The following is a 57671-nucleotide window of genomic DNA, read 5'->3' as shown; positions in this document are numbered from 1 at the left end:
TGTTGAAGCTTGCGCGCGAAGCTGCCCTGCCGGGGCTGGCCGAGTCGTTTGCGACCGTGCTTGCCCGCTTCGACGACGTGTTGTTCGACCGTGCCGGCACCGCCGGCGCGTCGCAGCTGTTGTTCCTGGATGGCATGCGTGAGCTGCGTCGGCGCCGCGAGGACATCGTGGCCGGCTTCCGTGGGCACCTGATGCGGGCCTGGGACGCGCTGGAGCGTGCCGATCCATTGTCGGCCGAAGCCACCTTGGCCGGCCAGGTCGAAGAAGGGCTGAGCCTGGTCCCTGAACACGTACTGGAATCGCGGTTGGCGGTGCGCAACTTCGCCACCGTGCTGCTGCGCGACTGGAAGCCGGTGCTGGGCCGGCTCGACCGTCGCCTGGGCTGGATCGCCGGTGGACTGGAGTTGAGTGCCGATTCCAATCCGATCAGCCCGGAACATATCGGCGTGGCCATCCATGAGGCCTTCGCAGACTGTGAACTGGCGCCGGAAGTGCGCCTGGTGCTGATCAAGCTGTGCGAGCGCGACCTGCACGCGCCGATCGGCAAGCGTTACGAGAAACTCGACGAACAACTGGCGGCCGCCGGCGTGATGCCGCAGATGGCAGCCCCGCGCCGCGCCGCGCCGCGTCCGCCCTCGCCACGGCAGGAGCTGGACGAGCTGGTCGAGGCACTGGAAACCGAAAGCGGCGCGTCCGACGATGGTGCGGCGCCGGCCTGGGCCCGGCGTTTTGCCGACCGCTGGGCCGCCAGCCGCGGCCGCATGCAGTCGGCGCAGGCCGCACATGACCACGCCAGCGACGGTCCCGACGGGATGAGCGGCAACCAGGGCATGCTGCTGGAAGCGCTGCATGAGCTGCTGCAGCAGACCCGACATGTACGCGAAGACGCCACTTCTGCCGCCAGTGTGGCGGTGGGGCAGCAGCGCCCGCTCAGCCAGCGTGAAATGATGTCGGTGCTGTCGCTGCTGCAGGCCACGCCGAGTGCGACCCTGCGCGCGGCGATCGGCGAAGACGGCGAATCGCTGGCGCAGCGGTTGAAGAGTGAAGTGCTGTCCGGGGCGACCCGGCTCGGGGTGGATCCGGCGCAGGCGCGGTTGGACCCGCAGGATGAAGATGCGATCGACCTGGTCGGCATGCTGTTCGACGTGATGCTCGACGAGCGCGACCTGGAGGGGCGTTCGCGCGAGTTGATCGGCCGGTTGGTGGTGCCGTTCGTCAAGGTTGCCATGCTCGACCGCCGCATGTTCGTGCAGAAGACCCATCCGGCGCGCAAGCTGCTCAACTCCCTGGCCGAGGCCTGCGAGGGCAACACCGGCGAGAGCCAGGCCGAGCGCGTTCTGATGGGCAAGGTCGAAGAAATCATCGAACGGCTGGTGGCCGAGTTCAACGAGAACCTGGCCATCTTCCTGACGCTGGAAGAAGAGTTCCGCGACTTCCTCACACAGCACCGGCGCCGCATTGAGATCGCCGAGCGTCGTGCGGCCGAGACCCAGCGCGGGCAGGAGAAACTGGAAGTGGCGCGCACCCGCGCGGCATCCGAGCTGGACTGGCGGATCGCCGATATGGCGCTGCCGCAGGCCATCGGCGATTTCCTGCGCCAGCCCTGGCAGCACCATCTCACCCTGGCCGTACTGCGCGAAGGCGATGACGGTCCGTCGGTGAGTGAGGCGCTCGCCTTGGCTGACGGGGTGCTGGAAGAAGTGGCAGAGGCACGTCGCCAGATCATCGGCAAGCCGTGGCTGCAGGCGTGGCACCCGGTGCTGCGCAAGGTGTTCGCCAGCGTTGGCGTGCACGCCGATGGCGCCAACGCGGCCATCGATTCGCTGCACGACACCCTGCAATCCATCGCCGAATCGCGTCCGGAACTGGAGCGCGCGCTGCCTGAACTGCCGAAGGTGGCACTACCGGCCCCCCCGGTTGCGGACAGCGCTGGCGTGGAGCTGGGCAGCAAGGTGGATGTGACCGATTTCGACAACGCCGATGCCGACCGCTTCCGCGGGCTGGAGATTGGCAGCTGGCTCGATTTCGTCGACAAGGACGGCAAGGTCCAGGCCGGCAAGCTGTCCTGGGTCAGCCCGATCTCCCAGCGCCTGCTGTTCGTGAACCGCCGCGGCGTGCGCTTCTGCGTGGCTTCGCCGGAAGAACTGGCCGTCATGGTGCGCCTGGGCCGCCTGCGCGCGCACATCGACGATGGCGCCTTCGACAGCGCCATGCAGGGCGTGATCGATCGTCTGGACACCAAGGGCGCCACGGTTCACTGAGGTTTCCGTCAACGGCAACGGCAGCGTTTCGGTTGCTACGTGCCGGGGAGGCCGACGGGCAGCCCCCAGGGTTCACGGCGCCCCCCGTACCCCCGCACCCGCCGGCCCTGCGCGATAACCCGTCAGGCAATGGCTGTTCGCCTGAATGCATGAAGCTGCCGGCCAACGGCCGGCACCCAAGCGACGCCGGATTTCAAGCAGTGCTTCCAGCGGAAAGGTCTCCCACCCGACCAATCGGGTTACGATCTCACCACTTACCGCTGCTCGGGGACATGCATGGCTGTCGAGGTGTTGGGGGTCAAGGAACGTGCGCAGGGCGAACGACGCGTAGCGCTGACGCCGGAAACGGCGCGCAAGTACATCGCGCTGGGCGCCACCGTGTGGATCGAACCGGGCGCTGGGACCCGCGCCGGTTTCACCGACCAGGCTTACCTGGATGCTGGTGCGCAGCTCGCTGATGACACCCGCCTGGGCCAGGCCGACATCCTGCTGTGCGTGCAGTCGCCGGATACCGCGCGGCTGGGCCAGCTCAAATCCGGTGCCAGCCTGGTTGGCATGCTGCACCCGCAGGCCGATGCCGAACGCGCCGGCATGATCCAGTCGCGTGGGCTGCAGGCGTTTCCGCTGGAACGCCTGCCACGTACCACGCGTGCACAGTCCATGGACGTACTCAGTTCGCAGGCCGGCATGGCCGGCTACAAGGCCACGCTGATCGCCGCCCAGCTGGCACCGCGCTTCTTCCCGATGCTGACCACCGCCGCCGGCACCATCCGGCCGTCGCGGGTGCTGGTGGTAGGCGCCGGCGTTGCCGGGCTACAGGCCGTTGCCACCGCGCGCCGGCTCGGTGCGCAGGTGGAAGGCTTCGATGTGCGCCCGGAAACCCGCGAACAGATTGAATCGCTGGGCGGCAAGTTCCTCGATCTGGGGGTGAACGCAGTGGGCGAGGGCGGTTACGCGCGTCCGCTGACCGATGAAGAGCGTGCCGAACAGCAGCGCCGGTTGGGCGAGCACCTGCGGTTGGTCGATGTGGTGATCTGCACCGCCGCCGTGCCCGGCCGCCCGGCGCCGAAGATCGTCAGCAGCACGATGGTGCAGGGCATGCGCCCGGGCAGCGTGATTGTCGACCTGGCGGCCGAAACCGGTGGCAACTGCGAGGCTACCCGACCGGGTGAAACCATAGACGTAGGCGGGGTGACCGTGGATGGCCCACTCAACCTGGCGAGCCTGGGCGCGGTACACGCCAGCGAGATGTATGCGCGCAACCTCTACAACTTCGTCGCCCTGTTCGTGAAAGACGGCGCGGTCGCGTTCGATTGGGACGATGAGCTGCTGTCGAAGACACGCTGGATTGCGTAGGCGCGCGATGTTGGCCATCGCGCAGCCACGCAGGGCGTGGCTCTACGCCGCGGCACCGCATCCTGTCCCGTAGAGCCACGCCCTGCGTGGCTGCGCGGCACTGATCAACGCCTGGGCGGTGGCGGCGGGAGGTCCTTCACCGGATTGGCCTTCAGCCATTCCTGCCGTTGCTCCGGGGTCATGGTGGACCAGCGCTCGCGCAACGCGTCACGCTGTGCAGGCGTCATGCCGCGCATCTGCGCGAACAGCGCGCGGGCCTGCTCGCGCTGTTCCGGGCTCATGTTCTCGAAACGGTGGCGGCCACGCCGGGCCAGCTCGCGCTGTTCCGGGGTCATGCTCTGCCAGCGCTGGCCATGCTGCAGCATGCGCTCGCGCTGCGGCGGCGGGGCGTCGTTCCAGCGGTCACGCACCGGCGCGATCAGCGTATCGCGCTGCTGCGGGGTGAGCTTGTCCCACTCCGGCAGCGTCGAGGTCTGCGCTGCGCTGGCCGCGCTCAGCGACAGCAACACCAGCGCCAGGGTCAGTCGCGGTTTCATGTTCACTCCATTGCCAGGTCGGTGGCGCCCAGCCACAGGTACAGGTCCGGATTCTCGTCGAGCACGTCGCCGCTGTCATCCGCGGCCACGCCCGCCATCTGCACCGGCGGGGCCACCGGCGGACGGGCGGTGAAACTGATGCCCAGGCCGAGCGCCACCACCAGCGAACAGGCGGTGGCCAGCCACCAGCCGTGCGCTCGGGCCCGCTGGGGTGCGTGCCGCGCGGCACGCAGGCGCGCCAGCGTGGCCGGGGAGAGCTGGGTCACCGCGTGCGCGTGCAGCTGCGCCAGGGCGGCGTCATCGGGAAGGGTGGGGGACACGGGGCGGCTCACAGTTCGATCTCCAGGTGCTGCTGCAGCGCCTGCCGGGCGCGCGAAAGATGGGTCTTGACCGCGCCTTCGCTGCAGCCCATGGCCGCTGCGGTGGTGGCGCCGTCGAGCTGCTGCAGCACGCGCAGGGTGAAGGCCTCGCGCTGGCGTGCGGGCAGTTCGCGCAATGCCTTGACCAGCGCGGCGTACTGGTCGCGCTGCTCATGCGCCTGGGCCGGGCCCGGGCCAGGATCGGCCCAGTCGATGTCGTGGTCGCCGGCCAGCTCATCGCTGCTGCGCCAGAACCGCAGCCGGAAGCCGCGGCGGCGCTGCAGGTCCACCACCCGGCGGCGCAGGATGCTCCAGAACAGCGGCGACCACTCGCTGGCGGGCTTGTCGCGGTAGGCCAGCATGCGCAGCATCGCGTCCTGCACCGCATCCAGCGCATCGTCGCGCTGGCGCAGCCCGGCCTCGGCGAAGCGGAACGCGCGCGGGCCGATTCCGGCCAGGAACGCGTCCAGCGATACCGGCAGCGCGGTTTCGGCATCGGCATCGTCGGCCAGGGTCGGCAGGGAAGGGCTCACCAGCACAGGGTAGCGCTCGCACAGGGGGATACGGTGAGAACGCACCAGCGCGGTATCGGTTGACCGCCCTGCAGAACGGTTCAGCGCATGGTTATGATGCACGGGACGGGATGACCGCCGGGAAGAGGGACAGCAATGAGCGACGGGTTCGTGGCGTTGTACATCTTCATGTTGGCTGCGATTGCAGGCCACGTGATCATTTCGCGGGTGCCGGTGATCCTGCATACCCCCCTGATGTCCGGGTCCAACTTCATCCATGGCATCGTGCTGATCGGCGCCATGGTGGTGCTGGGCCATGCGCAGACCCCGCTGGAGAAGATCATCGGCTTCATCGCCGTGGTGCTGGGCGCGGGCAACGCTGCCGGTGGCTACGTGGTGACCGAGCGCATGCTGGACATGTTCAAGCCCAGCCAGAAGCGCGACGCCGGGGAGAAGGCACCTTGAACGTCACCACCGCGCAACTGCTGCAGTGGCTGGTGCAGGTGAGCTACCTGGTCGCCGCCACCCTGTTCCTGCTGGGCCTGCAGCGCATGGCCTCGCCGATGACCGCGCGCAGCGGCATCCGCTGGGCCGGCCTGGGCATGCTGATCGCCACGGTGGCGACTTTCTTCCTGCCCGATCTGCACAACGTGCCGCTGATCCTTGCAGCGGTGGCCATCGGTACCGGCGTGGCGTGGTGGTCGGCCAAGCGCGTGGCCATCACCGACATGCCGCAGATGGTGGCGCTGTACAACGGCATGGGCGGCGGTTCGGCAGCGGCGATCGGTGCAGTCGAGCTGCTGCGCTTCTCGTTCCTGGCCAACCGCGATACCAGCCACTGGAGCGCTCAGGCCATCGCCGAACTGAGCGCGCGCCAGCCGTCGGCCACGGTGCTGGCGCTTGCCGTCATCGGCTCGGCGATCGGCGCGGTGTCGCTGTCGGGCTCGATCATTGCCTGGGCAAAACTCGACGGGCGCCTGGACCGGCGCGTGACCTTCCCCGGCCAGCAGGCCTTCAACCTGCTGGTCGCGGTGGCGATGGTCGTGCTGGGGACCTGGGCGGCGGTGAGCCTGAGCCCGGTGGCGATCATCAGCTTCTTCGTGGTCGCCCTGGCGCTGGGTGTGTTGATGACCCTGCCGATCGGCGGCGCCGACATGCCGGTGGTGATCTCGCTGTACAACGCGTTCACCGGCCTGGCGGTGGCCTTCGAAGGCTACGTGCTCGGCAACGAGGCGTTGATCATCGCCGGCATGATGGTCGGCGCGGCCGGTATCCTGCTGACCCGGCTGATGGCCAAGGCGATGAACCGGCCGATCAGCGGCGTGCTGTTCTCCAACTTCGGTGGTGGCGGCACCGCGCAGGAAATCACCGGCGCGCAGAAGCCGATCGAGGCCAGCGACGTGGCCGCGATGCTGGCGTTTGCCGAACGCGTGGTGATCGTGCCCGGCTACGGCATGGCCGTGGCGCAGGCCCAGCACAAAGTGTGGGAACTGGCGCAACGCCTGATCGAGCGCGGGATCAAGGTGAAGTTCGCGATCCACCCGGTGGCCGGGCGCATGCCGGGCCACATGAACGTGCTGCTGGCTGAAGCGGGCGTGCCGTACGACCTGATCGCCGACATGGACGACATCAACCCCGAGTTCCCCACCACCGACGTGGTGCTGGTGATCGGCGCCAACGACGTGGTCAATCCGGTGGCGCGCACCGACCCGGCCAGCCCGATCTACGGCATGCCGATCCTGGACGTGGTCAACGCGCGCAATGTAGTGGTGATCAAGCGCGGCAAGGGCACCGGCTTTGCGGGCATCGAAAACGCGCTGTTCTACGCCGACAACGCGCGGATGCTCTACGGCGATGGCGCCGGTGCGGCCAGTGCGTTGGTGAGCGAGCTCAAGACCCTCGATGGCGGGCATTGACCGCACGTGGCGCCGGGGGCCAGGGCCGGCCAACGGCCGGCGCTACGAATTGTTACGTGCCCATTGAGATCTGGATCAATCGCCCGGTAGCGCCGGCCGTTGGCCGGCCCACGCAATCGCCGAACGTTACCTCGCTATCCACCATCCAACCACCAACGCCACTCCCAGCCACAACCATTCGGCAATGCCGTTGGCCAGCTGAACCAATGTGAACGCCATGAACGGTCCCATCCGCAACGCTGATTCCCACGGATCGAGCCCCAGCGAGCCGCCGAGGTAGGCCGAGGCGATGCCCCAGTTGGCCGCCAGCGCCACCAGCACGGTGCCCAGCAGGGTCAGCGCCACCCGCAACGGGCCGCCGCGCAGGTTGCCCAGGCGCAGCATGAAACCCAGCTCCAGGGCCACCAGCACGGCCATCCAGCCTGCCTGGCCGCCGCTCAGCAGCGCGATGAACAACCAGGCCAGCGTGGCCGTGACGACTCCAAGCAGCAACAGCGGGGGCCAGAGCCAGTGGGCGGACCTGGCGGGCGCAGAGGTGGGCGGCATGCATTCTTCCTTTGGTCCACCACAGGATACCGGCTTGCGGGGGTGACCGGCGCGTGGCCGGCCGCTGGGCTAAAATGAGCGCCTTGCGGGAATTGGCCGCGACCCCCATATCGATCCACATGTACTCCCGTAGCAGCGAACCCGTCCACTTCGAGCGCGACTGCGAGGCCGTCATGGTCCCGCAGGGCGAAACGGTCACCTTGCCGGCCGGCAGCTATGGGTACATCACCCAGGCGCTGGGCGGCAGCTATACGGTATTCGTCGAAGGCAATCTGTTCCGCATCGCCGGCAAGGACGGCGACGCCATGGGCAAGGAGCCGCCACCGGCGCTGGAACTGCCCGCCGACGCCTCCGACGAGGAGGTCGAAAAGCTCGTCTGGCAGCAATTGCGGACCTGCTTCGACCCGGAGATCCCGTTCAACATCGTCGACCTGGGCCTGGTCTACGAAGTGGAGCTCAAGCACCTGGACGATGGCCAGCGCGAGGTCGACGTCAAGATGACCCTGACCGCGCCGGCCTGTGGCATGGGCGATATCCTCGTCGACGATGTGCGCAGCAAGCTGGAGATGATCCCGACCGTGGCCGAAGCCGATGTCGAGCTGGTGTTCGACCCGCCGTGGAACCAGCACATGATGTCCGAGGCCGCCCGCCTCGAAACCGGCATGTTGTAATTGATCCCGTAACCAGAACAGGAAATATCCGGTGTCCCAGTCTTCCGTGAGCTTCACCACCACCCGTTCCGCCCAGCCGCGCAGCAGCGAGGAGCGTGAGCGCATCCTGGCCGCCCCCGGTTTTGGTCTGCACTTCACCGACCACATGGTGGAAGTACGTTGGGACAAGGACACCGGCTGGCACAACGCCAGCGTGCGCCCGTACGGCCCGCTGCAGCTGGACCCGGCCGCCGCCGTGCTGCATTACGGCCAGGAAATCTTCGAAGGCATCAAGGCCTACCGCCATGCCGACGGCTCGATCTGGACCTTCCGCCCCGATGCCAACGGCCGCCGCCTGCAGCGTTCGGCGCAGCGTCTGGCGCTGCCGGAGCTGCCGGTGGAGATCTTCGTCGAATCGCTCAGGCAGCTGATCTCCGTGGATGCCAGCTGGGTACCGTCGGCCGACGAATCCAGCCTGTACTTCCGCCCGTTCATGATCGGCGATGAGGCGTTTCTTGGCGTGCGTGGCGCGCAGAAGGCCGGCTACTACGTGATCGCCAGCCCGGCGGGCCCGTACTTCGCCAAGGGCGTGGCCCCGGTGTCGATCTGGTTGTCCACCGAGTACGCGCGTGCGGCCAAGGGCGGCACCGGTGCGGCCAAGTGCGGTGGCAACTATGCCGCCTCGCTGTTGCCGCAGCAGAAGGCGCAGGCGCAGGGCTGCTCGCAGGTGCTGTTCCTGGATCCGGTCGAAGGCAGGTACCTGGAAGAACTGGGGGGCATGAATGTCTTCCTGGTCTACAAGGACGGCACCCTGGTGACCCCGGCGCTGTCCGGCAGCATCCTGGAAGGCATCACCCGCGAAAGCATCCTGCAGCTGGCGCGCGACCGTGGCATGAAGGTCGAAGAGCGCAAGGTCACCATCGACGAATGGAAGCAGGGCGTGGCCTCGGGCGAGATCGCCGAAGTGTTCGCCTGCGGTACTGCCGCAGTGGTCACCCCGATCGGCCAGCTCAAGGGCGACGGTTTCTCGGTGGGCGACCTCAGCGCGCCGGCAGGTGAAGTGACCATGTCGCTGCGCAAGGAACTGACCGACATCCAGTACGGCCGCCTGCCGGACCGCCATGGCTGGCTGGTGCGCCTGGACGGCTGATCGTTCGATCCGACGCTGGACCTGAACGGCCCGCCTGGCAACAGGCGGGCCTTTTTCATGGGCGCCGGACAGGTACAGCCACGCAGGGCGTGGCGCTACGGAACAATCCGCCGCCTCATCCGCGTAGCGCCACGCCCTGCGTGGCTGGCGCACGCCTGCGCACGTTCGCTGAAACGATCCAAACCCCAGTAACCCATTGTTGCGCAAGCAATGTCTTGTAATTGACGCGCAAGACAGTGACGCAGGACACGAATTACCTCCGGATTGACCCTTCCCCTACCGCCACATTTCTTCACATTCACAAACCTTTGACCCGGAAAGTCTCAGATCGAACTTTTCACAACCCTGAAAGCGGGCTGAAACATTGTTGGGGTCGGGGCGAACCACTAGCGTCCGGGATCGGGCGGTTCCACAGGGGAAACCGATCCGTCTTCCAGGTTCGATTCACGCCCTCTGTCTCCAGCGACGGATCGAACCGACTTTCGCCGCATCGACGGCTCCTCTCGACTTAAAGGGAATTCCGATGTCTCATGATCCGCAGCGTCTGCGTCAGCGTGCATTGGTTGTACTCGGTGGTTCGGTTCTTTCGACCCTGTTGCTGGCCGCCCCGGCATTCGCCGGCGACGTGCAGCTGAGTGGCCTGGCCTCCGCGCCCACCCATCAGCGCTTCATCGTGAAGTACAAGGAGGGCGCCACCGACGTGGCCACGCCGACCGCATTGGCCAGTTCGCTGAAGGCCGCAGCGGCGGCGGTGCCGGCAGCGCAGGGGCGCGCGCTGGGCCTGCAGAAGCTGCGCACCCTGGCGATCGGTCCGACCGTGGTCAAGGCCGACCGCCCGCTGGACGTTGCCGAGTCGGAACTGCTGATGCGTCGCCTGGCCGCCGACCCGAACGTGGAATACGTGGAAGTCGACCAGCTGATGCGCGCCACGCTGACCCCGAACGACGCACGCCTGTCCGAGCAGTGGGGCTTCGGCACCAGCAATGCCTCGATCAACGTGCGCCCGGCGTGGGACAAGGCGACCGGCACCGGCGTGGTGGTCGCCGTGATCGACACCGGCATCACCAGCCATGCCGACCTCAACGCCAACATCCTGCCCGGCTACGACTTCATCAGCGACGCGGCGATGGCGCGCGACGGCGGTGGGCGCGACAACAACGCCAACGACGAAGGCGACTGGTACGGCGCCAATGAATGCGGCGCCGGCTATCCGGCGGCCAACTCCAGCTGGCACGGCACGCATGTGGCCGGCACCATCGCGGCGGTGACCAACAACAGCACCGGCGTGGCCGGTACCGCCTACAACGCCAAGGTCGTGCCGGTACGCGTGCTGGGCAAGTGCGGCGGCTACACCTCCGACATCGCCGATGCGATCGTGTGGGCCTCGGGCGGCACGGTCAGCGGCGTCCCGGCCAACGCCAACCCGGCCGAGGTGATCAACATGTCGCTGGGCGGCAGTGGCAGCTGCTCGGCCACCTACCAGAACGCGATCAATGGCGCGGTGTCGCGCGGCACCACCGTGGTGGTGGCGGCCGGCAACAGCAACACCAACGTGTCCTCGGCGGTCCCGGCCAACTGCGCCAACGTGATCGCAGTGGCCGCCACCACCTCGGCCGGTGCGCGCGCCAGCTTCTCCAACTACGGCGCCGGCATCGACGTCTCGGCCCCGGGCCAGGCGATCCTGTCCACGCTCAACAGCGGCACCACGGTGCCGGGCAGCGCCTCCTACGCGTCGTACAACGGCACCTCGATGGCAGCCCCGCATGTGGCCGGCGTGGTCGCGCTGGTACAGTCGGTCGCGCCGACGGCATTGTCGCCGGCGGCCATCGAAACCCTGCTGAAGAATACGGCGCGGACCCTGCCAGGCGCCTGCAGCGGCGGCTGCGGTGCGGGTATCGTCGATGCCGATGCTGCCGTTACCGCTGCGCTGGGCGGGACCAACCCGAACCCGGGCACCGGCACGCTGCAGAACAACGTGCCGGTCACCGGCCTGGGCGCCTCCAGCGGTGCATCGCTGGCCTACACCGTGGCGGTGCCGTCCGGCCGCTCGCAGCTGAAGGTGACCATCGCCGGTGGCAGTGGCGATGCGGACCTGTACGTGCGCTCGGGTAGTGCGCCCACCGACACTGTGTACACCTGCCGCCCGTACCTGAGCGGCAACAACGAAACCTGCACGATCACCGCCCCGGCAGCGGGTACCTGGCATGTGCGGGTGAAGGCGTACAGCACCTTCTCCGGGGTCACCCTGACCGCGCAGTACTGATGAAAAAAGGCCCCGGCATCGCCGGGGCCTTCCTGGTAGCGCCGGCCGTTGGCCGGCCCACGGATCGCCTGGGCCGCCCAACGGGCGGCGCTACGAATTGCTACGTTCCCGGTGGGAACTGGATACGTCGGCGCGGGTGGTCACGCGTCCTCGAACCGGTTCGCGGCGACGTTCTTGCGCACGTGTTCGGGGTTCCAGATGCGGCCGTTCATGGCGATGTACACGCCCGGCTGCAGCGACTGCACCGCACCGATCGCACAGCCGATGTTGAACTCGGCGTCCGAGCCACGAAAACGGGCCGGGCTGAGCGCGCCGGTCATCACGATGGTCTTGTCGGAAATGCTCTTGAGCACTCGGCCGGTCTGCACCATCGAATCGGTACCATGGGTGACCAGCACGTGGCGGGTCGGCTGCGCGGCGATGGTGGCGCGGATCAGCTCGCGGTCTTCATCGGTGATGTGCAGCGAATCCTTGCGCAGGATCGGAATCACGTTGAAACGGAAGGTCACGCCCAACTCGCGCAGGATCATCCCGATCTGCGGATCACCGATCTGGTAGTCCGACTTGTCGTCGAAGTAGATCTTGTCGATCGTGCCACCGGTGGTGATGATCAGTAGTTCTTCCATTGCAGCAATCCTGGTTGACGTTAAGCCGCGCGACAGTGGCCGCGTAAGGTGCACATGATACGGCGACGAGGTGGGCGCCGGCCGTTGGCCGGCCCACGTACCGCCTGGGCCGGCCAACGGCCGGCGCTACCGGGTCCGCCCGAAGCGCCTGTGCAGCCCTGGTGCGCTCGACACCCCGATCACCGCCAGGGCCAGCAGCAGCTCCGCCCACGCCCAGCGCGCGGTTTCCGGGTGACTCCAGGCGCTCATCACGCCGTGGCTGAACCAGAACAGCGACAGCACCCCCGCCCAGAAGGTGGCCTTGCCCCGGCCGCTGAGCACACCAACCGCCAGCAGCAGCGGCGGGGCGGTGAAGACCAGCTGGCTGGCCAGCCAGTGCCGGTCGTGCGCGAACCAGATCGCAAACACTGCCGCCAGCGCCAGCAGCAGCGTGGCCAACGTCCACTTCTGCACGCGCGGGCTCATTCCAGCCGCCGCGCGATATCGGCCACGCGCCGGCCCAGCGCCCGCGCCAGGATCGCTTCGTCGTCGCTCGGTACCGGGTTGTCGTCCGCGCCGGCCACGTGGCTGGCGCCATACGGCGTACCGCCGGTGGTGGTGTGGCTCAGCGCCGGCTCGGTGAAGGGAATGCCCACGATCAGGCAGCCGTGGTGCAGCAGCGGCACCTGCATCGACAGCAGCGTGGATTCCTGGCCGCCGTGCAGCGAGGCGGTGGAGGTGAATACCCCGGCGGGCTTGCCGGCCAGCGTGCCATTGACCCACTCGGCACCCAGCCCGTCCAGGAAGTGCTTCACCGGCGCAGCCATGTTGCCAAAGCGGGTAGGGCTGCCCAGCAGCAGGCCGCTGCATTCGGCCAGATCGTCCACGCTCACGTACGGCGCACCGTCGTCGGGCACCGGTGGTCGTGCGGTCTGGGTGACCGCCGCCACCGGCGGCACCGTGCGCAGGCGCGCGCTCATGCCGGGCACTTCGCCGATGCCGCGCGCGATCTGGCGCGCAAGCCGCGCCACCGAACCGCCGCGGCTGTAATACAGCACCAGGATCTCCGCCATCTCGCTTCCGTTGTGTCCAGTCTGTCCGCAGTATGGCATTGCCTCCACCCGGCTTCAGGTACCCTTGCCACGATGGAACCCCTGGACACCCTCAACCTGTGGATGGAACGCGTGCGCGACCGCGCCCGTACCGCCAGCTTCGGTCGCTTCCTGTGGCGCCGCTTCCTCGATGACCGCCTGTTCCAGGCCGCCGCTTCGCTGGCCTACACCACGGTGTTTGCGTTGGTGCCGCTGGCGATCGTGGTGTTCGGGGTGCTCTCGGCCTTCCCGGTATTCGACCGCTGGAGCGATACGCTCAGCGACTATGTGTTCTCCAACTTCGTGCCCAATGCGGCGCGCGCGGCCGAAGGCTACCTGCGTCAGTTCTCGGCCAGCGCCGGCCAGCTCACCGCTGCCGGCTTCATCGCGCTGGTGGTGTCGCTGCTGATCACCCTCAACAGCGTCGAACAGACCTTCAACCAGATCTGGCGGGTCAGCTCGGCGCGGCCCAAGCTCACCCGCTTCCTGGTCTACTGGACCGTGTTGACCCTGGGCGCGATGCTCGCCGCTGCCTCGCTGGCGGTATCGGCGCGCGTGTTCGCGCTGCCGCTGTTCGGGACCAGCGAAGGCCGCCTGCTGGCCGACGCATCGCTGACCCTGGCACCGATCCTGATCGAGTTCGTCTGCATCATGCTGGTCTATCGCGTGGTGCCGCACCACACGGTGAAGTGGCGGCATGCCATTCCCGGCGCGATCCTCGCCGCAGTGATGCTGGAACTGGTGAAGTGGGCCATGGGCGCCTACCTGGGCAGCTTCCAGTCCTACCAGAAGCTTTACGGCACGGTAGCGTTCGTGCCGATCCTGCTGCTGTGGATCTACCTGTGCTGGGTATCGGTGCTGCTGGGTGCTTCGCTGGCCTCGTCGATCGCCGCGTTCCGCTACCAGCCTACCGACCTGCGCCTGCCCACCGGCTATGAACTGTATGGCCTGCTGCGCCTGATCGGCCGCTTCCACCAGGCGCGGGTGGATGGCCGCGGCCTGGACGAAGACGAGGTCCTGCGGCTGGAACCGATGCTGACCGACTCGCTGCTGCAGAGCATGCTCTGCGACCTGGAAGCGATCCGTGTGGTGCGCCGCGACGAGCAGGGCGAATGGCTGCTTTCGCGCGACCTGGACAAGCTCACCCTGGCCGACCTCTACGAATCCACGCAGCTGCGCATTCCGGTCAAGGAAGCCTACCTGCCGTACCGCGACGACAGCCTTGGCTGCGCCTCCGTGGCGGCACTGGACGCGCTGCGCGTGCCCCTGCGCGAGCTGCTCAAGCGCCGCGTCAGCGACATCTATTCCCCGCCTGGAGACACCCCATGACCCTCAAGCCTCTGCTCCTGGCCGTCGGCCTGCTGGCCCTGGCCGGCTGCAACAAGCCGGCGCCGCAACCCGAAGCGGCAGCCCCGGCACCGGCGCCCGTGGCAGAACCGGCGGCCCCCACCGCCGATGCCGCAACGCCCGACCTGGAGCGCAAAACCGCGGCCCAGCCGCGTCTGGTGCTTCCCGCCGTCGACGGAACCACGTACGACCTGGCCGCGCACCGCGGCAAGTGGGTGGTGGTGAACTTCTGGGCGACCTGGTGCGCCCCGTGCCGCAAGGAAATGCCGGAGCTGTCCGCACTGCATGCCATGCGCGAAGAAATCGAGGTGGTTGGCCTTGCTTACGAAGACATCGAGCCAGCGGACATGAAGGCGTTCCTGCAGAAGCGGCCGGTGACTTACCCGATCGTGATCGTGGACACCTACAACCCGCCGGAAGACTTCGCCATCCCGCGCGGCCTGCCGTTGACGTACCTGATTGCGCCGGACGGCAGCGTGGCCAAGGAATTCCTGGGCCCGGTGACAGCGGCGGATATCGAAAAAATCGTGCGGTGATGCCTTCTCTCTTGGTTGATTGATCCCAATCTTCCTGCGCACGTACCAATTCGTAGCCCCGGCCGTTGGCCGGCTGCTCTTCGTTCCGGGTTCATGAACGCCGGACGCGCGGCTTCGGAACGTGTAAACGCCGGGGTGTTGGTCGCGATCATTACGCAATCGCCTCCGGACGCTTGGGCCGCGCTGCGCGCGGTATCCGGCCAACGGCCGGGGCTACGAATTCATACGGGCCCATTGGGATCGGGATCAATCAACCAGAGGCCAGTAGTCGTTACGGGCCCATTGGGATCGGGATCAATCAACCAGAGGCCAGTAGTCGTTACGGGCCCATTGGGATCGGGATCAATCAACCGTGGGTTCAGGTTTTTTCACAGGTTGATCGGTTTCAATAGCCCGTATTGTTCCTCGTGCAGTTTGCCTTTCAGCGGCGGCAGGTCGGGGATCGGGTCGTCGACGCGGGTATCGGGAAGGCGGTCGAGCAGGTTGCGGATCAGCTCCAGCCGCCCGCGCTTCTGGTCGTTGAAATCCACCAGCGCCCACGGCGCCTGCTCCCGGTGCGTCGCGCGCAGCATCGCCTCGCGCGCCTCCGTATAGGCGGTGTATTTGCTGCGTGACTCCAGGTCCACCGGCGACAGCTTCCAGCCCTTGAGCGGATCCACGTGGCGCTCGGCGAAACGTTTCTCCTGCTGCACCTGGTCGACCGTGAGCCAGTACTTGAACAGCAGGATGCCGTCGTCCACCAGCAGCTTCTCGAACACCGGTGCCTGGGCCAGGAAGGCTTCGTACTCGGTGGTGCTGCAATAGCCCATCACGTGTTCGACCCCGGCCCGGTTGTACCAGCTGCGGTCCATCAGCACGATCTCGCCGGCGGCGGGCAGGTGCGACACATAGCGCTGGAAATACCACTGGGTGCTTTCGCGGTCGGTTGGCTTGGGCAGCGCGACCACCTTGCATTGGCGGGGATTGAGGTGCTCGGCGATGGCCTGGATGGCGCCGCCCTTGCCGGCGGTATCGCGGCCTTCGAACAGCACCAGCACGCGCTGTCCGGTGTGCTGGGCCCAGCGCGCCATCGCAGTGAGTTCGAGCTGCATCGGTTCGAGCAGTGCCTGGTACGCCTTGCGCTTGAGCTTGCCCATGCGTGCCTCGTAGCGGTGTTGGAACCCTAGAGTACATGTGGGTAGCGCCGGCCGTTGGCCGGCCCACGGATCGCCTGGGCCGGCCAACAGCCGGCGCTACCGGTCAGGCGCCCTGCCAGCCGTGCAGTGTTGCCATCGCGCGCACCTCATTGCTGAAGTCGCGCGCGAACCCGGCCATGTCGAACAGATCGCTGTCGGAACGCCGCTGGGCCAGGGTGGCCCGCAGCGCTGCCAGTGCCTGCGGGTCGTTGCCCAGCGCGATCGCGGCATCGACGAATGCGCGGTCATCGGCAACGTTCAGGGCCGACAACTGCAGGTGATGGTTGAGCGAACCGGCCACGCGCGAAGCGAACGTCGCGCCCGGGCAGGTCAGCACCGGGCAGCCGGCCCACAGTGCATCGGAAGCGGTGGTGTGCGCGTTGTACGGGTGCGTGTCCAGGAACAGGTCGGCGTGCTGGTAGCGCGCCAGGTAGGTCGGGTGCGGCAGCTTGGCCATGAACACCAGTCGCGCCGGATCCAGCCCGGCCTCGCGCGCGGCGCTGCGCAGCCGCGCATCGGCGTTGCCCGGGCCGGACAGCAGCCACAGCACGCTGCCCGGCACGCCCTGCAGCACCGCGAAGGCGCGGCGCATGCTGCGCGGGTTGAGCTTGTAGCTGTTGTTGAAGCAGCAGAACACCACGCCCTGCGCGGGCAGCCCACAGGCCTGGCGGCCAGGCGCCGGCTCCAGCACGCGGGTGTTGTCCGAGGGCTGGAACGCGCGCGGCAGGTGACGCACCTGCTCGCTGAAGGCCGGCACCAGCGTGGCCGGCAGCACGTAATCGTCGGCCAGCACGTAATCCATCCATGCTGCACCGGAGGTTCCCGGGTAGGCCAGCCAGTTCACCTGCACCGGCGCTGGACGCATCGCCAGTACTGAAGGTGTGCCGCCGCCGCCCCATCCACGCAGGTCGAACAGTACATCGATACCCGCGTCGCGGATGCGCGTGGCGATCACCGCGTGCGGCAACGCCGACACGTCATGCAGTGTCATCGCCGCCGCCTGCAGGCGCGTGCGGATCGTGCTGCCGTCGTCGCCATTGAGGGCGAACAGATGCAGCTCCAGCGCGCCAAGCGCGCGCAGCTGCTCGAACAGCGCCACGGTCAGCAGGCCGGTCGGGTGCGCACCGAAGCCATTGGAAAGAAAGCCCACCCGCAGCTGTCCGTCACGGCGCACCTGCGTGGCTGGCAGCGCACGCAATCCCTGCGCAACGCCCATCGCACGTTGCCGCGCGCAGGCCAGCTGTTCGATGGCGCTGGCGTCTTCGCTGAGGAAGGCGAACGGCTCGACCACCGCCGCGCCCTGCGCCACGGCCTGTCGCACCTGGTTGGACAGCGGCTCCAGTCCGCGCCAATCGCAGAGCCGGCGTTGCCAGTTGAGCAACTGCGCGGTGATGTAGGGCTCGCCGGGCAGCAATCGATGCGCCTGCCGGTACGCATCGGCAGCGGCTTCGGGCTGGCCGGCGTCTTCCAGGGCATGGCCCAGCCACAGCGCGATGCCCGGGTGTTCCGGCACCAGGTTGGCCGCTTGTCGCAGCACCGTGGCGGCCTCGCCATGGCGACCCTGCATCCAGCGGGTACGGCCCAACCGGGCCAGTGCTTCGGGGTGGCCGGGGCGCAGCTGCAACGCACGCGTGGCGGCGTGGTCGCCGGCATCGGTGTCGCCGGCTTCCAACTCGGCATCGGCCAGCATCACCCAGGCGATGAAGTCCTGGGGCTGGCGCTGCACCGCACTGCGCAGCTGGTCGCGCTGCGGGTCCATGCTCACGCGCCCGCGGACAGCTGGGCCAGTTCGTCGGCCTGGTGCTCGTGGATCAACCGCTCCACCAGCGTGTCCAGCTCCCCGGCGATGATGTTGGGCAGGTCGTACAGGGTCAGTCCTTCCACCCGGTGGTCGGTGATCCGGCCCTGCGGGAAGCTGTAGGTGCGGATGCGCTGGCTGCGGTCGCCGCTGCCTACCTGCAGCCGGCGGTTTTCGGCGGTGGCGGCGGCCTGCCTGCTGCGCTCGGCATCAAGCAGCTGCGCCTTCAACCGCTTCATCGCCTTGTCGCGGTTGGCGTGCTGGCTGCGTTCGGTCTGGCATTCCACCACCACGCCGGTCGGCACGTGGGTGATGCGGATGGCCGACTCGGTCTTGTTGACGTGCTGGCCGCCGGCGCCGGACGAGCGGAACGTATCCACCCTCAGGTCGGCCGGGTTGATGACGATCTCGTCGACCTCGTCGGCTTCTGGAATGATCGCCACCGTGGCCGCCGAGGTATGGATGCGGCCCTGCGATTCGGTGGCCGGCACCCGCTGCACCCGATGGGTGCCGGATTCGAACTTGAGCTTGGAATAGGCGCCGCGGCCGACCACGCGCGCGACGATCTCCTTGTAGCCACCATGCTCGCCGGGGTTGTCCGATTCGATCTCGACCTTCCAGCCCTGGCGCTCGGCATAGCGCGCGTACATGCGGAACAGGTCGCCGGCGAAGATCGCGGCTTCATCGCCGCCGGTGCCGGCCCGCACTTCCAGGAACAGGTTGCCGTCGTCGCGCGGGTCGCGCGGCACCAGCAGCAGGGCCAGGTCATGGTCCAGCTGCCGCAGGCGCTCCTGCGCAGCGGTGATCTCCTCTTCGGCCAGCTCGCGCAGGTCGGGGTCGGCGCGCATCGCTTCGGCGGCGGCCAGGTCGCCCAGTGCCCGCGCTTCGTCGGCCAGCGCGGTGGCGATCGGTTGCAGCTGCGCGAACTCGCGCGAGAAATTGCGGAAGCGCTCGTTGTCGCCGACCACGTCCGGGTCGGCCAGCAGGCGTTCGAGTTCTTCGCGGCGCTCGGCCAGCGCTTCCAGCTTACGGCGCAGGGTCGGCGTCATCGTTGCTCACAGCAGGGTGTTGGTAGCCCGGCTTGGCCGGGAACAGGCGCTCGGCGGCGCGGGTCAGTTCAGTATCGCCGCTGAGCGCGGCCGCTCGCAGCGCGGCGGTCGGCGGGTGCAGCAGGCGGTTGGTCAGGCCATGCGCGAGCAGCTCCAGCACTTCCTCCGGGGATTTGCCGTGGGCCAGCTGCAGGCGCGCCTTGTCCAGCATCTCCACCCGGGTCGCTTCGCCATACGCGCGCAGCTGCCGCAACGGCGCCTGGTGCGCAGTGGCCTGCAGGGTCTCGACGAAGCGCGATACCTGCAGCTCGATGATCGCCTCGGCTTCGGCGGCCGCTTCGCGGCGGCTGCGGCGGTTGTCTTCCACCGCGCGCTCCAGGTCGTCCACGGTGTACAGGAACGCATCCTGCAGTTGGCCGACCCCGGTTTCGATATCGCGCGGCACGGCCAGGTCGAACAGCAGCATCGGTTTGTGCCTGCGCGAGCGCAGCGCGGCGGCGACCTGGGCCTTGGAAATCACCGGCTCGCGCGCGGCGGTGGCCGAAAACACCACGTCGGCTTCGCCCAGGTGGCGTTCCAGCTCGGTCAACGGCAGCGCCACCCCGCCATGGCGGGTGGCCAGCTCCTGTGCATGGGCCAGGGTGCGGTTGGCGATCAGCAGGCGGCGCACGCGGCCTTCACTGAGGTGGCGGGCGGCCAGTTCGATGGTTTCACCGGCGCCGACCAGCAGCACCGTGGAATCTTCCAGCCGTGCGAACGAGTTCTGCGCCAGCCGTACCGCGGTGGACGCCACCGAGATCGGGTTGGCGCCCACGCGGGTATCGGTGCGTGCGCGCTTGGCCACCGAGAAGGTCTGCTGGAACAGCCGGTCCAGGCGCTGGCCAAGCAGGCCGTGATCGCGCGCGGTCGCCCAGGCATCCTTCACCTGGCCCAGGATCTGCGGCTCGCCCAGCACCATCGAGTCCAGCCCGGTGGCGACCCGGAACAGGTGGCGCACGGCATCGGCATCGGCATGCTGGTACAGGTAGCCCTGCAGCTGCCCGGCGTGGGACTCCAGCCACTGTGCCAGCGCCTCGCCCGATTCGGCCACGGCGTACAGCTCGGTGCGGTTGCAGGTGGACAGCAGCACCGCCTCGGCCACCTGCGGGGTGTCGCGCAGCGACGCCAATGCCTGGGGCAGGGCGTCGCCGCCAAAGGACACGCGTTCGCGCAGTTCCACTGGCGCGGTCTGGTGATTCAGTCCGAGCACCCACAGGGTCATTGTTCAGTTGCTTGCGATAAGCTGCTGGCCATTCAAGTCGCCATTTTAAGGCCAGAAGCCCCCGATGCCCGCATTGATTCGCATCTCCAGCGTTCTGCTGCTGTCCCTGTTCACCGCCAACGCCCTGGCGGCGGCCCCGACTGCCCCGGCGGGCAAGGCCGGAACGGCCGAACCGGCCTCGCTGACCCCGGTCATGGCCGGTGAGTTCGCGCTGCAGGCCGGCAAGCTGGCCGAAGCCGCGCGCTGGTACCTGGAGGCGGCCGAGGCAGGGCGCGATGACGCCGGCCTGGCCGAACGGGCCACCCGGATCGCCATGCTCGCCGACGATGACAAGCGCGCCACCCGCGCGCTGGCGCTGTGGGAAAAGCGTGCGCCGCGTTCGCTGGCCATGCGCAGCAGCGCCGCCGCGCTGGACCTGCGCAAGGGGGATGTGAAGGGCGCGCAGACCGAGCTGGCCGCCTTGTTGCGCGACCCGGACCCGCGCGGCTGGAAGTTCGCGCTGGCCGCTCTGGTAGGCGGGGGGCGGGACCCGGCCGCTGCTGCCGATGTGCTGGGGCAGCTGGTCGATGCCAACGCCATCCCCAACCAGCTCGAGCCCTGGCAGGAATTCGGCCGGCTGGCCATGCGCATGGACCGGCCCGAGCTGGCCCGGCGCATGGTCGATGAAGTGGTGCGACGTTTCCCCGGCGAACCACGCGTGGCGCTGCTCAATGCCAGCATGATGTTCCAGGCCGGCAAGACCGAAGAGGCCCTGGGGGCGCTGCGTGCGGTGGAGCCGCGCACCGCCGACGACCCGGAACTGCGCAATGCCGTGGCCATCGCCTACGACGCGATGGGCGATGCGAAATCGGCCGAGCGCGTGCTCGCGGTCGGCCCGCAGAACGTGCAGACCTGGGGCATGCGTGCCTCGCTGCTGGCCAAGCAGAAAGACGACGCGGCGCTGCTGGCACTGTATACGGACCTGTCCCGGCAGGCGTCCAAGCCGGATCCGGCGCAGCGCCTGCTGCTGGGCAAGATCGCCGAATACCTCAAGCGCCATGCCGAAGCGGTGGAGTGGTACCTCAGCGTGCCCGGCGGCGAAGAGCGCGCCGAAGCGCGCCTGCGCGCGGCCAGCGCCCAGTACGAGCTGGGCCAGACCGACAAGGCCTTCGCCGGGGTACATGCCATCCAGTCCGACGCCACCATCGATGACGAAGCCCGGCGCGATGCCTACCTGCTCGAAGCCGAGCTGCGCCAGCGCGGCAACGACCTGCCGGGTGAGCTGGACGCGCTGGCCCGGGGCCTGGCTGCGTACCCCGACGAAAACGCGCTGCTGTACGCCCGCGCGCTGGCCTGGGAGCGCCGCGACGACGTGCCGCGCGCCGAAGCGGACCTGCGCAAGATACTGGTCACCGAGCCGGAAAACGTGGCCGCGCTCAATGCGCTGGGCTACACCCTGGCCGACCGCACCACGCGCTTCCAGGAAGCGCTGGAGCTGATCGACCGCGCCCGCGTGGCCGAGCCGGACAACGCCGCCATCGTCGACAGCTACGGCTGGGTGCTGTATCGCCTGGGCCGCAACGAAGAAGCGCTGGTGCAGTTGCGCCGCGCCTGGACGCTGGCCAAGGATCCGGAAATCGCCGCGCATGTGGGTGAAGTGCTGTGGGTGCTGGGACGCAAGGACGAGGCCCGCCGCTTCTTCGATGAAGCACGCAGGCTGGATCCGGAAAACCGTGCGCTGCAGCGCGTGATCGAGAAATACGGCGTATGAAGATGATCCCCCTGAAGGTCGCCTTCGCGGCGGCCATGGCTGTGTCGTTGTCGGCCTGTGTGTCGCTGGACACGCGCAAGGCTCCGGCCGCGCCCGACGTGGTGACCGCCGTCAGTGCCGAAGCACAGCAGGCCGAGGCCGCGCGCGTGGATGCGCTGCGCGCGCAGCCGGCGTGGTCGTTCCAGGGTCGGGTCGCGGTGAGCAAGGGCCGCAACGGCGGCAGTGGCCGGATCGACTGGCAGCAGCAGGCGCGCCAGTACGTGGTGTCGCTCAGTGCGCCGGTCACCCGGCAAAGCTGGACCCTGACCGGCGACAGCCAGAGCCGGGGCGGGCGCCTGGACGGTGTGGAAGGCGGGCCCCGCCAGGGCGAGGATGCGCAGCAGGTGCTGTTGGAGGCCACCGGCTGGGATATCCCGGTCAATCAGCTGCCGGACTGGGTCCGCGGCCTGGTCGCCGAAGGTGCTGCGGCAGCGGAGCAGGTTGATCGCGATGCCGAAGGACGCCCCCGCCGGGTCCGCCAGATGGGCTGGGATATCCAGTTCCTGGACTGGTATCCGGCCGAAGGCGATCGCCCGGTGCTGCCGCGGCGGATGGAAGCGGTCAATGGCGACGCCAAGGTGCGCCTGCTGGTTGATGGCTGGGTGCTCGGCAGCCCATGAGCGCGCCGGACCTGAACGCCAGCGGGTCGTGGTGGCCGGCCCCGGCCAAGCTGAACCTGTTCCTGCACATTACCGGCCGCCGTGCCGATGGCTACCACGAGCTGCAGAGCGTATTCCGTCTGCTGGACTGGGGTGACCGGGTGCGGTTGCGCGTGCGTGAAGACGGCCAGGTCCGGCGGGAAGGCGCGTCGGTGGCCGGCGTTGCGGAGGCCGACGACCTCGCCGTCCGCGCCGCCATCCTGTTGAAAAATCATGCCAACGTCGCCGAAGGTGTGGATATCACCATCGAAAAGCGCATTCCGGCGGGTGGCGGCTTCGGGGGTGGTTCTTCCGATGCAGCCACCGTCCTGGTCGCGTTGAACCGGCTCTGGCGGGCAGGTCTGTGTGAAGACGCGCTGGCCGGATTGGGCCTGCAGCTGGGCGCGGATGTCCCCGTGTTCGTGCGCGGCCGCAATGCCTGGGCGGAAGGCGTAGGTGAACACCTGACCCCGCTGGCCTTGCCGCCGGCCTGGTATGTGATCGCCGACCCCGGCGTTCATGTGCCCACCGCCGCACTTTTCGCCAGTGCCGATTTGACGCGCGACGCCCCAGTAGCGAAAATAGCGGACTTCGCTTCCGGGTCTTTGCTCGGGAATGCGTTCGAGCCGGTACTGCGCCGTCGCGAACCTGCCGTCGAGGCAGTGCTCATCGCGTTGGACAGGATTGGCCGGGCACGACTCACCGGGTCGGGAAGCGGTTGTTTCGTCGAGTTCGCTACGCGCGCTGCTGCAGAGCAGGGCCTGGCGAGGTTGCCGGAAGAACTGCGGGCATGGGTGGCTGCGGGCGTGGAGCGCTCGCCACTGCTTGATGTACTCGAGCGTTATTGATTTTGATGCAGGGGCGTCGCCAAGAGGCCCAAGGCACCAGGTTTTGATCCTGGCATTCGGAGGTTCGAATCCTCCCGCCCCTGCCACTTGCGGACGCCAACCGCGTTCCATGCGCATGCTGCGCGGACACGGTTGAACGGCCGCGGTGTTGTCACCGCAGACGTCCTCGGGCGCCGGCGGCAGAGTTCTCCGCCAATCGCTCCCGCCCGAGACCGTCATGATGCAAGATCACCCCAACCTGCTGGTATTTTCCGGCAACGCCAACAAGCGCCTTGCGCAGAGCATCTGCAAGGAACTGGGGGTGCGACCGGGCAAGGCATTGGTGTCGCGCTTCTCCGACGGTGAAGTGCAGGTCGAAATCGAAGAGAACGTCCGCAAGCAGGACGTCTTCGTGATCCAGCCGACCTGCGCGCCCAGCGCCGAGAACCTGATGGAACTGCTGGTCCTGATCGATGCGCTCAAGCGCGCCTCGGTCAACAGTGTCACCGCCGTGGTGCCGTATTTCGGCTACTCGCGCCAGGATCGCCGCATGCGCTCCTCGCGCGTGCCGATCACCGCCAAGGTAGCCGCCAAGATGTTCAGCGCCGTTGGCGCCGACCGCGTCCTGACGGTGGACCTGCATGCCGACCAGATCCAGGGTTTCTTCGACATGCCGGTGGACAACGTGTATGCCTCGCCGCTGCTGCTCGCCGATATCTGGCGCGCCTACGGCACTGAAAACCTGATCGTGGTGTCCCCGGACGTGGGTGGCGTGGTGCGTGCACGCGCCGTGGCCAAGCGCCTGGACGATGCCGACCTGGCGATCATCGACAAGCGCCGTCCGCGCGCCAACGTGTCTACCGTGATGAACATCATCGGTGACGTCGAAGGCAAGACCTGCGTGATGGTCGATGACATCGTCGATACCGCCGGCACCCTGTGTGCGGCTGCTGCGGCGCTGAAGGCGCGCGGCGCCCTCAAGGTTGCCGCGTACTGCACCCACGCCGTGCTCTCGGGCCCGGCGGTGGACAACATCAACAACTCCCAGCTTGACGAGCTGGTGGTGACCGATACCATCCCGCTGCGTGAAGAGGCGCGGGTGTGCAGCAAGATCCGCCAGCTCAGCGTGGCGGAAATGCTGGCCGAAACGATGCGCCGCATCGCCTTCGGCGAATCGGTCAGCTCGCTGTACGTGGATTGATGCTGTCGAAGTGAAATTCTCCGGCCGCCGGCAATGGCGGACGGGTCCCGGGTACGTCTGGTCGCGGATGTGCCTTCAACCGCCAAGCCTTCGGGCGCGGCAACAACTGGTAATGCAAACATGTCGAAGACTCATGAAATCAAGGTCACCGCTCGTGACGTGCAGGGCAAGGGTGCGAGCCGCCGCCTGCGTCACGCCGGCGTGATCCCGGCCGTCGTCTACGGTGGCGACGCTGCCCCGATCAACATCAACCTGGACCACAACGCCACCTGGCTGGCCCAGCAGAACGAGTGGTTCTACTCCTCGATCCTGGACCTGAACCTGGACGGCCAGATCACCAAGGTGCTGCTGCGTGACATGCAGCGTCACCCGTTCAAGCAGCTGATCATCCACCTCGATTTCCTGCGCGTGAACGAGAACGAGAAGCTGACGGCCAGCGTCCCGCTGCACTTCCTCAACGAAGACGTCTCGCCGGCCGGCAAGGCGGCCGACGTCGTGGTTTCCCACGAACTGAAGGAAGTGACCATCAGCTGCCTGCCGAAGGACCTGCCGGAATCGATCAACGTCGACCTGGCTGCCCTGAAGGTCGGCGACATCATCAAGCTGTCGGACATCGCGCTGCCCAAGGGCGTCGAGATGCCGGTCCTGGCCCTGGGCAAGGACCACGACGATGCCGTCGTGACCGCCAAGGCCGCCAAGGGCACCACTGCCGACGAAGAAGCGCCGGCGGCAGAGTAACGGGTTGCGGCGCCTGTCCTCCGGGGCAGGCGTCGTTTCTGCATGGACCGGCACAGGGCCGGTACCGACGAAGAAGAGCGATGACAGGATTGCGATTGATCGTTGGCCTGGGCAACCCCGGACCCGAGCACGCCCAGACCCGGCACAATGCCGGGTTTCGTTTCATTGACGCCCTGGTCGCACAGGCCGGCGCGCGCTGGAGCGTGGACAGCAAGCTGTTCGGCGAGACCGCCAAGATCGACATCGCCGGGCAACCGGTGTGGCTGCTCAAGCCTGCCACCTTCATGAATCTCAGTGGCAAGTCGGTCACCGCCGCCCAGCGTTTCTGGAAGATCGAGCCCGAGCAAACCCTGCTGGCGCACGACGAACTGGACCTGCCGCCCGGCGTGGCCCGGCTGAAGTTCGACGGTGGCCACGGCGGCCAGAACGGCCTGCGCGATACCATCCGCCTGCTCGGCCACGGAAAGTTTCATCGCCTGCGCATCGGCATCGGCCATCCCGGCCACAAGGACCGCGTGGTGCCGTGGGTGCTGGGCCGCGCCAGCAAGGACGACGACGTACTGATCGGCCATGCCATCGACGATGCCATCGACGTACTGCCGCTGGCCGTGCGTGGCCACTACAGTGAGGCGATGAAGCGCCTGCACACCGCGAAATAATCACGGCGTACCGACCAAGGGTCGGTACCTACCACCCCAGAGGTTGTCAAAGATGGGTATCAAATGCGGCATCGTCGGCCTGCCCAACGTCGGCAAGTCGACCCTGTTCAACGCGCTGACCAAGGCGGGCATCGCCGCGGCCAACTTCCCGTTCTGCACCATCGAGCCGAACGTCGGCATCGTGCCCGTGCCGGACCCGCGCCTGAACGAACTGGCGGCGATCATCAACCCGCAGAAGGTCATTCCGACCGCCGTGGAGTTCGTTGACATCGCCGGCCTGGTGGCCGGTGCCGCCAGCGGTGAAGGCCTGGGCAACAAGTTCCTGGCCCACATCCGCGAAGTGGATGCGATCACCCACGTGGTGCGCTGTTTCGAGAACGCCGACGTCATCCACGTCAACAACAAGGTCGACCCGTTGTCGGACATCGACACCATCGACACCGAGCTGGCCCTGGCCGACCTGGACAGCGTCGAGAAGGCATTGAACCGCGCCGAGCGCGCCGCCAAGGGCGGCGACAAGGAGGCGGCCGCGCGCAAGCCGGTGCTGGCCAAGCTGCAGGCCGCCCTGGCCGATGGCAAGGCCGGGCGCAGCGCCGGCCTGGACGAGGAAGAGAAGGCCCTGGTCCGCGACCTGTTCCTGCTCACCCTCAAGCCGGTGATGTACATCGCCAACGTGCTGGAAGACGGTTTCGAGAACAACCCGCACCTGGACGCGGTGCGCGCCCGTGCCGCCGAAGAGGGCGCGCAGGTGGTGCCGGTGTCGGCCGCGATCGAAGAAGAACTCTCGCAGCTGGACGACGAAGACCGCGACACCTTCCTGGCCGACCTCGGCCTGAGCGAGCCTGGCCTCAATCGCGTCATCAACGCCGCCTACAGCCTGCTCGGCCTGCAGACCTACTTCACTGCGGGTGTGAAGGAAGTCCGCGCCTGGACCGTGCGCAAGGGCGCCACCGCCCCGCAGGCCGCCGCGGTGATCCACACCGACTTCGAGAAGGGCTTCATCCGCGCCGAAACCATCGCGTATGACGACTTCATCAAGTACAAGGGCGAAGCCGGTGCCAAGGAAGCCGGGCGCCTGCGCCTGGAAGGCAAGGAATACCGCGTCCAGGAAGGCGACATCCTGCATTTCCGCTTCAACGTCTGATCGGTAGAGCGGACCGTGGGTCCGCTGCTCGCCAGCCCCAGCGCCCCGCCCAGTGCGGGGCGTTTGCGTTACGGCTTTCGGGGGGCGATGTTCAGATCATTCCCTGGTCGCGAGCATAGTTGTACAGGTCTACATCCGATTCCAGGCCGAGTTTGCGCATGGCATCCATCTTCTGGCGGCTGATCGTCTTCAAGCTGCGCCCCAGGCGGACGCCGATCTCGCTGACGGAAAGGCCGGAGGCGAGCAGCCGGATCACCTCCGCTTCGCGCGGGGAGAGCCGATCGCTGTTGCCTCTCTCGCTGCGGTAACTCTGCAGCTGATCCATGAGTCGCGGCGACTCGAAGCGGCGCCGTTTGGCGACGGCGCGCACCGCTTCCACCAGCATGTCCATCCGCTCGGTCTTCTCGACCACGCCCAGCACGCCCAGTCGCAGCAGGGAGTCGATGATGCCGAGGTTCGACACCATGGTCATGACCAGCACCGGCAGCAGCGGAAACTCCGCGCGTATCTCCTGTATCAACAGCGTGCCGTCCGGAAGGCTGCCCCCGGGCATCATCAGATCGGTGATGACCACATCGCAGGGGTGGCTGCGCAGCCCCTTGATCAAGGCATCGGTGGAAGTGGCAGTGCCTACGACGTCGATCCCCTCGCTCTCGAGGATGGAGCGGATGCCCAACAGCACCATGGGGTGATCGTCGGCAAGAAATACCCGCAGTTTCATGTTGGCAGGCCAAGGTTACCTCCACCTAGTATGCCACTTGCCGGTGCACCGCCGTCGGCGGCGTACGCCGCACCGCGCCCGATGTTGATAATCGACCCGGTGGGAGGTTGCGCCGGGTGCCGCCAGCAGGCTGCCGTGCTGAAGCATCGCCCGGCACTGAGATCATTCCGATGGTATCGGGCGGAGAGTCCGGCAAGATGGACATCTGCGCGCGGCGATGGACAAGCCCGGCCTGCGCAGCGAGCTGGAACTGTTCGCCTGCGCCCGCCAGCACAAGCCCTGATCGGCGCACTCATTGCGGTATCCGGTGAATGCCATGGTGGCGTTCCCCATTGTCGTGGAAGTAAGAAATGAAGAAGACTTGTTACTGCGTTCTGGCCGAGGTCATCGGCACATTCTGGCTGGTGCTGGGGGGCTGCGGCAGCGCACTGATCGCGGCCCATGCCGGCGGTGGCGGCATTGGACTGCTCGGGGTTTCGCTGGCGTTCGGCCTTACCGTCCTGACCGGCGCGGCCGCGCTCGGCCACATCTCCGGTGGCCACTTCAATCCTGCGGTCAGCATCGGTCTCTGGGCCGGCGGGCGCTTCGGCGCGGCGCGCGTGCTGCCTTACGTGCTGGCCCAGGTGGCAGGTGGCCTGTTGGCCGGGTTTGCCCTGTTCAACATCGTCCAGGGCGATCCCTGGTTCCTGCTTGACCCGACCGCGCCGGGGGCATTCGCCAGCAATGGCTTCGGCCCGTTGTCACCGGGTGGCTACTCGCTCACCTCGGCGGTCATCACCGAGGTCATCCTGACCGCGATGTTCCTGATCGTGATCATGGGCGTCACCCGCAACCGCGCCAAGGGCAGCATTGCGCCGTTGGCCATCGGCGGGGCATTGACGCTGATCCATCTCATCAGCATCCCGATCACCAATACGTCGGTCAATCCGGCGCGCTCCACTGCGGTTGCGGTGTTTGCCGGTCCCGGCGCGATGTCGCAGTTGTGGCTGTTCTGGCTGGCACCCATTGCCGGCGCCGTGATCGGTGCCCTGCTGTACCGCCTGATGGATCGCAATACGCCGCAGGCGTGATCCTCTACGGGGGCAGCCCGGTGGTGGCTGCCCCCGATGCCTGGCTGCACGCGGGGACGCCGACTACCAGAACAGATCCGATTCCAGGCAGTACGTGATCAGATCGTGGTCGGTGCGCGCGCCCAGCTTGCGCATTGCGCTCACCTTCTGGGCGCTGACGGTCTTGTTGCTGCGGTTCAACTGCTTGGCGATATCGCCCACGCTCTGGCCGGAGGCGAACAGACGGAGCACTTCGAACTCGCGCGGTGACAGCAATGCAACGGTGGCCGCAGAGTCGGCGCGCGGCACGTCTTCTTCACGCGGCAGTATCGGCGAACGGTAGATGCGGTGCGCCAGCATGGCGTTGAGGGCCATGCCCAGTTCCCCCAGATCCCCCGTTTTGCGCACTACGCCCCGGGCACCGGCCCGGTAAATGGCGGCGATGATCGACGGGTTGGACACCATCGTGAGCACCAGCACCCGGGCCTCGGGGAAGCTGTGCTGCAGGTGGGAGATCAGCTTGACGCCGTCGCCCAGGGTATCGTCGCCGGGCATGTTGAAGTCCGTGATGACGATGTCAGGCACACGTTGCTGCAGCAGCGCAACCAACGTTTCGGGTCCATGGGCTTGGCCGATGACCTCGAAGCGGGGGTCGCGGTCGATCACGTCGCGGATCCCGGCCAGGATGATGGGGTGGTCATCTGCAATGACGATCGTGGTCTTCATGCTGTCTCCCGATATCCTGCCAGGTCGTCAGTGGACATCCGGCGTCTCAGCCGGCGCGCGCTCCAGGCGTACCAGCGCCCGCGTCAGGTGGTCGATGAACACCTGGCTGGCGGCGTAGCACTGCTCTGGCGCCGCACCGGCGGCGACGTCTTCTTCGATCCGTCGCGCCTCCTCCACCAGCCGGTGTGCGGACACCATCACCAGCGCCCCGCGGATGCGGTGCAGCATCTGTCGCATCTGCTCGGGCTGGGCATTTTCGATGGCCGACTGCAGGCTGTTGAGGTCGCTGCGCATCGTGGTCAGGAACAATGCCCGTAGATGGGGCGGCACGGCGATGCTGTCGGTCGGCGCAGGTGGCTGCGTGGCAGCGGCCAGCGGCATCTCCGTGTCGTGCGGGGTTCCCACGGCGCTGCTCAACGCTGCGTACAGCGCCTGGAGCGATATGGGCTTGACCAGGCAGCTGGCCATGCCAACGGCGAGGCAGCGCTCGCGCTCTTCCGGGGCGGCGTTGGCGGTAGCGCCGATGACCGGGACCTGCGCGCCCAGCTCGCGCAGGCGCCGGGTCAACGCATAGCCGTCCAGGTGCGGCATGTTGATATCGGTGAGCACCGCATCAAACGGTCGTTGCGCCCAGTAACCCAGCGCTTCCTCGCCATCGCCGGCGACCACCGCCTGGCAGCCCAGCTGTTCCAGCTGCTCGCGCAGGATCATCTGGTTGATGGGATTGTCTTCTGCGACCAGCACCCGCAGGCCCAGGCCGCGGGGAATGGGGGCAAGCGTGGGCGCATCGATCGTGGGCCCGGCCCCGCTGGCCAGCAACAGCGCATTCACCATCGCGTCCAGGTTATGCATGGACACCAGCCATTGTCCGTCGATGTACTCGGGGTGGTCCCCGCCATCGGTGCGCGCAACCACATGCGGCCCTGCCCACGCCGCCGGGGGCTCGTCCAGCATCACATCAAGCAGGGCCGTGTCGGCCGGATGGTTGCGTGCGGTCTCGCTGTGCAGGGTCTGTGCGGCGGCACCCCGCAGGCGCAGCCGGTCGCATAGGTTGTCGGCCAGTTCGCGGGCGGGCGATCGCACCAGGATCGGAAGCGGAGCGTCGAAGTGGGGGCGTTGCACGGTTGCATCGGAATCGGCCTGCAGAGGAATCTCGATGCTGAAGCTGCTGCCCAGGCCAACCTCGCTGACCACGCGCAGTTCGCCGCCCATGAGGTCGACGAGTCGGGCGCTGATCGCCAGGCCCAGTCCCGTGCCGCGTACTTTGTCGGCGCCGGGGTTGGCCTGGTAGAACGGATCGAACAGGCGGGCCTGGTGCTCAACGGCGATGCCGATTCCCGTGTCGGTCACCTGCCAGCTCAGTCGCAGCGACGGATCCGCGTCTTCCACGGCCTGTACACGCAGCACGATGCGGCCCCCCTCGGTGAACTTGATGGCGTTGCTGACCAGGTTGTTGAGGACCTGTCGGATCCGGATGGCGTCGCCGCTCACGCGGTCGGGCAGATTTCCTTCCATCAGGGCATACAACTGCAAGCGCTTGCGCGTTGCGGCGCCGGCATAGGAACGCAGGACTTCTTCGGTCAGTTCCGCCGGACAGAAGGCGGCCGGCTCCAGCGTCAGTTGTCCGGCCTCGGCTTTGGAGACGTCCAGGATGTCGCTGATCAACTGCATCAATGTCGTGGACGAGCGCTGGATGGCGCCCACGTACTCCTGCTGGCGCCCGTTCAGTGGGGTCAATCCAAGCAGTTCCAGCGTGCCCAGTACGCCATACAACGGGGTGCGGATTTCGTGGCTCATGGTGGCCAGGAATACGCTCTTGGCGCGGCTGGCCTGGTCGGCCGAGCTGCGCGCCTGTTCCAGTACCTGCTCAGCCTCGCGTTGTGCGGTGAGGTCGATGAACAGACACAGTGTCACCGGCTCGCCACGGAAGCGCGTAGCGGTTGCGGTAACCAGTAGATGGCGGCCGGCGGGCGTGGTGAAGGCCACGCCTGCCGGGCGATGGGTCGCGTCCCCGGACAGCGCGTCATCGCGCCAGCTGCCATGCCAGCCCGGTGCGTCGGGGGCCTCGCCGAGCCAGCGCCTGGCCACCGCATTATCCAGGAGCACGCTGCCATCGCTGCTGCTCAGCAGGCACAGGCCGATGGGCGCGGCATCGAGCATGGTGCGGCTGAACGCCTCGCTCTCCAGCAGCCGCTCATGGTGCTCGCGCAGCGGCTGCAGCACCGAACGCCGGTAGCTGCGCAACAGCGCGATGCCGCCCACCGCGAGCAGAATCGCGGCAATCACGCTGCCGATCAGGGGCCCGCGCGGCTGGCTGAAGACGCGCGACCACGCGACCCGGTACTCGGCCTCCCAGCCGGAGGGCGCACGCATCCGGTAGACCAGGCCGTCGCGTGCGAACCGCCGGGCACGGGTGTCGCCCTCGTCCACGGCAGGGCCATACATCAGGCGTCCCTGCGGGTTGAGGATGGACAACGCGTCGTAGATCGGCTGACCCAGCACATGCCGGTGGTCGTCGAGCTGGTCCACGTCCAGCAGGCAGGCGATCGAGGGGGCCGGTGCGGCCTCCGGGTCGCCCCAGGCGCGGGCATCGTGAGGCGATTTTCCGACCGACAACATGCGCCGGTCGCCGGCACGCAGCAGGCGGGGGAACCAGTGGATGTTGCCGCGCTGCACGGAGGCGTCGGTGCCGACGTCATGCACATAGCCGAGGACCTGCTGCAACGGCAGCCGGGACACGCTGTCCTTGTCGACATCTTCCAGCGTCCACGGCACCAGCAACCCCACCGTCCCCTCGCCATTGACCAGCAGGCAGCGCGGCGACGGGTAGCGGGAATCGGCCCAGAACGCGCCGTAGAAGTTGGCCAGGCGCGTACCCAGGGCCCATGCGCTGGCCGGTGGCGGCGTCTTGTCGTGAAGCAGGGCAAACGGAATGTAGCCCTGCGTCTTGCCGCCGATCGAGCCAAGCACCGGGGACAGCGCGGGCAGCGGCCGCGGCGCGACCGGGGCCGTGCTGGTAAGTGGCATGAGATTGTGGTCCTGGGCACGCCATTGGCGCTGGAACCGTTCCTGCTCTTCCACCGCGCCGGTCACCCGCCGGAAGTGGAACTCGATCCTGTCCTGCTCTTCGCCCAGCATCCGCAGCGTGGTCGACAGCACCAGCCCAGCCTGCAGCGTGGCCAGCACGACGACGCCAATGAGCAGCACATGGATCCGCAGCGACCGACGTTCGAGCTGGCGGATGGGGGCGGCCTCGGCCGGCATCGAAGTCCCTCGTAGTGGATGGAGGCGGCCGACAGGCATGGCCGCGGAGGCGGTGCAGGCATCGTCAATGGTTGGGGGTCGCCGCGCAAGGACGCGTGAAGCGAAGGCCGGCGCCAGGGCTTCTCAATGCCCGGCGCCGGCATCAGGTTGGCGCTGCTTGAGCTGGTGGTGCGCTGCCTTCTCCCGGTCCAGCAACGCAGCGAAACGGTCGGCGGGAACCGCGCGCGAGATCAGGTAGCCCTGTACCTGGTTGCAGCCCAGCTTGCGCAGGGTTGCCAGCTCCGCATCGGTTTCCACGCCCTCGGCAACGATGTTCAGTCCCAGCCTGCTGCCCAGCGCGACCACCGTGGCCAGCGCGTTGCGCAGGGCCGGGTCGCGCGCGCATCCGCGCACCAGGGCGCGGTCGATCTTGACCTCGGTAAAGGGCGTATTGACCAGGTTGTGGACCGAGCTCAGGCCCTGGCCGAAATCGTCCTGGGCCAACCCGAAGCCCTTCATGCGCAACCGGCAGGCCCCTGCGTAGTAGTCGCTGACGTGCTGGGTGGTGCTGCTTTCCATCAACTCGAAGCACAGGTCCTCGGCAGTGCCGCCATGTTCGAGCGTCAGTTCGAGCAGCTCGTCGGGCAGGGTGCGCCGTTCCAGCAGGTGCGGTGGCAGGTTGATCGAAACGGGGATGCGGAACCCCAGGCTGCGCCACCGCGCCTGGGCCTGCACGCTGGCTTTGAGCACGTGGCGCAGCAGCAATGGTTCCAACCCATGCAGTTCGAACAGCGGAAGGAAGCGCGCCGCTTCCTGCGTTCCATGTACCGGATGGCGCCAGCGCACCAGCGCTTCGGCGGCCACCACCAGGCCCGACTCCAGCGACTTCTTGGGCTGGAACCAGGCGGTGATCTCGTTGTCTTCGACGGCCTGGAGCAGTTGCCTGCGGTCGGCGGTGAGCGGCGGTTCGACCTGCGGCGGCGTCGCGCTGTCGCTGCGACGGGCATCGCCAAGCGCATCGATCAGGCCGGCGACGTCCAGCGGCGAGACCGGCTTGGCCAGGATGCCGAGCACGGTCAGCCCAAGCGACTCGGCCATCAGCCGCGCCGAGGCCATCATCCGCTGCGATGCCGAGCTGACCAGTGCGAGCATGGGGCGATGCTCCTGGCCGGCCAGGGTCTGGATGAACTGGATGCCGTCGATGCCGGGCATCATCAGGTCGGTCACCACCAGGTCGTAGCGCGACAGCTGGCACATCGCCACCGCATGCGTCGCATCGCCCGAGGTATCCACCGCCACGCCAGGGGCCGCCGCGAACATGTTGGCCAGGAAGCCGCGCTGGAAGGGCTGATCCTCCAGGATCAGGACGCGGAGGGGGGTCATGTCGATACTCCTGTGGACAATCCGGTAAGTGCATGGCGCAGGGAGCCGATGTTGATCGGCTTGACCATGTAGCCGTCCATGCCGGCGGCCAGGCATCGCTCGCGCTCTTCCGGCGTGGCATTGGCGGTAGCGCCGATGACGGTGAGCGTGCTTCCGCGCTGGCGCAGCTGGGCGATGAGTTCGTGGCCGCCCATGCCGGGCATGTTGATGTCCGTCAGCAGTACATCGAAACGTTCGGTACAGGTCCGCTCCAGGGCCTCCCCCCCATCGCTGACGGTGACCACGCTGCACCCCAGCGCCTCCAGTTGCTCCTTCAGGATCAGACGGTTGATGGGATTGTCTTCGGCCACCAGCACATGCAGTCCCACCGCGTCGGGGGGCGGCACACAGGGGGCGTGCGACGCGAACGCGTGGCCATGCTGCAGCTGGCCCGCGGCCCTGGCGATCGCGCGGATGCTGAACATCGACACGATCAGCCGCTCAGGGTGCAGGGGATCCACTTCGGGCTGTTCGTCGGCATCCACCGAAGTCACCACGCGCGGCCCGGTCCACTCGGTGGTGAGCCCGTGCTGCGGGTCGGCGTCGATCAGGATCGCGCCAGTCTCCGGCGGTGCGCCTTCGGGGTTGTAGCGCTGCGCGTTGGCGCCCCACCGCCTGAACCACAGGCAGGCGTTGTCGGTGAGCTCGGGCAGCGCCGTACGCACGTAGATGGGCGGCTGCGGCAGCAGGCGCGGGCCCTCGACCCTGGCGTCTTCATCGCCTGCCACCGTCAGCGGCAAGGTCATGGTGAAGCTGCTGCCCAGCCCGCGGTCGCTGACCAGGCGCAGTTCGCCGTTCATCAACCGCGCCAGATGGTCGCTGATCGACAGGCCCAGGCCGGTCCCGTCCTTGCGGCTCTGTCCACTGACCTGGCGGAAGGGCTCGAACAGCCGGGCCTGTTCGGCGGCGGCGATGCCGATCCCGGTGTCGGTCACCTGCCAGCTGATCGACGCCGTGCCTCCCTCGCGGGCCACCTGGCGCACGCGCAGGAAGATGCGCCCGCTGTGGGTGAACTTGATGGCATTGCTCAGGAGGTTTCCCAGCACCTGGCGGATGCGGTCGGCATCGCCGATCACCTGGGCCGGAAGTCGTGGATCGGTACTGACCATGACCTGCAGGCCCTTCTGCGTCGCTGCGGCCGCATAGGCGCCCAAGGTGGTTTCGGCCAGCGCCTGTGGCGAGAACGGCGCTGCGGCCAGGCTGAGCCTGCCGGACTCGATCTTGGACACGTCCAGGATGTCGCTGATCAGCTGCAGCAGCACCGAAGACGATTGCTGGATGGTACGCAGGTAACGGGCCTGGCGGGCATCCAGCGTGGTATTGCCCAGCAGCTCCAGGGTGCCCAGCACGCCGTACAGCGGCGTGCGGATCTCATGGCTCATCGTGGCCACGAACGTACTCTTGGCCTGGCTGGCTTCATCGGCGGACTGCTTGGCGGCCGACAGCGCGGCCTGGATCTGGCGATGGCGGCTGATATCGCTGAACACGCACAGCACCACGTCCGCATCGTGGTAGCGGGTGGTGGCATACAGCACCTGCAGCTGGCGCCCGTCCTGGGTAGTGAAATCGGTGCCGCGGCGCAGCCGGGCCGGGTGGCTGACAAGGTCGGGGCTCGGGCGCCAGCTGCCCAGCCAGTCGCCGCTGAAGGTGTCGGCACCCAGCCAATCGCATGCCAGCTGGTTCTCCAGCATGACCGTGCCATCCTGGCTACGCAGGACGCAGATGCCCACCGGCGCCATCTCGATGACCGTACTGCCGAACGCGAAGCTCTCCATCAGTTGTCGGTGCTGGTGGCGCGCGGGCTGGATCAGCTGGCGGTCGATGCGCCGCATCAACAGGCGCAGTGCCGCCAGCGCCGCCGCGCACAGGACCAGCGACACGGCAATGTGCAGTGCGATGTCGCCCAGCAGCAGGCTCAGTGGCAGGTAGTAGACCAGGCGCCAGCCGTCCTCGCCGATCGATTTGACCAGCGCCAGGCCGTGCGGCAGCGCATGGGTCCAGACGAAGGTGAAGATGTCCTCCCGCTGCGCCTGCAACCAGCCCGGCGGAATCGCCACGCCGGCGCGGTTGCTCAGCGCATGCCGGTCCTGCCTGTCCAGCAGCAGGAAATCGCCGATGCCCTTGCTGTTCACCACGCCGGCAATCCGGCCCGGGTCCAGCGACAGCACCAGCCAATGCGCAGGATCGGCGGCGACCCCTGCGGCACGATACAGGTAGATGCGCTGCGGCCCCTGGGTCGACGCCAGCCAGTACACCTGCGTGCCTGCCGGCGCGCGTGCCGCATGCTCCTGCAGCAGGCGTGGGGTGAGGTCGGTCGACGGGACGGCGTGGATGGCGTCGCCATGCAGCAGGCGGCGCGGCGCGTGCGGGTCGTTGCCCACGTGGATCAGCTGCGCACCGTAATCGTCCAGCGTGTGCGCGGCACGTGCAGACAGCAGCAGGCTCAGCCGGTGGCCATCGCGGTCGCGTCCCAGGGCCAGGCGCTGCACATCGCCATCCTCGTCGTCTGTTGGTGCCACCTTCGAATGGGCCGTAGTGGACGTCACCACGGAGTCGGCCAGGTAATTCAGCAATGCCTCGCGCTGGTCGAAGTACAGCTGCGCCCGGTAGGCCGTCGCGTTCATCTCGCGACGGTGCACGGAGATGTCGTTGCTCAGCTGGGCCAGCAGGTAGAAGCCGGCGGTGCCCACCAGGCAGGCCATCACGCACAGCGACAGCCAGCGCAGCAGGACGGTGGCCGCGAGCAGGGGAGCGTCGGATGAGTGGAGGCGTGGCAGGAGGCGATGCATGCGACGAATCCTAGGAATCGCTCCTTCGGCCGCCCATCAGTCAATTCGTAGAGAAAGCGGGGTGGCAGGTAACGCGAAGGTCTTCGTTCAGGCTCGCAAACGCGAAGGCCCGCCAAACGGCGGGCGCCGGCCGCCGTGCATGGCTTTTGACCGATGCCCGCGTGCGTCCGGCGCGGGCATGATGGACGCTCCTCACCCACTGGTCACTGCCATGTCCCGCCGATCCGCCCTGTTGCTCTCGCTGTGCCTGCTCGGCCCGGCCGCCCTGGCTGCTGAACCGGTGCTGGTCATCCACGGCGGGGCAGGGGTGCAGCGCAAGGACCTTTCACCGGCCGAAGAGAAGGCGGCCCGCGCGGCATTGCGCCAGGCGCTCCTCCAGGGCCACCAGGCGCTGGCTGCCGGCAAGCCGGCGCTGGACGCGGTCACTGCGGCCATAACCGTGCTTGAGGACGATCCCACCTTCAATGCCGGCAAGGGCGCGGTGTTCACCCATGACGGGCGCAACGAGCTGGACGCCGCGCTCATGGACGGCGCCAGCCTGAAGGCCGGTGCCGTGGCGGGCGTGCAGCGCGTGCGCAATCCGATCCTGCTCGCCGGGGCCGTGATGCAGCACTCGCCGCACGTGATGATGGTGGGCGAGGGGGCTGAGACCTTCGCCGTCAGCCAGGGCATTGCCCTGGTCGATCCGTCGTACTTCCGCACGGACAAGCGCTGGCAGCAGCTGCAGAAGGCACTGAAGGAAGAGGCCAGCGGCCAGGCCCACGCCGATCTGGAGACGGCGCGCCACTTCGGCACCGTGGGAGCCGTGGCGCTTGATGCGCAGGGTCACCTGGCCGCAGGCACGTCCACGGGCGGGATGACCAACAAGCGCTTCGGGCGCGTGGGCGACTCGCCGATCATCGGCGCCGGCACGTATGCCAACGCCACCTGCGCGGTATCCGGCACCGGTTGGGGCGAGTACTACATCCGCACCGCGGCCGCGCACGACATCTGCGCGCGCATGGAGTACCTCAAGCAGGGCCCGGAGCAGGCCGGGCGCGAAGTGATCAATGCCCGCATTCCTGCGCTGGGCGGCGACGGTGGCGCGATCGTGCTGGGTGCCGATGGTCGCGCGGCCACCCCGTTCAACACGCAGGGCATGTATCGCGGCTGGATCGGCGCCGATGGCGTGCCGCACGTGGCGATCTTCGCCGACGAAACCCTGGCGTTTCCAGGGCAATAGCCCGTGTTGCCGGGGCAATTTGCGATTCGTGTGAAAAATTTCCAAAAGGTTGTTGACAGAATCCGCATTCACCCCCAAAATTCACGGCTCTTCCACCCCAGACCGAAAGCGCTTCGGCGCCACGGGACAGGGTGGTAAGGAGGGATACCCAAGCGGCCAACGGGGGCAGACTGTAAATCTGCTGGCTTACGCCTTCGGTGGTTCGAATCCACCTCCCTCCACCAGTTTCATGCAGTTTCAGGTTGTGGCAGGAGCTTCCGATGCGGGAGTAGTTCAATGGTAGAACCTCAGCCTTCCAAGCTGATGGTGCGGGTTCGATCCCCGTCTCCCGCTCCATTGAATGGATTTGAATATATTCAAATTCGTGCCATAATTCAAAACTCGCTCACGTAGCTCAGTCGGTAGAGCACCTCCTTGGTAAGGAGGAGGTCGAAGGTTCGATTCCTTTCGTGAGCACCATCTAAGCGCCACCATTTCAGACGATTTCGAGATAAGCAGCCATGGCCAAGGGTAAGTTCGAGCGCACCAAGCCGCACGTCAACGTCGGCACCATCGGTCACGTCGACCACGGCAAGACCACGCTGACCGCCGCACTGACCAAGATCGGTGCCGATCGTTTCGGTGGCGAATTCAAGGGCTATGACGCCATTGACGCCGCGCCGGAAGAAAAGGCGCGTGGCATCACGATCTCGACCGCGCACGTCGAATACGAATCCGCCAACCGTCACTACGCCCACGTGGATTGCCCGGGCCATGCTGACTACGTCAAGAACATGATCACCGGTGCTGCCCAGATGGATGGCGCGATCCTGGTCTGTTCGGCTGCTGACGGCCCGATGCCGCAGACCCGCGAGCACATCCTGCTGTCGCGCCAGGTCGGCGTGCCGTACATCGTCGTGTTCCTGAACAAGGCCGACATGGTGGACGATGCCGAGCTGCTGGAACTGGTCGAAATGGAAGTCCGCGAGCTGCTGAGCAAGTACGACTTCCCGGGCGACGACACCCCGATCATCGCCGGTTCGGCCCGTCTGGCGCTGGAAGGCGACCAGAGCGATATCGGCGTGCCGGCCGTGATCAAGCTGGTCGATGCCCTCGACAGCTGGATCCCGACCCCGGAGCGTGACGTCGACAAGGCGTTCCTGATGCCGGTGGAAGACGTGTTCTCGATCTCGGGCCGCGGCACCGTGGTGACCGGTCGTATCGAGCGCGGCGTGATCAAGGTCGGCGAAGAAATCGAAATCGTCGGCATCCGTCCGGTCCAGAAGACCACCGTGACCGGCGTGGAAATGTTCCGCAAGCTGCTCGACCAGGGTCAGGCAGGCGACAACGCCGGTCTGCTGCTGCGCGGCACCAAGCGTGACGACGTCGAGCGTGGCCAGGTCCTGGCCAAGCCGGGTTCGATCAAGCCGCACACCCAGTTCGACTCCGAAGTCTACGTCCTGTCCAAGGACGAAGGCGGCCGTCACACCCCGTTCTTCAAGGGTTACCGCCCGCAGTTCTACTTCCGTACCACCGACATCACCGGTGCGGTTGAGCTGCCGGAAGGCGTGGAAATGGTCATGCCGGGCGACAACGTGAAGATGGTTGTCACGCTGATCAACCCGGTCGCCATGGACGAAGGCCTGCGCTTCGCGATTCGTGAAGGCGGCCGTACCGTCGGCGCCGGCGTGGTCTCCAAGATCATCGCGTAATTCTGCAATACCGGCGGCAGCACAGCGCTGCCGGTCTCGCGAATGGCGGGCCGGGAACCCCGGTCCGCCTTCGCCGTCTAAGGGAAGGCAGTTTTTTCAGTACGCCAGTAGCTCAATTGGCAGAGCAGCGGTCTCCAAAACCGCAGGTTGGGGGTTCGAGTCCCTCCTGGCGTGCCACTTCTCCCTTCCAGCGGCCATGCCGCCACAGCAGCCAGAGCCGGATGAACAGCAAGATCGAGCATTCCAAGGACACCTCCACCGGGGGTGACATCGTCAAATACGCCGCCGCAGTGCTCCTGGCACTTGCGGGTCTTTTTGCTTGGTTCTGGTTCGGCGCGCCCGAACATGCGGCCCAGAGTGCCTGGTCCGGTCCCCTGCGTGGCCTGGGTGTGGCGGTCGGCCTGCTGGCCGGCTTCGGCGTGTTCATGCTGACCGCCAAGGGGCGCGACACCCGTGAATTCCTTTCCGAATCCCGCTTCGAGCTGCGCAAGGTGGTCTGGCCGACGCGCCAGGAAGCCATCCGCATGACATGGGTGGTGATGGTCGTGGTGATCATCCTCAGCCTGCTGCTCGGCGGCTTTGATTTCTTGATTCAGAAAGCGATCCAGTTGTTCCTGGGTCGATAAGGAGAAACCTGTGAAGCGTTGGTATGTCGTTCACGCCTATTCAGGCTTCGAAAAGACGGTGGCGCAGGCCCTGCGTGAGCGTATCGTGCGCAACGAGAAGCAGGAGCTGTTCGGTGACGTCCTGGTCCCGACCGAAGAAGTGGTGGAAATGCGCGGCGGCCAGAAGCGTCGTTCCGAGCGCAAGTTCTTCCCCGGCTACGTTCTGGTCCAGATCGAGACGCACGAAGAAAACGGCATTCCGCGCATCGACAGCGAAAGCTGGCATCTGATCAAGGAAACCCAGAAGGTATTGGGCTTCATTGGCGGTACCGCCGATCGCCCGCTGCCGATCGCCGACCACGAGGCGGAAGCCATCCTGAATCGCGTTCAGGAAGGCGTCGAGAAGCCCCGTCCGAAGGTGCTGTTCGAGCCGGGCCAGATGGTCCGTGTCACCGAAGGTCCGTTCAACGACTTCAACGGCGTGGTGGAAGAGGTCAACTACGAGAAGAGCCGCCTGCGCGTCTCGGTGCTGATCTTCGGTCGCGCCACCCCGGTCGAGCTCGAGTTCGGCCAGGTCGAAAAGAGCGCCTGACCAACGGCGCCCGACCGGTAGCGCCGGCCATTGGCCGGCGACATTGCCGTCTTCACGCATGTGAAAGCGGAACCTGATATAGTGCGCGGCTTCCTGCCAGGATGCTGGCAAAAAGCAAAGGGCCGCCGCAAGGTGGCCTTCTGCGTGAATCAAAAAACGCGATGCCGGGACGCGAGATTCCCGGTCCGATGGGGAGCCTGTGGTCGCAAGGCGCTAGCACCCGGAGAGTATTCACATGGCAAAGAAAGTAATTGGTTACATCAAGCTGCAGGTGAAGGCCGGTCAGGCCAACCCCTCGCCGCCGGTCGGTCCTGCGCTGGGTCAGCGTGGCCTGAACATCATGGAATTCTGCAAGGCCTTCAATGCCGCCACGCAGAAGCTCGAGCCGGGTCTGCCGGTTCCGGTGATCATCACGGCCTATTCGGACCGTACGTTCACCTTCATCACCAAGAGCACCCCGGCCACCACGCTGCTGAAGAAGGCCGCTGGCGTGACCTCGGGCTCCAAGCGCCCGAACACCGACAAGATCGGCAAGGTGACCCGCAAGCAGCTGGAAGAGATCGCCAAGGCGAAGGAAGCTGACCTGACGGCCGCCGACCTGGACGCCGCCGTGCGTACGATCGCTGGTTCTGCCCGTTCCATGGGCCTTGTGGTGGAGGGTTAAGAAGATGGCACAGACCAAGCGTGAGAAGGCCATCCAGGCCGCCGTCGTCCCGGGCAAGGCTTACGCCTTCGAGGACGCAATCAAGATCCTGAAGACCGCTACCAAGGCCAAGTTCGTCGAGTCCTTCGACGTCGCCGTGCGCCTGGGCGTGGACGCCAAGAAGTCCGACCAGCAGGTGCGCGGTTCGACCGTGCTGCCGGCCGGTACCGGCAAGAGCGTGCGCGTTGCGGTGTTCGCCCCGGCCGGTGCCAAGGCTGACGAAGCCCTGGCCGCTGGCGCCGAAGCCGTCGGCATGGACGACCTGGCCGAGAAGATGCAGGCCGGCGATCTGAACTACGACGTCGTCATCGCCACCCCGGACGCCATGCGCGTCGTGGGTAAGCTGGGCACCGTGCTCGGCCCGCGCGGCCTGATGCCGAACCCGAAGGTCGGCACCGTGTCGGCCAACCCGGGCGAAGCCGTCAAGAACGCCAAGTCGGGCCAGGTGCGTTACCGCACCGACAAGGCCGGCATCATCCACTGCACCATCGGCAAGGCCGACTTCGCCGAAGACGCGCTGAAGTCGAACCTGCAGGCGCTGCTGCTGGACCTGATCAAGGCCAAGCCGGCTACCTCGAAGGGCACCTACCTGCAGAAGGTATCGGTCAGCTCGACGATGGGCCCGGGCGTCACCGTCGACCAGTCGTCGCTGACCCTGAAGTAATCGTTTCAAGCGGGTGTGCGGTTTCGACCGTGCACCCGTGACATTTGAAGGCAATCCGAACGGGCCTGTCCCGTGACGATAGCCGTCAAAGACCGCAGGCGCGGTCGTTGCACACCGGCGACGGGCAGGGATTGCTCGCATTGGCAGGGAGTCGCCGCCGGCACTGTACCGACCGCTTAATCGATTCCCCCGGGAATCACCCTGCGTAGATGGTGCCCTTCTGGAGTTTTTCTGGTTTACGCACGTCTGGGTTCACCCAGGTTGGCCATCCAGGTCTAGAACGGCCCACCCTTGGAACATCGTCCCGATGTTCCCGGCGTCCAGGACGGATGCTGCCCAGGACCGCACACGGCAGGAGCCGTAAGCGGAGTTCAATTGGAGGAGTGCAATGGCTCTCAATCTGTCCCAGAAGCAAGAAGTAGTCGCCGAGGTTGCGGACGTCGCTGCCAAGGCTCACTCCTTGATCGCAGCCGAATATGCTGGCACCACGGTCTCCCAGATGACCGCGATGCGCAAGCAGGCCCGCGAAACCGGCGTTTTCTTGAAGGTTGTCAAGAACACGCTGGCCTCGCGCGCCGTTGAAGGCACCGAATTCGCATGTGCACAGGACCAGATGACCGGTCCGCTGCTGTATGCGTTCTCGCTCGAGGAGCCCGGCGCAGCCGGTCGCCTGATCAAGGACGCCGCCAAGACCAACGACAAGCTCAAGGCCAAGGTCGTCGCGATTGGTGGTGAAGTGTTCCCGGCAAGCCACGTTGACGTGCTGGCCTCGCTGCCGACCCGCGATCAGGCCCTGGCCATGCTGGCCCGCGTCCTGACCGAGCCGGTCACGATGTTCGCCCGCGCCATCAAGGCCATCGGCGACAAGCAGAACGGTGGCGAAACCGCCGACGCTGCCGAGCCGGCTGCCGAAACCGCCTGAGTCGCTGTTTACGTGGTTCCTGACGGAACCTGAACCCAGAAAATTATTCAAAGGTAATCAAAATGTCCCTTACCAACGAACAGATCGTCGACGCCATCGCCGAGAAGTCCCTGATGGAAGTGATGGAGCTGGTCAAGGCCATCGAAGAGAAGTTTGGCGTTTCCGCCGCTGCTCCGGTCGCCGCTGCTGCTGCAGCTGGCCCGGCTGCCGCTGTTGAAGAGCAGACCGAATTCGACGTCATCCTGAAGTCGGCCGGCGACAAGAAGGTCGAAGTCATCAAGGCCGTCCGCGCCATCACCGGCCTGGGCCTGAAGGAAGCCAAGGACCTGGCAGAAGCCGGCGGCATGATCAAGGAAGGCGCTTCGAAGGACGACGCTGCCAAGTTCAAGAAGGACCTGGAAGCTGCTGGCGCGACTGTCGAAGTCAAGTAAGCAGCTCCTTGCCTCGCCATCGAATCACGGCGATGCAACCAAGGCTGGGGGCGTAAGCCCCCGGCCTTTGGTCGTTGTTGCGCTTGGGCCGAATGTTTGACCGGTCCATGCCAATTCGATCGGTAGCCCCGGCCGTTGGCCGGCTGCTTTACCGGCCCCAGGCCGGCGAGTTGGCAGTTGGAAGTAGCGGGAGAAGGCGTGCTGGTGCCGGCAATACCAGCGACTTCCAACTGACAATTTTCATGTTCCCTTCGGGCCACGCCTCCATGGCGGGGCCCGCACAGCCAAGGTGAGACCCCATGACGTCATATTCGTTCACCGAAAAAAAGCGTATCCGCAAGGATTTCGGCAAGCAGCGCTCGATCCTTGAAGTGCCGTTCCTGCTCGCCATCCAGGTGGATTCCTACCGCGAATTCCTGCAGGAAAACGTGGATCCGGCCAAGCGCCGTGATCTCGGCCTGCACGCGGCCCTGAAGTCGGTGTTCCCGATCGCCAGCTACAGCGGCAACGCTGCGCTGGAATACGTGGGTTACAAGCTGGGCGACCCGGTCTTCGACGAGCGCGAATGCCGCCAGCGCGGCATGAGCTACGGCGCGCCGCTGCGTGTGACCGTGCGCCTGGTGATCTACGACCGCGAGTCGTCCACCAAGGCCATCAAGTACGTGAAGGAGCAGGAGGTCTACCTCGGCGAAATCCCGCTGATGACCGACAACGGCACCTTCATCGTCAACGGCACCGAGCGCGTCATCGTCTCGCAGCTGCATCGTTCGCCGGGCGTGTTCTTCGACCACGACCGTGGCAAGACCCACAGCTCGGGCAAGCTGCTGTACAGCGCCCGCATCATCCCGTACCGCGGCTCCTGGCTGGACTTCGAGTTCGACCCGAAGGACGCGCTGTTCACCCGTATCGACCGTCGCCGCAAGCTGCCGGTGTCGATCCTGCTGCGTGCGCTGGGCTACACCAACGAAGAAATGCTGGCCGAGTTCTTCGAGATCAACACCTTCCACATCAATCCCGATGAGGGCGTGCAGCTCGAACTGGTCTCCGAGCGCCTGCGCGGCGAGACCCTGAACTTCGACCTGGCCGACGGCGACAAGGTCATCGTCGAAGCCGGCAAGCGCATCACCGCACGCCACGTCAAGCAGCTGGAAGCCTCGGGCATTGCCGCCCTGGCCGTGCCGGACGATTACATCGTCGGCCGCATTCTGTCCCACGACGTGGTCGACGCCAGCACCGGCGAACTGCTGGCCCAGGCCAACGACGAAATCACCGACGAGCAGCTGCAGGCCTTCCGCAAGGCCGGCGTGGATGCCGTGGGCACCCTGTGGGTGAACGATCTGGATCGTGGCCCGTACCTGTCCAACACCCTGCGCATCGATCCGACCAAGACCCAGCTTGAAGCGCTGGTCGAAATCTATCGCATGATGCGTCCGGGCGAGCCGCCGACCAAGGACGCCGCGCAGAACCTGTTCCACAACCTGTTCTTCACCTTCGAACGCTACGACCTGTCCACGGTCGGCCGCATGAAGTTCAACCGTCGTGTCGGCCGCAAGGAAGTCACCGGTGAAGCGGTGCTGTACGACCGCAAGTACTTCGGCGAGCGCAACGACGAAGAGTCCAAGCGCCTGGTCGCCGAGCACGGCGAAAGCTCCGACATCCTGGAAGTGATCAAGGTCCTGACCGAGATCCGCAACGGTCGCGGCGTGGTCGATGACATCGACCACCTGGGCAACCGTCGCGTGCGTTCGGTCGGCGAAATGGCCGAGAACGTGTTCCGCGTGGGCCTGGTCCGCGTCGAGCGCGCGGTCAAGGAGCGCCTGTCGATGGCCGAATCCGAAGGCCTGACCCCGCAGGAGCTGATCAACGCCAAGCCGGTTGCCGCTGCCATCAAGGAGTTCTTCGGCTCCTCGCAGCTGTCCCAGTTCATGGACCAGAACAACCCGCTGTCGGAAGTCACGCACAAGCGCCGCGTCTCGGCCCTGGGCCCGGGCGGCCTGACCCGTGAGCGCGCCGGCTTCGAAGTGCGCGACGTGCACCCGACCCATTACGGCCGCGTCTGCACCATCGAAACCCCGGAAGGCCCGAACATCGGCCTGATCAACTCGCTGGCCGTGTACGCCCGCACCAACCAGTACGGTTTCCTGGAAACCCCGTACCGCAAGGTGCACGACGGCAAGGTCTCCGACGAGATCGAGTTCCTGTCGGCCATCGAAGAAAACGAATACGTCATCGCCCAGGCCAATGCCCTGACCGACGCCAAGAGCATGCTCACCGAGCAGTTCGTGCCGTGCCGGTTCCAGGGTGAGTCGCTGTTGAAGCCGCCGGCGGAAGTCCACTTCATGGACGTCTCGCCGATGCAGACCGTGTCCATCGCCGCGGCGCTGGTTCCGTTCCTGGAGCACGATGACGCCAACCGTGCACTGATGGGCGCCAACATGCAGCGCCAGGCCGTGCCGACCCTGCGTGCGCAGAAGCCGCTGGTGGGTACCGGCATCGAACGCGCCGTGGCCCGTGACTCGGGTGTGACCGTGAACGCCCGTCGTGGTGGCGAGATCGTGCAGATCGACGCCGGCCGCATCGTGGTCAAGGTCAACGAAGTGGAAATCACCGACGCCAGCGATGCCGGCGTGGATATCTACAACCTGATCAAGTACACCCGTTCCAACCAGAACACCTGCATCAACCAGCGTCCGCTGGTGGAAGTGGGCAACGTGGTGGCGCGTGGCGACGTGCTGGCCGATGGTCCGTCCACCGACATCGGCGAACTGGCCCTGGGCCAGAACATGCTGATCGCCTTCATGCCGTGGAACGGCTACAACTTCGAAGACTCCATCCTGCTCTCCGAGCGCGTGGTCGAAGAGGATCGCTACACCACGATCCACATCGAAGAGCTGACCTGCGTTGCACGCGACACCAAGCTGGGGCCGGAGGAAATCTCGGCCGACATCCCGAACGTGTCCGAGCAGGCGCTGAACCGCCTGGATGAATCGGGCGTGGTGTACATCGGTGCCGAAGTGCGCGCCGGCGACATCATGGTCGGCAAGGTCACCCCGAAGGGCGAAAGCCAGCTGACCCCGGAAGAGAAGCTGCTGCGGGCGATCTTCGGCGAGAAGGCGTCCGACGTTAAGGACAGCTCGCTGCGCGTGCCGCCGGGCATGGACGGCACCGTCATCGACGTGCAGGTCTTCACCCGCGATGGCATCGAGAAGGACAAGCGTGCGCGCCAGATCGAGGAAAGCGAGATCAAGCGCGTCAAGAAGGACTTCGACGACCAGTTCCGCATCCTGGAAGGCGCCATCTACGCACGCCTGCGTTCGCAGATCGTGGGCAAGGTCGCCAACGGCGGTGCCAACCTGAAGAAGGGCGACACCATCACCGACGCCTACCTGGACGGCCTGAAGAAGGCTGACTGGTTCGTGCTGCGCATGAAGGATGACGACGCTTCCGAAGCCATCGAACGCGCCCAGAAGCAGATCCAGGCGCACGAGAAGGAATTCGAGCGTCGCTTCGCCGACAAGCGCGGCAAGATCACCGCCGGCGACGACCTTGCCCCGGGCGTGCTGAAGATGGTCAAGGTGTTCCTGGCCGTGAAGCGCCGCATCCAGCCGGGCGACAAGATGGCAGGCCGCCACGGCAACAAGGGTGTGGTCTCCAACGTGGTGCCGGTCGAGGACATGCCGTACATGGCCTCGGGCGAGACCGTGGACATCGTGCTGAACCCGCTGGGCGTGCCGTCGCGCATGAACATCGGCCAGATCCTGGAAGTGCATCTGGGCTGGGCCGCCAAGGGCCTGGGCCGCAAGATCCAGGGCATGCTCGAGGCACAGGCCGCGATCAGCGACCTGCGTAAATTCCTGGACGACGTGTACAACCACGACAAGACCCAGCACGCCAACCACGTCGACCTGACCCAGTTCAGCGACGAGGAGCTGCTGCGCCTGGCCGGCAACCTGACCGACGGCGTGCCGATGGCCACCCCGGTGTTCGACGGTGCCACCGAAGCGGAAATCAAGCACATGCTTGCCCTGGCTGACCTGCCGCTCAGCGGCCAGACCCAGCTGTATGACGGTCGTACCGGCGAAGCATTCGATCGCCACACCACCGTGGGCTACATGCACTACCTGAAGCTGAACCACCTGGTCGACGACAAGATGCACGCCCGTTCGACCGGCCCGTACTCGCTCGTCACCCAGCAGCCGCTGGGCGGCAAGGCGCAGTTCGGTGGTCAGCGCTTCGGTGAAATGGAAGTCTGGGCGCTGGAAGCCTACGGCGCGGCCTACACCCTGCAGGAAATGCTGACGGTGAAGTCCGATGACGTGCAGGGCCGCAACCAGATGTACAAGAACATCGTCGACGGTGAGCACGAGATGGTCGCGGGCATGCCGGAATCCTTCAACGTGTTGGTGAAGGAAATCCGCTCGCTGGCCATCAACATGGAACTGGAAGACAACTGATCGCGCAGGCGCGGCTGCCCCGGCAGCCGCGCCGCCGGAAGTGAATCGACAGCCCCATCGACAAGATTTCCTCCTTTCGGAGAAACACCATGAAAGACCTGCTCAACCTCTTCAACCAGCAGCGCCAGACGCTGGACTTCGACGCGATCAAGATCGCGCTGGCCTCGCCGGACCTGATCCGTTCGTGGTCCTTCGGCGAAGTGAAGAAGCCGGAAACCATCAACTACCGTACCTTCAAGCCGGAGCGTGACGGCCTGTTCTGCGCCGCCATCTTCGGGCCGGTCAAGGACTACGAGTGCCTGTGCGGCAAGTACAAGCGCATGAAGCACCGCGGCGTGGTCTGCGAAAAGTGCGGCACCGAAGTGACCCTGGCCAAGGTGCGCCGCGAGCGCATGGGCCACATCGACCTGGCCTCGCCGGTCGCGCACATCTGGTTCCTCAAGTCGCTGCCCTCGCGCATCGGCCTGATGCTGGACATGACCCTGCGTGACATCGAGCGCGTGCTGTACTTCGAAGCCTATGTGGTGACCGAGCCGGGCCTGACCGCCCTGGAGCGCCGCCAGCTGCTGACCGAAGAACAGTACCTGCAGGCACGCCAGGAGCACGGCGACGACTTCGATGCCGCCATGGGCGCCGAGGCCGTGTACGAGCTGCTGCGCACCATCGACCTGCAGTCGGAAATGACCCGCCTACGCGAAGAAATCGCCAGCACCGGTTCGGAAACCAAGCTCAAGCGTCTCACCAAGCGCATCAAGCTGGTCGAAGCCTTCCTGGAATCGGGCAACCGCCCGGAGTGGATGGTCATGACCGTGCTGCCGGTGCTGCCGCCGGACCTGCGCCCGCTGGTGCCGCTGGACGGTGGCCGCTTCGCGACCTCCGACCTGAACGACCTGTACCGCCGCGTCATCAACCGCAACAACCGCCTGCGCCGCCTGCTCGAGCTGAACGCGCCGGACATCATCGTGCGCAATGAAAAGCGCATGCTGCAGGAATCGGTCGATGCGCTGCTGGACAACGGCCGTCGTGGCCGTGCCATCACCGGCACCAACAAGCGCCCGCTGAAGTCGCTGGCCGACATGATCAAGGGCAAGCAGGGTCGCTTCCGCCAGAACCTGCTGGGCAAGCGCGTGGACTACTCGGGCCGTTCGGTCATCGTGGTCGGTCCGTACCTGCGCCTGCACCAGTGCGGCCTGCCGAAGAAGATGGCGCTCGAGCTGTTCAAGCCGTTCGTGTTCGCCAAGCTGCAGCGTCGTGGCCTGGCCACCACCATCAAGGCCGCCAAGAAGCTGGTCGAGCGCGAAGAAGCCGAAGTCTGGGACATCCTGGAAGAGGTCATCCGCGAACACCCGGTGATGCTGAACCGTGCGCCGACCCTGCACCGCCTGGGCATCCAGGCGTTCGAACCGGTGCTGATCGAAGGCAAGGCCATCCAGCTGCACCCGCTGGTCTGCACCGCGTTCAACGCCGACTTCGACGGTGACCAGATGGCCGTCCACGTGCCGCTCTCGCTGGAAGCCCAGCTGGAAGCGCGTGCGCTGATGATGTCCACCAACAACATCCTGTCGCCGGCCAACGGCGAGCCGATCATCGTGCCGTCGCAGGACGTGGTGCTGGGTCTGTACTACATGACCCGCGCCCTGGAAAACAAGAAGGGCGAGGGCATGGCCTTCGCCAACATCGCTGAAGTCAAGCGCGCCTACGACAACCGCGTGGTGGAACTGCACGCCAAGGTCAAGGTCCGCATCACCGAAGTGGTGACCGACGAGAACGGCGACAAGCAGAACAAGACCTCGATCGTGGACACCACGATCGGTCGCGCCCTGCTGGCCGAAATCCTGCCGGAAGGCCTGCCGTTCGCGCTGGCCAACACCGAGCTGACCAAGAAGAACATCAGCCGCCTGATCAACTCCAGCTACCGCCAGCTGGGCTTGAAGGACACGGTCGTGTTCGCCGACAAGCTGATGTACACCGGCTTTGCCTATGCAACCCGTGCCGGCGTGTCGATCGGTATCGACGACATGCTGATCCCGGACGAGAAGCGCGGCATCCTCACCGAGGCCGAAGCCGAAGTGCTGGAAATCCAGGAGCAGTACCAGTCGGGCCTGGTCACCGCCGGCGAGCGCTACAACAAGGTGGTCGACATCTGGTCGCGTACCAATGAACGCATCGCCAAGGCGATGATGGACACCATTGGTACCGAAAAGGTGGTCAACGCCAAGGGCGAAACCATCGACCAGAAGTCGATGAACTCGCTGTACATCATGGCCGACTCCGGTGCGCGTGGTTCGCAGGCGCAGATCCGCCAGCTGGCCGGCATGCGCGGCCTGATGGCCCGCCCGGATGGCTCGATCATCGAAACGCCCATCAAGGCGAACTTCCGTGAAGGCCTGAACGTGCAGGAGTACTTCAACTCCACCCACGGTGCCCGTAAGGGTCTGGCCGATACCGCGCTGAAGACCGCCAACTCGGGTTACCTGACCCGTCGTCTGGTCGACGTGGCGCAGGACGTGGTCATCACCGAAGTGGATTGCGGTACCACCGAAGGCCTGACCATGACCCCGATCGTGGAAGGCGGCGACGTCGTGGAGCCGTTGAAGGACCGCGTGCTGGGTCGTGTCGTGGCCGAGGACGTGTTCCTGCCGGGCAACGACGAAGATCCGATCGTGACCCGCAACACCCTGCTCGACGAAGCCTGGGTCGCCAAGCTGGAAGATGCCGGTGTGCAGAGCATCAAGGTGCGCTCGACGATCAGCTGCGAATCGGCGTTCGGCGTGTGCGGCCACTGCTACGGCCGCGATCTGGCCCGTGGCCACCTGGTCAACATCGGTGAAGCGGTCGGCGTCATCGCCGCCCAGTCGATCGGTGAGCCGGGTACCCAGCTGACCATGCGTACGTTCCACATCGGTGGTGCGGCATCGCGTGCGGCAGCGGTGGACAACATCACGGTCAAGACCACCGGTTCGGTGAAGTTCAACAACCTCAAGTCTGTCGAACACGCCAGCGGTTCGCTGGTGGCGGTGTCGCGTTCGGGTGAAATCTCGGTGCTCGATGCCCACGGCCGCGAGCGTGAGCGTTACAAGCTGCCGTACGGCTCGATGATCGCGTCCAAGGACGGCGATGCAGTGAAGGCTGGCCAGACCGTGGCCAACTGGGACCCGCATAACCACCCGATCGTGTCCGAAGTGGCCGGTTTCATCCGCTTCATCGACTTCATCGACGGCGTCACCGTCATCGAGAAGACCGACGAACTGACCGGCCTGGCCTCGCGCGAAATCACCGACCCGAAGCGTCGTGGCTCGCAGGCCAAGGAACTGCGTCCGATCGTGCGCATCGTGGATGCCAAGGGCAATGACCTGACCATCCCGAACACCGACCTGCCGGCCCAGTACCTGCTGCCGCCGCGTTCCATCGTCAACCTGCAGGACGGCGCGGCCGTCGGCGTGGGCGACGTGGTCGCCAAGATCCCGCAGGAAGCGTCCAAGACCCGCGACATTACCGGTGGTCTGCCGCGCGTGGCCGATCTGTTCGAAGCGCGCAAGCCGAAGGATCCGGCGATCCTGGCCGAGCGCTCGGGCATCATCAGCTTCGGCAAGGACACCAAGGGCAAGCAGCGCCTGATCATCAAGGACACCGATGGTTCGGAACACGAAGAGCTGATCCCGAAGTACCGCCAGGTGATCGTGTTCGAAGGCGAGCACGTGACCAAGGGCGAAACCATCGTGGACGGCGAGCCGAGCCCGCAGGACATCCTGCGCCTGCTGGGTGTCGAACCGCTGGCGGCCTACCTGGTCAAGGAAATCCAGGACGTGTACCGCCTGCAGGGCGTGAAGATCAACGACAAGCACATTGAAGTGATCACCCGCCAGATGCTGCGCAAGGTCGAAATCACCGACCAGGGCAGCAGCAAGTTCCTGAATGGCGAGCAGGCCGAGCGCCAGCGCGTCATCGAGGAAAATGCACGCCTGACCACCCGCAACGAGCTGATCGCCCGTTTCGACCCGGTCCTGCTGGGCATCACCAAGGCGTCGCTGGCCACCGAATCGTTCATTTCGGCGGCCTCGTTCCAGGAAACCACCCGCGTGCTGACCGAAGCTGCCGTCCGCGGCACCTCGGACAACCTGCGCGGCCTGAAGGAAAACGTCATCGTCGGTCGCCTGATCCCGGCTGGCACGGGCCTGGCGTACCACGCCAACCGCCGTCGCAACGCCTCCGGGCTGACCGAGTCGGAACTGCAGACCCTGTCCGGTGCGCCGGCCGTGGCTGACGTGGTCCCGGCAGCCCCGGTGGTGGTGGAATCGACCGAAGCCGAATCGGCCTCGGACGAATGATGAACCCGGTCCGGCCGCTTGGCTGGACCATCCTCGACGGTGGCGTAACCGCCACCGATGAGGTAGGATGCCGGCCGGTCCGCGAAAGGGGACCGGTTTGACAACCTGAACGGGGGGCATGGAGAAGGCTCCCCTGTAACGGCCCGGGATCAGGGCTGGCTTGGCGCGCGCGGTTGACTGCGTTTTCGCCAGGTTGCTACAATCGTCTGTCTCAGCAGGCTGGATTCCTTCGGCCTGCTCGCACATATCCGCATTCATGGCCCGTTTTTTGCCGGGCCTCTCTCAGAAGAACTTACTGATGGCGACGATCAATCAGCTTGTCCGCAAGCCGCGGCAGGCAACCACTTACAAGAGCGCCTCCCCGGCTCTTGAAAAGTGCCCCCAGCGCCGTGGCGTCTGCACGCGCGTGTACACCACCACCCCGAAGAAGCCGAACTCGGCGCTCCGCAAGGTTGCCAAGGTCCGCCTGACCAACCAGGAAGAGGTCATCAGCTACATCGGTGGCGAAGGCCACAACCTGCAGGAGCACTCCGTGGTCCTCATCCGCGGCGGTCGCGTCAAGGACCTGCCGGGTGTGCGTTACCACACCGTGCGTGGCTCGCTGGACGCCTCGGGCGTTGCCAAGCGTCGCCAGGGCCGTTCCAAGTACGGCGCCAAGCGTCCGAAGAGCTAAGGGAAAGTACACATGTCTCGTAAAGGTAATACGCCGCAGCGCTCTGTCCTGCCGGATCCGAAGCACGGAAGTGAAACCATCGCGCGCTTCATCAACATGGTGATGCTGAGCGGCAAGAAGTCGGTCGCTGAAAAGATCGTCTATGGCGCCATGGACGTGATCAGCGAAAAGAACCCGAATTCCATCGAGCTGGTGCAGAAAGCTCTGGACAACGTGGCTCCGTCGGTCGAAGTGAAGTCCCGCCGTGTCGGTGGTGCGACCTACCAGGTGCCGGTCGAAGTGCGTTCGTCGCGCAAGATGGCCCTGGCCATGCGCTGGCTGATCGACTCGGCCCGCAAGCGTGGTGAAAACACCATGCCGAAGAAGCTGGCTGCAGAACTGCTGGATGCCTCGGAAAATCGTGGTGGCGCCATCAAGAAGCGCGAAGAAACGCACCGCATGGCCGAAGCCAACAAGGCATTCGCCCACTACCGCTGGTGAGTTTGACGGCCTTGTAAAACAGGCACGGCAGCACCATCCAGGTGCTGCCTCGCGGCACCTGGGGTGTCGCGCCAATCCGAAGGCCGCCGAAAGGCGGCGTTCGGCCATCCGAATTCCAAGAAATTGAGAGGCTCCCGTGGCCCGCACCACTCCCATCGAGCGTTACCGCAACTTCGGCATCATGGCCCACATCGATGCCGGCAAGACCACCACGTCCGAGCGCATCCTGTTCTACACCGGCAAGAGCCACAAGATCGGTGAAGTGCACGACGGCGCCGCCACCATGGACTGGATGGAGCAGGAGCAGGAGCGTGGCATCACGATCCAGTCCGCTGCGACCACCGCGTTCTGGAAGGGCATGGACAAGTCCCTGCCGGAGCACCGCTTCAACATCATCGATACCCCCGGGCACGTCGACTTCACCATCGAAGTGGAGCGCTCGCTGCGCGTGCTCGACGGTGCGGTGTTCGTGCTGTGTGCCGTGGGTGGCGTGCAGCCGCAGTCCGAAACCGTGTGGCGCCAGGCCAACCGGTACAAGGTGCCGCGCATCGCGTTCGTCAACAAGATGGACCGCACCGGCGCCAACTTCACCAAGGTCGTTGGCCAGCTGAAGGCCAAGCTGGGCGCGACCGCCGTGCCGATGCAGCTGCCGATCGGCGCTGAAGAAGGCTTCAAGGGCGTGGTCGACCTGCTCAAGATGAAGGCCATCCACTGGGATGAAGCCTCGCAGGGCATGAAGTTCGAGTACCTGGAGATCCCGGCCGACATGCAGGCGGAGGCTGAAGAGGCCCGCACCTACATGATCGAAGCTGCGGCTGAAGCCAACGAAGAGTTGATGGAAAAGTACCTGGGCGGCGAAGAGCTGACCGAAGCCGAGATCGTGTCGGCCCTGCGTGCGCGCACGCTGGCCACTGATATCGTGCCGATGTACTGCGGTTCGGCGTTCAAGAACAAGGGCGTGCAGGCCATGCTGGACGGCGTGGTGCAGCTGCTGCCGTCGCCGATCGACGTGCCGGACGTGACCGGTACCGACGTTGATGACGAGACTGTCGCGCTGAGCCGCAAGTCCGACGACAAGGCGCCGTTCTCGGCGCTGGCCTTCAAGATCATCACCGACCCGTTCGTGGGTGCGCTGACCTTCTTCCGTGTCTATTCGGGCACGCTCAATGCCGGCGACCAGCTGCTGAACTCGGTCAAGGGCAAGAAGGAGCGCATCGGCCGCATCCTGCAGATGCACTCCAACGATCGCGAAGAGATCAAGGAAGTGCTGGCCGGTGACATCGCCGCGGCCGTGGGCCTGAAGGACACCACCACCGGTGACACCCTGTGCTCGCAGGAGCACCCGATCATCCTGGAGCGCATGGTGTTCCCGGAGCCGGTCATCTCGATGGCCGTCGAACCGAAGACCAAGTCCGACCAGGAAAAGATGGGCCTGGCCCTCGGTCGCCTGGCCCAGGAAGATCCGTCGTTCCGCGTCAAGACCGACGAAGAGTCCGGCCAGACCATCATCTCCGGCATGGGCGAGCTGCACCTGGACATCATCGTTGACCGCATGAAGCGCGAGTTCAACGTTGAAGCCAACGTCGGCAAGCCGCAGGTGGCCTACCGCGAAACCATCCAGCTGGCCGACGTCAAGTCGGATTACAAGCACGCCAAGCAGTCCGGTGGTAAGGGTCAGTACGGTCACGTCGTGATCGAGCTGTCGCCGATCACCGCTGAAGACCGTGCCGATCCGAAGATCGCCCCGAACATCAAGGACGATTTCCTGTTCGTCAACGACATCACCGGTGGCGTGATTCCGAAGGAATTCATCCCGTCGATCGAAAAGGGCCTGCGCGAAACCATCACCAGCGGTCCGCTGGCTGGCTTCCCGGTCGTGGACGTGAAGGTGAAGCTGGTGTTCGGCTCGTACCATGACGTCGACTCCTCGGAAATGGCGTTCAAGCTGGCCTCGTCGATGGCCTTCAAGCAGGGCTTCGCCAAGGCCAAGCCGGTACTGCTGGAGCCGATCATGAAGGTCGAGATCGTGACCCCGGAGGATTACCAGGGTGACGTGATGGGCGACGTCAGCCGTCGTCGTGGCGTGCTGCAGGGTTCGAGCACCACTGGTGACGGTTCGGCCAGCATCATCAACGCGATGATCCCGCTGGGCGAAATGTTCGGTTACGCCACCTCGCTGCGTTCGCAGACCCAGGGTCGCGCAACGTTCACGATGGAATTCGACCACTACGAGCCGGCGCCGAACAACATCGCCGAAACCGTGATCAAGAAGGCCTGAGCATAAGCTCGGGTCCTCATCTCCCTCTTTCTGATATCCAAGGTATACAACAATGGCAAAGGGTAAGTTCGAGCGCACCAAGCCGCACGTCAACGTCGGCACCATCGGTCACGTCGACCATGGCAAGACCACGCTGACCGCCGCACTGACCAAGATCGGTGCCGATCGTTTCGGTGGCGAATTCAAGGGCTATGACGCCATTGACGCCGCACCGGAAGAAAAGGCGCGTGGCATCACGATCTCGACCGCGCACGTCGAATACGAATCCGCCAACCGTCACTATGCCCACGTGGATTGCCCGGGCCATGCTGACTACGTCAAGAACATGATCACCGGTGCTGCCCAGATGGATGGCGCGATCCTGGTCTGTTCGGCTGCTGACGGCCCGATGCCGCAGACCCGCGAGCACATCCTGCTGTCGCGTCAGGTCGGCGTGCCGTACATCGTCGTGTTCCTGAACAAGGCCGACATGGTGGACGATGCCGAGCTGCTGGAACTGGTCGAAATGGAAGTCCGCGAGCTGCTGAGCAAGTACGACTTCCCGGGCGACGACACCCCGATCATCGCCGGTTCGGCCCGTCTGGCGCTGGAAGGCGACCAGAGCGACATCGGCGTGCCGGCCGTGATCAAGCTGGTCGATGCCCTCGACAGCTGGATCCCGACCCCGGAGCGTGACGTCGACAAGGCGTTCCTGATGCCGGTGGAAGACGTGTTCTCGATCTCGGGCCGCGGCACCGTGGTGACCGGTCGTATCGAGCGCGGCGTGATCAAGGTCGGCGAAGAAATTGAAATCGTCGGCATCCGTCCGGTCCAGAAGACCACCGTGACCGGCGTGGAAATGTTCCGCAAGCTGCTCGACCAGGGTCAGGCAGGCGACAACGCCGGTCTGCTGCTGCGCGGCACCAAGCGTGACGACGTCGAGCGTGGCCAGGTCCTGGCCAAGCCGGGTTCGATCAAGCCGCACACCCAGTTCGACTCCGAAGTCTACGTCCTGTCCAAGGACGAAGGCGGCCGTCACACCCCGTTCTTCAAGGGCTACCGCCCGCAGTTCTACTTCCGTACCACCGACATCACCGGTGCGGTTGAGCTGCCGGAAGGCGTGGAAATGGTCATGCCGGGCGACAACGTGAAGATGGTTGTCACGCTGATCAACCCGGTCGCCATGGACGAAGGCCTGCGCTTCGCGATTCGCGAAGGCGGCCGTACCGTCGGCGCCGGCGTGGTCTCCAAGATCATCGCGTAATCTGCTAGACTCTGCGCCCCGATGTTGC

At 66.1% G+C, this 57671-nt stretch carries 47 protein-coding genes and 5 tRNA genes (1 of these 52 cut by a window edge); 36 read left to right on the top strand and 16 right to left on the bottom strand.

Features of this window, described 5'->3' with window-relative positions:
* On the top strand, positions 1–2261 hold the 3' portion of the coding sequence (locus WIX41_RS05675; protein WP_339446136.1) for a DUF1631 domain-containing protein. 49 nt of this gene lie to the left of the window's left edge; the window shows 2261 of its 2310 coding nt (coding positions 50–2310); its start codon lies beyond the left edge, outside the window; it ends in the stop codon at positions 2259–2261.
* A 276-nt stretch (positions 2262–2537) separates the two neighbouring features.
* Positions 2538–3617, top strand: a complete 1080-nt coding sequence (locus WIX41_RS05670) for an NAD(P) transhydrogenase subunit alpha (RefSeq protein ID WP_339446135.1) — start codon at positions 2538–2540, stop codon at positions 3615–3617.
* Positions 3618–3721: 104 nt separating this feature from the next.
* On the opposite strand, the gene WIX41_RS05665 is transcribed toward WIX41_RS05670, so the two are convergent.
* The 3 genes from WIX41_RS05665 to WIX41_RS05655 are packed head-to-tail and all read right to left on the bottom strand — an operon-like array spanning position 3722 to position 5051.
* Positions 3722–4153: a DUF3106 domain-containing protein gene (locus WIX41_RS05665; RefSeq protein ID WP_339446134.1), complete on the bottom strand. Its 432-nt coding sequence runs from the start codon at positions 4151–4153 to the stop codon at positions 3722–3724.
* A 2-nt stretch (positions 4154–4155) separates the two neighbouring features.
* Positions 4156–4473 (bottom strand): hypothetical protein, encoded by a 318-nt coding sequence (locus tag WIX41_RS05660; RefSeq protein WP_339446133.1) that lies wholly within the window; start codon positions 4471–4473, stop codon positions 4156–4158.
* Between the two features lie 8 nt (positions 4474–4481).
* The gene (locus WIX41_RS05655) at positions 4482–5051 is read right to left on the bottom strand and encodes an RNA polymerase sigma factor (RefSeq protein WP_409187456.1); all 570 of its coding nucleotides are present in this window, start codon (positions 5049–5051) and stop codon (positions 4482–4484) included.
* Between the two features lie 129 nt (positions 5052–5180).
* Between WIX41_RS05655 and WIX41_RS05650 the strand changes: the two genes are divergently transcribed.
* Both WIX41_RS05650 and WIX41_RS05645 read left to right on the top strand, forming a co-directional pair.
* On the top strand, positions 5181–5489 hold the full coding sequence (locus WIX41_RS05650) for an NAD(P) transhydrogenase subunit alpha (protein WP_068849390.1): 309 nt from the start codon (positions 5181–5183) through the stop codon (positions 5487–5489).
* Positions 5486–6940, top strand: a complete 1455-nt coding sequence (locus tag WIX41_RS05645; protein WP_339446131.1) for an NAD(P)(+) transhydrogenase (Re/Si-specific) subunit beta — start codon at positions 5486–5488, stop codon at positions 6938–6940. The genes WIX41_RS05650 and WIX41_RS05645 overlap by 4 nt, the downstream gene beginning before the upstream one ends.
* Before the next feature lie 126 nt (positions 6941–7066).
* On the opposite strand, the gene WIX41_RS05640 is transcribed toward WIX41_RS05645, so the two are convergent.
* Positions 7067–7486, bottom strand: a complete 420-nt coding sequence (locus WIX41_RS05640) for a hypothetical protein (protein ID WP_339446130.1) — start codon at positions 7484–7486, stop codon at positions 7067–7069.
* 119 nt (positions 7487–7605) lie between these two features.
* Here WIX41_RS05640 and sufT point away from each other — a divergent pair, with 119 nt between their 5' ends.
* From sufT to WIX41_RS05625, 3 genes are all read left to right on the top strand, one after another.
* The gene (gene sufT / locus WIX41_RS05635; RefSeq protein ID WP_214904702.1) at positions 7606–8157 is read left to right on the top strand and encodes a putative Fe-S cluster assembly protein SufT; all 552 of its coding nucleotides are present in this window, start codon (positions 7606–7608) and stop codon (positions 8155–8157) included.
* A gap of 31 nt (positions 8158–8188) precedes the next feature.
* Positions 8189–9286 carry a branched-chain amino acid aminotransferase gene (locus WIX41_RS05630; protein ID WP_339446129.1) on the top strand — a complete coding sequence of 366 codons (1098 nt, stop codon included), beginning with the start codon at positions 8189–8191 and terminating at the stop codon, positions 9284–9286.
* 523 nt (positions 9287–9809) lie between these two features.
* Positions 9810–11549 (top strand): S8 family peptidase, encoded by a 1740-nt coding sequence (locus tag WIX41_RS05625; RefSeq protein WP_339446128.1) that lies wholly within the window; start codon positions 9810–9812, stop codon positions 11547–11549.
* Between the two features lie 140 nt (positions 11550–11689).
* On the opposite strand, the gene WIX41_RS05620 is transcribed toward WIX41_RS05625, so the two are convergent.
* The 3 genes from WIX41_RS05620 to wrbA form a co-directional block, all read right to left on the bottom strand.
* The gene (locus tag WIX41_RS05620; protein ID WP_339446127.1) at positions 11690–12175 is read right to left on the bottom strand and encodes an asparaginase domain-containing protein; all 486 of its coding nucleotides are present in this window, start codon (positions 12173–12175) and stop codon (positions 11690–11692) included.
* A 126-nt stretch (positions 12176–12301) separates the two neighbouring features.
* Positions 12302–12640 (bottom strand): DUF2069 domain-containing protein, encoded by a 339-nt coding sequence (locus WIX41_RS05615; RefSeq protein WP_339446126.1) that lies wholly within the window; start codon positions 12638–12640, stop codon positions 12302–12304.
* On the bottom strand, positions 12637–13227 hold the full coding sequence (gene wrbA, locus WIX41_RS05610; RefSeq protein WP_339446125.1) for an NAD(P)H:quinone oxidoreductase: 591 nt from the start codon (positions 13225–13227) through the stop codon (positions 12637–12639). The genes WIX41_RS05615 and wrbA overlap by 4 nt, the downstream gene beginning before the upstream one ends.
* Positions 13228–13299: 72 nt before the next feature.
* Here wrbA and WIX41_RS05605 point away from each other — a divergent pair, with 72 nt between their 5' ends.
* Both WIX41_RS05605 and WIX41_RS05600 read left to right on the top strand, forming a co-directional pair.
* Positions 13300–14574 carry a YihY family inner membrane protein gene (locus WIX41_RS05605; RefSeq protein ID WP_339446124.1) on the top strand — a complete coding sequence of 425 codons (1275 nt, stop codon included), beginning with the start codon at positions 13300–13302 and terminating at the stop codon, positions 14572–14574.
* Positions 14571–15128, top strand: coding sequence for a TlpA family protein disulfide reductase (locus WIX41_RS05600; protein WP_339446123.1), 558 nt, complete (start codon positions 14571–14573; stop codon positions 15126–15128). The genes WIX41_RS05605 and WIX41_RS05600 overlap by 4 nt, the downstream gene beginning before the upstream one ends.
* Positions 15129–15496: 368 nt before the next feature.
* Here WIX41_RS05600 and ppk2 read toward each other — a convergent pair whose 3' ends face one another.
* The 4 genes from ppk2 to hemA all read right to left on the bottom strand — a co-directional run bounded on the left by ppk2 (position 15497) and on the right by hemA (position 20411).
* The gene (gene ppk2 / locus WIX41_RS05595; protein ID WP_339446122.1) at positions 15497–16264 is read right to left on the bottom strand and encodes a polyphosphate kinase 2; all 768 of its coding nucleotides are present in this window, start codon (positions 16262–16264) and stop codon (positions 15497–15499) included.
* A 103-nt stretch (positions 16265–16367) separates the two neighbouring features.
* Positions 16368–18068, bottom strand: coding sequence for a tetratricopeptide repeat protein (locus WIX41_RS05590; RefSeq protein WP_409187326.1), 1701 nt, complete (start codon positions 18066–18068; stop codon positions 16368–16370).
* Positions 18065–19150 (bottom strand): peptide chain release factor 1, encoded by a 1086-nt coding sequence (prfA, locus tag WIX41_RS05585; RefSeq protein ID WP_339446120.1) that lies wholly within the window; start codon positions 19148–19150, stop codon positions 18065–18067. Before prfA ends, WIX41_RS05590 begins: the two co-directional genes overlap by 4 nt.
* Positions 19128–20411: a glutamyl-tRNA reductase gene (hemA, locus tag WIX41_RS05580; protein WP_339446119.1), complete on the bottom strand. Its 1284-nt coding sequence runs from the start codon at positions 20409–20411 to the stop codon at positions 19128–19130. The genes prfA and hemA overlap by 23 nt, the downstream gene beginning before the upstream one ends.
* A 64-nt stretch (positions 20412–20475) precedes the next feature.
* On the opposite strand from hemA, the gene WIX41_RS05575 reads away from it, so the two are divergent.
* From WIX41_RS05575 to ychF, 8 genes are all read left to right on the top strand, one after another.
* Entirely contained in the window at positions 20476–22161 is a 1686-nt protein-coding gene (locus tag WIX41_RS05575) for a tetratricopeptide repeat protein (protein ID WP_339446118.1), read from the top strand.
* Complete coding sequence (gene lolB, locus WIX41_RS05570) at positions 22158–22820, top strand: lipoprotein insertase outer membrane protein LolB (RefSeq protein ID WP_339446117.1); 663 nt, start codon at positions 22158–22160, stop codon at positions 22818–22820. Before WIX41_RS05575 ends, lolB begins: the two co-directional genes overlap by 4 nt.
* Positions 22817–23686, top strand: a complete 870-nt coding sequence (ispE, locus tag WIX41_RS05565; RefSeq protein ID WP_339446116.1) for a 4-(cytidine 5'-diphospho)-2-C-methyl-D-erythritol kinase — start codon at positions 22817–22819, stop codon at positions 23684–23686. The genes lolB and ispE overlap by 4 nt, the downstream gene beginning before the upstream one ends.
* Before the next feature lie 9 nt (positions 23687–23695).
* Positions 23696–23772 (top strand) — tRNA-Gln (locus WIX41_RS05560).
* A gap of 134 nt (positions 23773–23906) precedes the next feature.
* Positions 23907–24866: a ribose-phosphate diphosphokinase gene (locus tag WIX41_RS05555; protein ID WP_038692467.1), complete on the top strand. Its 960-nt coding sequence runs from the start codon at positions 23907–23909 to the stop codon at positions 24864–24866.
* A gap of 120 nt (positions 24867–24986) precedes the next feature.
* Positions 24987–25604, top strand: coding sequence for a 50S ribosomal protein L25/general stress protein Ctc (locus tag WIX41_RS05550; protein WP_339446114.1), 618 nt, complete (start codon positions 24987–24989; stop codon positions 25602–25604).
* A gap of 80 nt (positions 25605–25684) precedes the next feature.
* Positions 25685–26263 (top strand): aminoacyl-tRNA hydrolase, encoded by a 579-nt coding sequence (pth, locus tag WIX41_RS05545; protein ID WP_339446113.1) that lies wholly within the window; start codon positions 25685–25687, stop codon positions 26261–26263.
* 52 nt (positions 26264–26315) lie between these two features.
* Complete coding sequence (gene ychF / locus WIX41_RS05540) at positions 26316–27407, top strand: redox-regulated ATPase YchF (RefSeq protein ID WP_339446112.1); 1092 nt, start codon at positions 26316–26318, stop codon at positions 27405–27407.
* Between the two features lie 91 nt (positions 27408–27498).
* Here the strand turns inward: ychF and WIX41_RS05535 are convergent, their stop codons facing one another.
* A complete protein-coding gene (locus WIX41_RS05535) occupies positions 27499–28128 on the bottom strand; it encodes a response regulator transcription factor (RefSeq protein WP_339446111.1) in 630 nt (209 codons plus the stop codon).
* Positions 28129–28478: 350 nt separating this feature from the next.
* Between WIX41_RS05535 and aqpZ the strand changes: the two genes are divergently transcribed.
* Positions 28479–29198: an aquaporin Z gene (aqpZ, locus tag WIX41_RS05530; protein ID WP_339446110.1), complete on the top strand. Its 720-nt coding sequence runs from the start codon at positions 28479–28481 to the stop codon at positions 29196–29198.
* A 63-nt stretch (positions 29199–29261) separates the two neighbouring features.
* Here the strand turns inward: aqpZ and WIX41_RS05525 are convergent, their stop codons facing one another.
* The 4 genes from WIX41_RS05525 to WIX41_RS05510 all read right to left on the bottom strand — a co-directional run bounded on the left by WIX41_RS05525 (position 29262) and on the right by WIX41_RS05510 (position 37357).
* A complete protein-coding gene (locus tag WIX41_RS05525; protein WP_339446109.1) occupies positions 29262–29903 on the bottom strand; it encodes a response regulator transcription factor in 642 nt (213 codons plus the stop codon).
* 27 nt (positions 29904–29930) lie between these two features.
* On the bottom strand, positions 29931–33167 hold the full coding sequence (locus tag WIX41_RS05520; protein ID WP_339446108.1) for a hybrid sensor histidine kinase/response regulator: 3237 nt from the start codon (positions 33165–33167) through the stop codon (positions 29931–29933).
* A 123-nt stretch (positions 33168–33290) separates the two neighbouring features.
* Positions 33291–34529, bottom strand: a complete 1239-nt coding sequence (locus WIX41_RS05515; protein WP_339446107.1) for an EAL domain-containing response regulator — start codon at positions 34527–34529, stop codon at positions 33291–33293.
* Positions 34526–37357: a response regulator gene (locus tag WIX41_RS05510; protein WP_339446106.1), complete on the bottom strand. Its 2832-nt coding sequence runs from the start codon at positions 37355–37357 to the stop codon at positions 34526–34528. The genes WIX41_RS05515 and WIX41_RS05510 overlap by 4 nt, the downstream gene beginning before the upstream one ends.
* 211 nt (positions 37358–37568) lie before the next feature.
* On the opposite strand from WIX41_RS05510, the gene WIX41_RS05505 reads away from it, so the two are divergent.
* From WIX41_RS05505 to tuf (WIX41_RS05420), 18 genes are all read left to right on the top strand, one after another.
* Positions 37569–38579 (top strand): isoaspartyl peptidase/L-asparaginase family protein, encoded by a 1011-nt coding sequence (locus tag WIX41_RS05505; protein WP_339446105.1) that lies wholly within the window; start codon positions 37569–37571, stop codon positions 38577–38579.
* 138 nt (positions 38580–38717) lie between these two features.
* A tRNA-Tyr gene (locus WIX41_RS05500) sits at positions 38718–38803 on the top strand.
* Between the two features lie 38 nt (positions 38804–38841).
* A tRNA-Gly gene (locus WIX41_RS05495) sits at positions 38842–38915 on the top strand.
* A 47-nt stretch (positions 38916–38962) separates the two neighbouring features.
* A tRNA-Thr gene (locus tag WIX41_RS05490) sits at positions 38963–39038 on the top strand.
* Between the two features lie 41 nt (positions 39039–39079).
* Positions 39080–40270 carry an elongation factor Tu gene (gene tuf / locus WIX41_RS05485; RefSeq protein ID WP_339446097.1) on the top strand — a complete coding sequence of 397 codons (1191 nt, stop codon included), beginning with the start codon at positions 39080–39082 and terminating at the stop codon, positions 40268–40270.
* Positions 40271–40371: 101 nt separating this feature from the next.
* Positions 40372–40447, top strand: a tRNA-Trp gene (locus WIX41_RS05480).
* A 44-nt stretch (positions 40448–40491) separates the two neighbouring features.
* Positions 40492–40896: a preprotein translocase subunit SecE gene (secE, locus tag WIX41_RS05475; RefSeq protein ID WP_339446104.1), complete on the top strand. Its 405-nt coding sequence runs from the start codon at positions 40492–40494 to the stop codon at positions 40894–40896.
* A 10-nt stretch (positions 40897–40906) separates the two neighbouring features.
* Positions 40907–41467 carry a transcription termination/antitermination protein NusG gene (nusG, locus tag WIX41_RS05470; RefSeq protein ID WP_339446103.1) on the top strand — a complete coding sequence of 187 codons (561 nt, stop codon included), beginning with the start codon at positions 40907–40909 and terminating at the stop codon, positions 41465–41467.
* A gap of 235 nt (positions 41468–41702) precedes the next feature.
* Positions 41703–42131, top strand: a complete 429-nt coding sequence (gene rplK / locus WIX41_RS05465; protein WP_282247498.1) for a 50S ribosomal protein L11 — start codon at positions 41703–41705, stop codon at positions 42129–42131.
* 4 nt (positions 42132–42135) lie between these two features.
* On the top strand, positions 42136–42834 hold the full coding sequence (gene rplA, locus WIX41_RS05460; protein WP_068849440.1) for a 50S ribosomal protein L1: 699 nt from the start codon (positions 42136–42138) through the stop codon (positions 42832–42834).
* Positions 42835–43222: 388 nt separating this feature from the next.
* Entirely contained in the window at positions 43223–43756 is a 534-nt protein-coding gene (rplJ, locus tag WIX41_RS05455) for a 50S ribosomal protein L10 (protein WP_339446102.1), read from the top strand.
* 62 nt (positions 43757–43818) lie between these two features.
* A complete protein-coding gene (gene rplL / locus WIX41_RS05450) occupies positions 43819–44187 on the top strand; it encodes a 50S ribosomal protein L7/L12 (protein WP_339446101.1) in 369 nt (122 codons plus the stop codon).
* Positions 44188–44486: 299 nt separating this feature from the next.
* Positions 44487–48641, top strand: a complete 4155-nt coding sequence (gene rpoB / locus WIX41_RS05445) for a DNA-directed RNA polymerase subunit beta (RefSeq protein WP_339446100.1) — start codon at positions 44487–44489, stop codon at positions 48639–48641.
* An 89-nt stretch (positions 48642–48730) separates the two neighbouring features.
* Positions 48731–52969, top strand: a complete 4239-nt coding sequence (rpoC, locus tag WIX41_RS05440) for a DNA-directed RNA polymerase subunit beta' (RefSeq protein WP_339446099.1) — start codon at positions 48731–48733, stop codon at positions 52967–52969.
* Between the two features lie 298 nt (positions 52970–53267).
* Positions 53268–53642 (top strand): 30S ribosomal protein S12, encoded by a 375-nt coding sequence (gene rpsL, locus WIX41_RS05435; protein WP_025879344.1) that lies wholly within the window; start codon positions 53268–53270, stop codon positions 53640–53642.
* 12 nt (positions 53643–53654) lie between these two features.
* Positions 53655–54122, top strand: a complete 468-nt coding sequence (gene rpsG, locus WIX41_RS05430; RefSeq protein WP_068849450.1) for a 30S ribosomal protein S7 — start codon at positions 53655–53657, stop codon at positions 54120–54122.
* A gap of 136 nt (positions 54123–54258) precedes the next feature.
* Complete coding sequence (gene fusA / locus WIX41_RS05425) at positions 54259–56400, top strand: elongation factor G (protein WP_339446098.1); 2142 nt, start codon at positions 54259–54261, stop codon at positions 56398–56400.
* A gap of 52 nt (positions 56401–56452) precedes the next feature.
* Positions 56453–57643: an elongation factor Tu gene (tuf, locus tag WIX41_RS05420; protein ID WP_339446097.1), complete on the top strand. Its 1191-nt coding sequence runs from the start codon at positions 56453–56455 to the stop codon at positions 57641–57643.
* The last annotated feature ends 28 nt before the right edge of the window (positions 57644–57671 follow it).

The organism is Stenotrophomonas sp. AB1(2024), assembly GCF_037482345.1.
Classification (GTDB): domain Bacteria; phylum Pseudomonadota; class Gammaproteobacteria; order Xanthomonadales; family Xanthomonadaceae; genus Stenotrophomonas.
This window is presented reverse-complemented; position numbering and strand designations above follow the sequence as displayed.

Bases quoted from the DNA above. Each gene is read 5' to 3' on its own strand.
- ychF (WP_339446112.1), top strand. From the start codon at position 26,316: ATGGGTATCAAATGCGGCATCGTCGGCCTGCCCAACGTCGGCAAGTCG.
- WIX41_RS05555 (WP_038692467.1), top strand. From the start codon at position 23,907: ATGCAAGATCACCCCAACCTGCTGGTATTTTCCGGCAACGCCAACAAG.
- WIX41_RS05575 (WP_339446118.1), top strand. From the start codon at position 20,476: ATGCCCGCATTGATTCGCATCTCCAGCGTTCTGCTGCTGTCCCTGTTC.
- WIX41_RS05605 (WP_339446124.1), top strand. From the start codon at position 13,300: ATGGAACCCCTGGACACCCTCAACCTGTGGATGGAACGCGTGCGCGAC.
- WIX41_RS05515 (WP_339446107.1), bottom strand. From the start codon at position 34,529: ATGACCCCCCTCCGCGTCCTGATCCTGGAGGATCAGCCCTTCCAGCGC.
- rplK (WP_282247498.1), top strand. From the start codon at position 41,703: ATGGCAAAGAAAGTAATTGGTTACATCAAGCTGCAGGTGAAGGCCGGT.
- WIX41_RS05505 (WP_339446105.1), top strand. From the start codon at position 37,569: ATGTCCCGCCGATCCGCCCTGTTGCTCTCGCTGTGCCTGCTCGGCCCG.
- ispE (WP_339446116.1), top strand. From the start codon at position 22,817: ATGAGCGCGCCGGACCTGAACGCCAGCGGGTCGTGGTGGCCGGCCCCG.
- WIX41_RS05665 (WP_339446134.1), bottom strand. From the start codon at position 4,153: ATGAAACCGCGACTGACCCTGGCGCTGGTGTTGCTGTCGCTGAGCGCG.
- WIX41_RS05600 (WP_339446123.1), top strand. From the start codon at position 14,571: ATGACCCTCAAGCCTCTGCTCCTGGCCGTCGGCCTGCTGGCCCTGGCC.
- wrbA (WP_339446125.1), bottom strand. From the start codon at position 13,227: ATGGCGGAGATCCTGGTGCTGTATTACAGCCGCGGCGGTTCGGTGGCG.
- WIX41_RS05535 (WP_339446111.1), bottom strand. From the start codon at position 28,128: ATGAAACTGCGGGTATTTCTTGCCGACGATCACCCCATGGTGCTGTTG.
- WIX41_RS05625 (WP_339446128.1), top strand. From the start codon at position 9,810: ATGTCTCATGATCCGCAGCGTCTGCGTCAGCGTGCATTGGTTGTACTC.
- WIX41_RS05520 (WP_339446108.1), bottom strand. From the start codon at position 33,167: ATGCCGGCCGAGGCCGCCCCCATCCGCCAGCTCGAACGTCGGTCGCTG.
- WIX41_RS05640 (WP_339446130.1), bottom strand. From the start codon at position 7,486: ATGCCGCCCACCTCTGCGCCCGCCAGGTCCGCCCACTGGCTCTGGCCC.
- WIX41_RS05670 (WP_339446135.1), top strand. From the start codon at position 2,538: ATGGCTGTCGAGGTGTTGGGGGTCAAGGAACGTGCGCAGGGCGAACGA.
- WIX41_RS05525 (WP_339446109.1), bottom strand. From the start codon at position 29,903: ATGAAGACCACGATCGTCATTGCAGATGACCACCCCATCATCCTGGCC.
- tuf (WP_339446097.1), top strand. From the start codon at position 39,080: ATGGCCAAGGGTAAGTTCGAGCGCACCAAGCCGCACGTCAACGTCGGC.
- rpoB (WP_339446100.1), top strand. From the start codon at position 44,487: ATGACGTCATATTCGTTCACCGAAAAAAAGCGTATCCGCAAGGATTTC.
- sufT (WP_214904702.1), top strand. From the start codon at position 7,606: ATGTACTCCCGTAGCAGCGAACCCGTCCACTTCGAGCGCGACTGCGAG.
- prfA (WP_339446120.1), bottom strand. From the start codon at position 19,150: ATGACGCCGACCCTGCGCCGTAAGCTGGAAGCGCTGGCCGAGCGCCGC.
- tuf (WP_339446097.1), top strand. From the start codon at position 56,453: ATGGCAAAGGGTAAGTTCGAGCGCACCAAGCCGCACGTCAACGTCGGC.
- WIX41_RS05615 (WP_339446126.1), bottom strand. From the start codon at position 12,640: ATGAGCCCGCGCGTGCAGAAGTGGACGTTGGCCACGCTGCTGCTGGCG.
- rplL (WP_339446101.1), top strand. From the start codon at position 43,819: ATGTCCCTTACCAACGAACAGATCGTCGACGCCATCGCCGAGAAGTCC.
- WIX41_RS05510 (WP_339446106.1), bottom strand. From the start codon at position 37,357: ATGCATCGCCTCCTGCCACGCCTCCACTCATCCGACGCTCCCCTGCTC.
- rplA (WP_068849440.1), top strand. From the start codon at position 42,136: ATGGCACAGACCAAGCGTGAGAAGGCCATCCAGGCCGCCGTCGTCCCG.
- secE (WP_339446104.1), top strand. From the start codon at position 40,492: ATGAACAGCAAGATCGAGCATTCCAAGGACACCTCCACCGGGGGTGAC.
- rpsG (WP_068849450.1), top strand. From the start codon at position 53,655: ATGTCTCGTAAAGGTAATACGCCGCAGCGCTCTGTCCTGCCGGATCCG.
- rplJ (WP_339446102.1), top strand. From the start codon at position 43,223: ATGGCTCTCAATCTGTCCCAGAAGCAAGAAGTAGTCGCCGAGGTTGCG.
- pth (WP_339446113.1), top strand. From the start codon at position 25,685: ATGACAGGATTGCGATTGATCGTTGGCCTGGGCAACCCCGGACCCGAG.
- ppk2 (WP_339446122.1), bottom strand. From the start codon at position 16,264: ATGGGCAAGCTCAAGCGCAAGGCGTACCAGGCACTGCTCGAACCGATG.
- aqpZ (WP_339446110.1), top strand. From the start codon at position 28,479: ATGAAGAAGACTTGTTACTGCGTTCTGGCCGAGGTCATCGGCACATTC.
- lolB (WP_339446117.1), top strand. From the start codon at position 22,158: ATGAAGATGATCCCCCTGAAGGTCGCCTTCGCGGCGGCCATGGCTGTG.
- rpsL (WP_025879344.1), top strand. From the start codon at position 53,268: ATGGCGACGATCAATCAGCTTGTCCGCAAGCCGCGGCAGGCAACCACT.
- WIX41_RS05550 (WP_339446114.1), top strand. From the start codon at position 24,987: ATGTCGAAGACTCATGAAATCAAGGTCACCGCTCGTGACGTGCAGGGC.
- hemA (WP_339446119.1), bottom strand. From the start codon at position 20,411: ATGACCCTGTGGGTGCTCGGACTGAATCACCAGACCGCGCCAGTGGAA.
- WIX41_RS05650 (WP_068849390.1), top strand. From the start codon at position 5,181: ATGAGCGACGGGTTCGTGGCGTTGTACATCTTCATGTTGGCTGCGATT.
- WIX41_RS05620 (WP_339446127.1), bottom strand. From the start codon at position 12,175: ATGGAAGAACTACTGATCATCACCACCGGTGGCACGATCGACAAGATC.
- rpoC (WP_339446099.1), top strand. From the start codon at position 48,731: ATGAAAGACCTGCTCAACCTCTTCAACCAGCAGCGCCAGACGCTGGAC.